Raw genomic sequence first — 57,671 nt, forward strand, 5'->3', positions numbered from 1 at the left:
CCTGCTGCTGTGCTCAAGTCCGTACCTGTAGGTCGTACGGAGCTTATATGGCGCGTCGATATAGGAGCCTCCCCTGGCCACGCGCCAAATACCGTGCTCCGGTCCGTAGGGGTTCTGCCTGGGGCTAGCCTGGTAGAAATCGAAATCGAAGTAGTCTTCGGCCCACTCGGCCGCGTTCCCGGACATGCCGTAGAGCCCGAGCGAGTTGGGCTTACCGGACTTGACGGGGCCAAGCTTATCGCTGTTGTCGCTGAAGAGGGCGTAGTCGCCAAGCTCCGCCTCGTTATTGGTCCCTGACCAGACCATCTTCTTTCCGCGTTCCCGGGCGGCATACTCCCACTCCGCCTCGGTCGGGAGGCGGTAATACCCTCCGACCAGGTCGTTGAGCTTCTTTAGGAAGTCCTGCACGACCGAAAAACTTACGTACACGACAGGAGCCTTGGGGTCGACGGCCATGAGCCTGTTATATTTCTGTATCGGCGAATACCCCATCACCAGCTCAAAGAGCTCCTGTGTCACTTCTGTATCGGCCAGGTAGTAATCGTCCAGGCAGACCTCGTGGACCGGCCTTTCGTCCTCATCGCCGTTCCCGACGAAGTCCCCCATTTCGAAGCAGCCGCCTTTTATGTACACCATCTCGATAAGCGGCTCCACGTCCTCCTTCGTGACGACCTTCTCAGCCGGTTTTTCAAGCTGCAGGTGGTCGTCGATCCCGAGGTCATCGTCCTTCATGTTCATTGGGGGGTCCTGGGCCAGAGCGCCGGAGCCTGCCATCATAAAAACGAGCGTGAGTGTAACGGCCAGGTTCTTGAATTTCTTCATCTCTTTCCTGCCTCCTTCCTTTTCCGTCCTCTAACGAGGACGTCAGACCAAAAAGACGATTGAAGGACGCCCGTTAATTCGGACCGCCCCGGAGCCGTTCATTTAAAAAGCGCGAGCTGGGGCGCCTGGGCGCTCAGTACGTCGACCGGGTATCTGCCGGTGAAGCATGCGTCGCAAAAGCTCCCGCCGGCCTCGCGCACGGCCTGGTACAGGCCTTCGACGCTGAGATAACCGAGCGTATCGGACGTTATATAGCGGGTTATCTCCTCCACGCCCTGGGCCGCCGCGATAAGCTCGTCCCGCCTCGGCGTGTCAATGCCGTAGTAGCAGGGGCATATGGTCGGCGGCGAGCTTATCCTCATGTGGACCTCTTTCGCGCCGGCGGCCCTTATCATCTTTATTATTTTCCTGCTCGTGGTGCCGCGGACGATGGAATCGTCTATGACGACCACCCTTTTGCCGCTTATTATGTCGCTTATCGCGTTGAGCTTTATCTTCACGCCGAAGTGGCGTATCGAGTCCTTGGGTTCTATGAATGTGCGGCCCACGTAATGGTTCCTCACGATGCCCTTGTCAAAGGGTATGCCGGAGGCCTCGGCATACCCTATCGCGGCAGGGACGCCGGAGTCAGGCACCGGCACGACCACGTCCGCCTCGACCGGGTGCTCCATTGCGAGCCTCGCGCCGAGTTTTTTCCTGACCGCGTGCACATTGGCCCCGAATATCTTCGAGTCGGGCCTTGCGAAATATATGAACTCGAAGACGCAAGGGGTGTACTTGACAGCGGGAAACGGCTTGTAGGACGCTATGCCGCTTCCGTCTATGACGACTATCTCGCCTGGCTCTATTTCCCTGACGTACTCGGCCTCTATGAGGTCGAAGGCGCAGGTCTCGGACGCCACGACCCACGCGCCCTTGAGCCTGCCGAGCGATAGTGGCCGGAAGCCATGCGGGTCCCTTGCCGCTATCATGGCCTTCTCCGTGAGGAAAAGGAGCGAATACGAGCCGAGCACCCTCCTAAGCGAGGCGGTTATCCTGTCCACGAGCGAGTTCTCCTTGCTGGAGGCCAGGAGGTGGACGATTATCTCGGTGTCCATCGAGGACTGGAAGATGGAGCCGTAGGCCTCGAACTCGGCCCTGAGTATCTGCGCGTTTACGATGTTGCCGTTATGGGCGACCGCTATCCCGCCCCTCGAATACTCGACGACAAAAGGCTGCGCGTTCCTTATATGGGACTCTCCGGTGGTCGAATAACGGACGTGCCCTATGGCGGAGCTGCCGTGGAGGCGCTCGATGTCGGCCTCGGTAAAGACGTCGGCAACGAGGCCCATTCCCTTGTGCGAATATATCCGCTCGCCGTCGGTCGATGCTATGCCGGAGCTCTCCTGCCCCCTGTGCTGGAGCGAGTAGAGGCCGAGATACGCGAGATTGGCGGCCTCGGGGTGTCCGTAGATGCCGAAGACCCCGCACTCGTCGTTGAACCTGTCTTTTCTGAAAGGGCTCATCAGTAAACCGGAACCTTATCTGGAACCCATGTATTTTTCAAACGCGCCGGACCAGGCGTCCCTGACCCTGTCCAGGCCTATATCGATGAATCTTCCTATTTTGAGGGACGTCCCGCCGACCCTGCCTATCACCCTGAACGGGGCCCCGGCCTTTTCCGCTATGGCCTTCATTTCATCGAGGTCGTCTTCCGCAAGGCTTATTACTATCCTCGACTGGGCCTCGCCGAACAGCGCGTCGTCGGCCCTGAGCCCCCCAGCTTCCATCTCGACCGCCGCGCCGACCGGCCCGTCCGGGTTAAGGCACGCCTCGGCAAGGGCGACAGCGAGGCCGCCGTCCGAGACGTCGTGCGCGGAGGATATTATACCAGCCCTGATGCCCTTCAAACAAGCATCATGGACCGACTTCTCAAGGGCAAGGTCCAGCGCCGGCGGGGTCCCTTTCTCCATGCCGTGGACCGAATAGAGGTATTCGCTCCCGCCGAGGCCCGGCCCGTCATTGCCGAGGAGCCCTATTAGGCCGCCCTCTGAAAGGAACCACTGCCTCGTGTGGCAGGCCGCCTTTTCTATAAGCCCCACCATGCCTATGGCCGGGGTGGGCTGTACGGAAACCCCCGACGTCTCGTTATATAGGCTTACGTTGCCGCTCACTACGGGTATGCCGAGCGCGAGGCACGCCTCTTTTATGCCCTCTATGGCCTCTTTTATCTGCCACATGACCTCGGGCCTTTCCGGGTTCCCGAAGTTCAGGCAATCGGTTAGGGCCATGGGCCGCGCGCCGCTCGAGACGAGGTTCCGCGCGGCTTCGGCTACCGCGAGCCTCCCCCCTGCCCTCGGGTCGAGGTAGCAGTACCGGGAATTGCAGTCCGCGGTCAGGGCCAGCGCCTTGTCCGTCCCCTTTATCCTTACGACGGCCGAATCAGACCCGGGCAGGACGACCGTATCCGTCCTCACCATGTGGTCGAACTGGCGGTATATCCACTGCTTGCTCGCGATATTGAGGGATGAGAGAAGCTTTATGAGCGCCGCGTTATAATCGCCCGGCTCAGGGACCGACGACATATCGAGCGAATTGAGCCCGTCCTGCCAGGCCGGACGCTTCGAGGGCCTGTCGTATACGGGCGCGTCGTCGGTAAGGAACGGTACAGGTATCTCGGCGACCGTCTTCCCGCACTCCGTTATCCTTATTACGTTCCCATCGAATACCCTGCCTATGACCTCGCAATCGAGGTCCCATTTGCTGAATATTTCCTTTACCTTGTCCTCGACGCCCTTCCGGACGACCATGAGCATCCTCTCCTGCGACTCGGAGAGCATTATCTCGTAAGGGGTCATACCCTCTTCGCGCCTGGGGACCCTGTCCATGTCGAGCTCTATCCCGACCCCTCCCCTGGATGCCATCTCGACGCTCGACGAAGTGAGCCCCGCGGCTCCCATGTCCTGTATGCCTACGACGTAATCGGTCCTGAACAGTTCGAGGCAGGCCTCAAGGAGGAGCTTCTCGGCGAACGGGTCGCCGACCTGGACCGTGGGCCTCCTCTCCTCGCCGCCCTCGCCGAAGACGTCTGAGGCCATTGTAGCGCCGTGTATGCCGTCCCTGCCGGTCTTGCTGCCAACGTACATGACGGGGTTGCCTGCGCCCGAGGCCTTGCCCCTGAATATCCGGTCCTTTTTCACGACCCCGGCGGTCATGACGTTCACGAGGCAGTTGCCGTTGTACGAGGGGTTGAAGCTCACCTCTCCGCCGACTGTCGGGACCCCGATGCAGTTCCCGTACCCGGCTATGCCGGAGACTACCCCGTCGACGAGGAACCTCGTCCTCGGGTTGTCCGGTGCGCCGAAACGAAGGAGGTTCAAAGAGGCAACGGGCCTTGCGCCCATCGTGAATATGTCCCTCAATATGCCGCCGACGCCGGTAGCCGCGCCCTGGTAGGGCTCTATGAAAGAAGGGTGGTTGTGGCTTTCCATCTTGAAGGCCACGGCGAGCCCGTCGCCTATGTCGACAATCCCGGCGTTCTCGCCCGGGCCCTGCAGCACGAACTCGCCCTTTGTCGAAAAGCCTTTCAAATGCCTCCTCGATGACTTGTATGAGCAGTGCTCGCTCCACATGACCGAGAATATGCCGAGCTCCAGGAGGTTCGGCTCCCTCCCGAGGGAGGCCACTATCCTCTGGTACTCGTCCGGGGCGAGCCCGTGTTCCTTTACCGTTTCTTCAGTTATCCTCATTTCCCTATTCCGCCGGGATGGTGTATATCCACCCGCGCTTGTCCTCTATCTCTCCGTACTGGAGGCCTGTTATATGGTCGTAGATTCTCTTCGATAGCGGGCCGGTCTCGCCGCGGTTGATGGTGATTGACGCGCCCTGGTGGTGTATCTCGCCTACGGGCGATATGACGGCTGCCGTGCCTGTGCCGAAGGCCTCTTTCAAGCTCCCCTTTTCAGAGGCTGCGAAGACCTCGTCTATTGAGATCTTCCGCTCCGAGACCTTAAGGCCCCAGTCCCGCGCGATAGCCATGACCGAGTCGCGGGTTACGCCAGCGAGCACCGAGCCGCCGAGGGCCGGGGTCACGAGCTCGTCTTCGAGGAGGAAGAACATGTTCATGGTGCCGACTTCCTCTATGTATTTTTTCTCGACCGCGTCGAGCCACAATACCTGCGTAAAGCCCTTTTTCTTGGCCTCCTCCGCTGGCAAAAGGCTTGCCGCGTAGTTCGCCGGGGTCTTGGCCTCTCCGAGCCCGCCCCTTACGGCACGGACATACTCCCCGGGAGTGGTGAGCTTGACCGGGTTTATCCCCTCTTTATAGTACGCGCCCACGGGGGAGGTTATGATGAGGAACTTGTATGTGTCGGAGACTTTAACGCCGAGATAGTTGTCGGTGGCGAATATGAACGGCCTTATATATAGCGCGCAGCCTCTTTTCGGCGGCACCCAGCCCCTGTCAGTCCGTATAAGCGTGTGAAGGCCCGCGATGAAGTCCTGATAGGAAACCGGTGGTATGCAGAGCCTCTTAGAGGAACGGAGCATCCTTTCATGGTATTTCTCGGGCCTGAATATGTTTATGGAGCCGTTAGGGGCGCCAAAAGCCTTGAGCCCCTCGAAAATGGCCTGCCCGTAGTGGAGTGTGGTGAGCGCCGGGGAGACCTCGATATTGCCGAAGGGGACGACTGCCGGGGGGCCCCACATGCCGTCACTGAAGTCCATTGAGAGCATGTGGTCGGAAAAGACGGTGCCGAAGACCGGGTTTTCGAGGATGCCGGGGGTGAGCCTGCTCTCCTTGACCCTCCTTACCTCGACATTTTTCAGGAACGGCATATTATTGGACATTTTCCCTTGCGAGGAGTGCGGCTCCCTTCGGAAACCCGGATTTTTCAAAGGGGTTTCTCCGCACAGGGGCCGAAAAACGAGCTTTCTCCGGATATCCGGAGAAAAATTAAAATAACCCAAAAAAGGGCAAATGACAAGAGCGAAAAGAGGCGTGGAATCGTATTTAGAGGGGCTGGCCAGGCGGGAGAGCGCCGGCTCAGGCGCCCTGGCTCGAAGGGAGCCTCGCTATCATCTCCATTGCTTTTCTGATGATATCCTTCTCGTCCTTGAACCTCATCATGCCGGCAGCCTCGCCTATCGGGACCCACCTGCACTCGTCGACCTCCTCGTCGTGGTCCTCGACCCTGCCTGACGTATACTCCATGAGGAAGAAATACACTATCTTGAATATCCTCCTGGTCTCCGCGCCCTCCTTCAATGTAAAGAAATACTCGATATGCCCTATCTTCTCGATTATCCTGCCGTCAAGGCCAGTCTCTTCCCTCACCTCCCGGTGCGCGGTCCTGGCGAGGTTCTCGCCTTTTTCAGCCGTGCCCTTGGGAAGCCCCCAGACCTTGCCGCCGCGTACGGAAATGAGCGCGATCTCGACCGTCCCTTCGCTTTTTCTTCTGAAGATAACGCCGCCCGCCGAAATCTGGCGCTCCGCCACGTGCCCCTCCGATACGGTCAATCAATCTCCAAGGGTCGAATTCCCCGCCGCTTGCGGCGCGGCTAAAAGACACCCCCGGTGCTTGCAGCGGAGTAGTCCTTTACGCACGCTTTCCCGCTCAGCAATGCCCTTCTATCCTGTGCAGCCCCTCTTTGCGCGCGGTCTCAACCGCTTCGTCCAGTTCCGTTCCCGTGGTCCTTCTCGACAGACGCCTGTCTTCAAAGGCCCTGTATACAGGCCTGTACTGGCCCATGATGTTTACATAGGTGTCCGCGGATACGTCCTCGGACAGGAAGCGCATTACCTCCTCCGTGCCGGCAAGGCCGTCCGGCAGGACCAGGTGCCTTACGATGAGGCCCCGGCGGGCGATATTATCCAGCCCGGTCTCAAGGTCTCCGACCTGCCGGTGCATCTCCATAACCGCCTCCCTGGCCTTCGAAAAATATCCGTGTACGCCTGAAAGCTCGAGGCCCATCCGGTCGGAGCCATACTTGATGTCCGGCATGTATATATCGAATACGCCTTCAAGCAGCCGCAGCGCATCGACCGAGTCATAGCCGCCCGAGTTGTAGACGAGCGGCACCTCGAGGCCGTTCTCAATCGCAAGGGGAAGGCTTTCGGCAATATGCGGCGCCTGGTGGGTCGGGGTGACGAGGTTTATGTTATGGCAGCCTTCTCTCTGGAGGCGGAGCATCATTGAGGCGAGCCCCTCGGAAGTCACTTCCCTCCCGTCTCCGGAGCGGCTTATCTCATGGTTCTGGCAGAAGACGCACTTAAGATTGCAGTACGAAAGGAATATCGTGCCGCTGCCGTATCGGCCCGAAAGCGGCGGCTCCTCCCCGAAGTGCGCGATGGCAGCGGAAACTTGCGGAAGCGCGCCGGAACGGCAGACGCCGGTCTCCCCGTCAAGGCGTCGTGCGCCGCATCTCAAGGGGCAAAGCCTGCACGGAGATAGCATGGCCCTGAGCCCCCGTATCCTCTCAAAGAGCTCGCCGGTCTCGTAAAGCCTTATGTAGCCCGGACGGAAACCCATACACGGACATTATATCAGGAACGGCTCCCCGGCAGGAACGGAAATCGGTCCTGCCGTACGGGCAATTGCCGTACGCTTCAGCGTAAGTCCCTAAGCGCGGGGATGTCAGAGAGTGGGCTTCCTGCCCCCGGACTGCTCTTCGAGCTCGGTCTGGCACTTGAGGCAGTGCTCGGCGTAAGGCATGGCCTTGAGCCTCTCGTCCCCTATCTCGGCCCCGCACCTGCTGCAAGCGCCGTACGTGCCCTCGTCCAGCTTCCGTAGGGCCACTTCCATCCTCTCGAGCTCCTGCCGCCTAAGGTCCGAGACCGAAAGGCCGAGGTCTTCGACAAGGTCAAGGACCGACAGCTCCTCGAGGTCGTGAGGTATGTCGAACTGGTCGCTGTAGTCCTTCCCGAATTTCCTGAATATCTCTTCCCTCAGCTCGTTCCACACCTTGCGCTTCCTGTCGAGGATGAGCTTTTTATGCCCTGCCTTGTGGTTGTCGTTCCGGTTCATCGGCTGAGACCTCCTTTATAGGCCTTATCAGCATACCGGGTGCTCGCCCCTGGCCAGCTCTTCGGTAAACGAAGGTATCCGCAAAAGGAACTCGTCGATTATCTTCCTCACTCCCTTTTCGTAACGGTCCCTGCCGGCCCTGCCGTCGGGTATCACCTGCACAAAGACCTGCTTCGGCTCGTCTATTGGCCTCCCGATCTCGCTCAGGAGCCAGACGGATACCTCCTTGACGCCATTGACGCTCTTGTATATCTCGGAAGCCATGAGGTGCGACAGTATCGAGTATATCTTCCCCACGTGGCTTACCGGATTTTTTCCGGCTGCCGCCTCGGTGCCCATCGGGCGGTTGAGGGAAATGACCCCGTTTACGCGGTTCCCTCTCCCCACCTGGCCCGAGTCCGCGTCCTCGGCGGAGGTGCCGAGAAGCGTGAGGTATACGCCCCTGGTGCCCTGTCCTTTCATGTCGAGAGAATTGAGGTTGAGAGTGATTTCAGAAAACGGGAAACCCGACAGGAAGTCCCTGATCGCGGTATGCATCTCCTTTTTCTTTTTGAAGTAGGCAGCCTCGCTCTGTATAAGACCCGCCAAAAGCGGGCAGGCGACCGTCAAATCGAGCTCGCTTCCAGTCCTTACGCCCATCACCTTCACGTCCGAGCCTGCCTCGGGGAAACGAAGCTTAAAGGCCTCGGAATTTATGAAGCGCTCGGTGGCCAGGACCGCGCGCTCGGCGGTGGTAAGCGGCGCGTATCCCGCCGCAGCGGAAGTGTCGTTCGCGACCCTCACCCTGCCGCGCCTCTCGAATATCCCTGCAAGCTCCTCGGAGCCCGGCTGCAGTACGACCCTGACCTTAAGGTGCTCTTGAGGGTCAACGTGCGGGAGGTTCTCGGCTACCCAGGAACGGACTGTCCGCTTGACGATATCCTCGACCGGGACGCGTGAGTCGCCAATCCCGTAAGAGGCCCTGTCGCCGACGATTAGCTCCATTGGCTTCAAAACCTTTCCGCTGCCGAAGCCCTTTTCCACCTGCCCTGCCACGAGCAGGCCCTTGTCGATGTTATGATGGAGGACGGCGCCGAATCTTTCCATGTATTCGCGGCTCAAGGCAACCGAAATCCTATCCATGACAGCGTCGCAGATGGAGTCGGGGTGCCCGGTCCCCTTCCTCTCGACTATCTCCACGGCCTGCTCGGAAACGGCCATGTTAGTAGAGACCTCGACGGTCTTCTGCATTGTCACCCGGTCCCCGTTGAATTAGGCCGAAAAGGCGAGCCGGCAGGTTACTGAAAAGCCCCCTTTGGGGGAAACTTTCTATAGAAAGTTTCCCCCCACCCCCCCTTCAAAGATTAGTTGTTCCTGAGATGACCCCCATGAATGGGGGTCATCTCAGGAACAACTAAAAACTTTTGGAGAGAGGTTAGGTCCAATGGATGCGAACGTGATACATGAGGCTATTCGCCTCCTGAGCCCTATGAGCATCCAATGGCTCTAGAACCTTTTTATAAAAAGGTCCTCTCAAGGGTTTTATGCACCTGCAGCTTCACTTTTTCGGCTTCTTCGAGTACCTTTCCATCTTGCTGTATATGCAGCCGCAGTATTTCTGCCTGTAGAGGCCGAGGGCCCTGGAGGCGTCGATTCCATCCTGCCAGAAGGCCCTGAAATCCTCATAAAGGAAGAGTATGCCGTACTTTCCGGCTAATTCAATGCCTGCGCTCCTTATGGCCCCGTGGTCCTGGTACCTGCTGTAGAGAAGAGAGGATGTGAAGACGGGAAACCCGAGCGAGCTCGCGGCCCGCGCCGTAGCCTCAAGCCTCAGGTAATAGCAGTATTCGCACCTCTTCCCCGTTTGCGGGAAACCTGGGCCAGCGTGCTCTTTCATGCCCTTGAGGAACGTTGAGGGCCTGTATTCCTCGTCATAGATGACGTTCAGGGAGAGGTGGCGGGCAAGCTCCTTTGCTGCGGCAATCCTTTTCCTGAATTCCGAAAGGGGGTGGATGTTCGGGTTATGGAAGAAACCTGTGACCTCGGCCTTGCCGTCAAGGAGTGATTTTAGCGGCATGATGGAGCATGGGCCGCAGCAGATGTGCGCAAGCACTACCGCATTGCCGCCGCCTATCGCAGGTAGGTCCTTTATGGATATGGCCTCTTTCATTGGAGACCCGTTGTTTTGGATTTGGAATTGGCGTACTTTCGTGTACGCCGGAGTGTGCAGATGGATTTTTCAGCAGCCTGTTAAAACAGCCCGTCATGCTTCCCCGCGCTCGCCGTCTTCCTGTAGGGCCTTCCCAGGTGCGCGTACGCGAGCTCCGTAGCGACCCTGCCCCTGGGGGTCCTGTTGAGATACCCCTCCTGCAGGAGGTAGGGCTCGTGGAGGTCCTCGATGGCGTCCTTCTCTTCATGGAGCGCGGATGCAAGCGCCTCTATGCCCACCGGCCCTCCGCCGAACTTGTCTATTATGGTGAGGAGCATCCTCCTGTCCATCTTGTCGAACCCTTTCGAGTCTATCTCGAGCATGGAGAGCGCGCCTGAGGCGACGTCCCTTGTTATGACGCCCTTTGCCTTGACCTGGGCAAAGTCCCTCACCCGCCGCAAGAGCCGGTTCGCCACCCTCGGGGTACCCCTCGACCTCCCGGCTATCTCCTCCGCGCCGTCGTCGGTTATCTCGACATCGAGTATGGAGGCCGAGCGCGCGACTATGGTCTTGAGCTCGGAAGCGGCATAGAAATCGAACCTCAGCATCACGCCGAACCTGTCCCTCAGGGGCGAGGTAAGGAGCCCGGCCCTGGTAGTCGCGCCGATGAGGGTGAACTTCGGAAGCTCTATCTTCACCGACCTCGCCGAAGGCCCCTGGCCTATCAGGATATCTATGTGGTAGTCCTCCATTGCCGGGTACAGTATCTCCTCGACGGCCGGGGTAAGCCTGTGTATCTCGTCTATGAAGAAGACGTCCCTGTCCTCGATGTTGGTGAGCATGGCCGCAAGGTCGCCCGCCTTGTCTATGACAGGGCCCGAGGAGGCCTTTATCTGGCTCCCGAGCTCGTTGGCGATTATCATTGCCATCGTGGTCTTGCCGAGCCCCGGGGGGCCGTAGAAAAGCACATGGTCGAGCGCCTCTCCCCTGCCCTTCGCGGCCTGTATGAAGACCTTGAGGTTCTCCTTGAGCTTCTCCTGCCCTATGAAGTCGTCCAGGAGCCTGGGCCGGAGCGTAGCCTCTAACTCGTCTTCTTTAAGCTTCGCGGGCGTTATCTCGCGCTCGTCTTCCATTCGTTCATGTCCTTGTCTTTGAAATGAGCCTGAGCGATTCCTTCAATACCTCTTCGAAGGCAGGCTCGTCGCCGAGCGAGCGGGCCGCCTTCTTTGCCGCCTCCTCGGCGGGCACGCTCCTGTAGCCGAGGTTCTCGAGGGCAGACACAACGTCGCTTACGAGCGGGTCCTTGCCGGACGCGGGCTCTTCCTGAGGCGCGCCCTTGAAGGATATTGAGCCTATCTTGTCCTTAAGCTCCAGGATGAGCCTCTCGGACGATTTTGCCCCGATACCCGGGATTGAGCCGAGCCGCGCCTTGTCCGACGAGCCTATGGCCTGTATGAGGTCGCCTACCGCGACACCTGAGAGGATGTTCCGGGCAAGCTTCGGACCCACGCCCGAGACGCTTATCAGGAGCTGGAAGACCTCCTTCTCCTCCTGGGTAAGAAACCCGTACAGCTGTATGGCGTCCTCCCTCAAATGGGTATGGACCCGGAGGCTTACTGTCTCGCCGTTTTGAGGGAGGGTGTAGAAAGTGGACAGCGGGATGAAGACCTCGTAGCCCACCCCGCCGGTCTCGACGACCACCGATTCGGTCGTCTTGTGTATTATGCGCCCTTTTATGCTGGCGATCATATGGTGCGCCTGGAGGGTAAAACTGCGGCCTCCCCTTTTATGCGGAGGCTGGAAGAATGGCTGTTAAGGTGGCAGATGGCGAGGGCTAGGGCGTCGGTCGCATCATTTTTTCCTGCGATAAGCCCGGTCTTGAGGAGAAGCCCCACCATCTTCTGCACGTCTTCCTTTGCGGCCCTGCCGTTTCCGGTCACGGCCTGCTTGACCGAGGCAGGGGAATACTCGTAGACCGGTATGCCGAACTCGGCGACGGTGACGAGCAGGGCCCCCCTCGCCTGCCCGAGCGTAATGGCGCTCCTCGCGTTCTTCGCGTAAAAGACCGATTCGAGCGAAACGGCTTCGGGCCTGAACTCTTTTATTATCTCCCGTAGCCTCGTGGATATGCAGAGGAGCCTGGCGGAAAGCGGAAGCCCGCCACCGGGAGATATGTCCCCGTGGCAGACGCGGACGAGCGCATTGCCCTTTCTCTCCACTATTCCGTATCCTGTAGAGACGCTTCCGGGGTCGATTCCCAGGACCATAGTTTTCACCTTGAAGGCTGCTATTTAGGAGGCGATGCTCGACATCTCCTCAGGCGGGATGTCGAAGTTGGCGTACACGGACTGGACGTCGTCCAGGTCCTCCAGCTCCTCAAGGAGGTTAAGCACCTGCCTGGCGGACTTGCCCTCGACCCTAACCGTGGTCTTCGGCACCATCGCTATGTCGGAATGCGAATAGCGGACCTCGGCCTGGTCAAAAGCCGTTTTGACCCTGGCGTATTCAGTGGGCTCGGTATACACCTCGAAGACCCTGTCGTCCTGGTTAGTAACGACGTCCTCGGCCCCGGCCTCGAGCGCGGCCTCCATGAGCTTTTCTTCAGTGATCGAGCCCATGTCGAATGTGAAGACGCCCCTTTTTTCAAACATGTACGCGACCGAGCCGCTCTGGCCCAGGCTTCCCCCGAAACGCGAGAACGCGTGCCTCACCTCGGAAGCGGTCCTGTTCCTGTTGTCGGTCATGAAGTTCACTATGACGGCGACCCCGCCGGGCCCGTAGCCCTCGTAGACGCCTTCTTCGTAGACGACGTTTTCGAGCTCGCCCGCACCCTTCTTTATGGCCCTGTCTATATTGTCGGCAGGAAGGTTCTCTGCCTTGGCCTTCTCGACCGCGAGCCTGAGCCTGGGGTTCCCCGCCGGGTCGCTCCCGCTCTTGGCCGCTACCATGATCTCCTTCACGAGTTTCGTGAAGACCTTGCCCTTCTTCGCGTCAGACTTGGCCTTCTTGTGCTTGATGTTGGCCCATTTGGAATGCCCTGCCATTGAACCACCCCGTTGAGACTTTTTCTTAGGAACATAGAAACACACGATTCATAACACAAAACGGCCTGCTTTTCAATTTACAATCTGAAGGGGCGAGCCGTATCCAGGTCCGGGAGCGGGGCGCTCAGGTTCCTTATGTTATACTAAAAATAGGATTCGACGGCTCCCATATCTGAGCACTGCGGCAAAAAGCCGGAAAAGGAGCGTGTTTATGGACCATGCCGACCGACACGGAACAGAGGGAGAGCTGGAGAGGCTCAGAAGGCGGGTAAGGGAGTTGGAAAAAAAAGAGGCCGAGCACAGGCGGAGCCTCGAAGAAAACCCCGCCACCATAGAGGCCCTTATGGGGTATATACCGGAGGGCATCATAATAGCCTCCGCGCCTGACGAGACCGTGAGGATGGCAAGCAGGGAGGCGCTACGCATGTCGGGGAACGGCGGGGAAAGCATCGAGGGGCTAAAGCTCAAGGACCTTGCCGGCAAGTGCCCGGTCTACCATCCGGACGGCAGGAAGCTCAAGGAGGAGGAAAACCCGCTTTTCATCGCTCTCCGGGAAGGCCGGGTCATAAGCGACATGGAGTTCACGCTCCGGAGGCCCGACGGGAGCGAGATATTCGTCCTCGCCAACGCCGGCCCGGTCTTCGATAAATCCGGTAAGCTCCTGGGCGCGATAGTCTCATGGAGGGACATAACCGCTAGGAGGAGGGCCGAGCAGGCCGTCTTAAGGGAACGGGGGCTCCTTAAAAGGGTGCTTGCCATATTGCCCGTGGGCGTGTGGATACTGGACGGTAGCGGCAACATCGTGGAGGGGAACGAGGAGGGACAGAGGATCTGGGGCGGCATAAAGCAGGTCGGCATCGAGGGCTACGGCGAGTACAAGGCATGGTGGGCGGAAAACGGCAAGCCCATCCCGTCGCACGAATGGGCGGGCGCAAGGGCCATTGAAAGGGGCGAGACCTCCGTAAGCGAAGAGGTGGAGATCGAGGGCTTCGACGGGGCGCGCCGGTTCATAATCAATTCGGCTGTGCCGCTCACCGATGAAAAGGGCGGGATAACCGGCGCGGTCACGGTAAACCAGGATATAACGGCGAGGAAGCTCGGCGAAAGGATGCTCGCCGAGGCCCAGCGTACGGCAAGGCTCGGGAACTGGATATGGGAGCCTGAAAGGGACCAGATATGCGGCTCGAGCGAGGCGTACAGGATATTCGGCCTCCGGGAAGGTCAGCCCATGAACATGGAGGAGTTCATAAAGATGGTGCATCCGAACGACAGGGAGGCACTCAACAACGCCATAAGTGACGCGCTCGCCGGAGGCGGCGGGTACGAGTTCGACTTCAGGGTGGAGGTCAGGGGCGAGACTAAATACGTCCAGGCCATCGGCAGGACCGAGTTTCGTAACGGAAAACCGGTGGCCGTAAGGGGCACGGTCCAGGACATTACGGAACGGAAGAGGACGGAAAACGAGCTGAGGGAGGCGCTCGCCCGCATAAAGACCCTTAGCGGCCTCATACCCATCTGCGCGAACTGCAAGAGGATCAGGGACGACAGGGGCTACTGGATGAGAATAGAAAAATATATAGAAGACCGCTCCACCGCCGAATTCACGCACAGCCTCTGCCCGGACTGCGAAAAACGGCTTTACGAAGATGACAAGGCTGCCTGATCGGCCTATCAGGACGTTGAAAAAGTCTTTCCTGGACTTTTTCAACCACGGCCTGGCCGGAATGAATCCGTCCAAGCCTCATAAATTGCTCGACATTTTCAGCCATTGCAATTTGGCAATCCATCCGTGGATTGCTTAGCAGGGTGTTTTTCAACACCCTGCTACCCCCTTTTCCACCCGGAAGGGGCGCTCCCCGGCCCCTTTATGCCCAGCTCGCGCATCTTGAGGAGGAGCGTATTCCTGTGGATCTTGAGCGCCCTCGCCGTTTCAGCCCTGTTCCAGTTGGCCTTGTCCAGCGCGCCTTTTATGTAGCGCCTCTCGAAGGCCTTGACCGCTTCCTTGAAATCCAGCGTCATCTCCTTTCCCGGAGCCGCCTCGTCCGCTAGCGCCGGCATGCCCATCGGCAGGTCGTCGGCCCTTATGAGACCCCCCTCGGGCGCGAGCACCACGAGCCTTTCCAGGAGGTTTTCAAGCTCCCTGATGTTCCCGGGCCACCCGTAATCCATGAACGCCCTTATGACCTCCGGATGGACCCCCTCCACCCTCTTGCCGCACTTCTTGGAGAGCTTTTCGAGGAAATGCTCGACGAGCAAAGGCACGTCCTCCTTCCTCTCCCTCAAGGGCGGGAGCTCTATGGGCACAACCTTGAGCCTGTAGAAGAGGTCTTCCCTGAAGCGGCCCGCCGAGACCTCGTCCTCAAGGCGCGCATTCGACGCCGCTATCACCCTTATGTCGATCGTGATGGAAGAATTCGAGCCGACCCTTTCGAAGGACCTCTCCTGCAGCACCCTTAGGAGCTTTATCTGGAGGTGCATGGGTAGCGTCGATACCTCGTCAAGGAAGAGCGTGCCAGTGTCGGAGTGCTCGAACTTCCCGATCTTCCTCTGGTGCGCCCCGGTGAAAGCCCCCCTCTCGTGCCCGAAGAGCTCGCTTTCCATGAGCTCTGATGGCACCGCCCCGCAGTTCACGGCCACGAAGGGCTTCTCCCTCCTGTCGCTCATGAAATGAATGGCCCTTGCGACGAGCTCCTTGCCGGTGCCGCTCTCGCCCGTTATGAGCACCCCTGACGAGGTCCTGCTCACCGCCTGCATGAGCCCGAAAACCTTCCGCATCGCGGGCGACCTGCTTATCATCTCGCCGTTCAGGTACCTGAGGCCGTTCCGCTCGTTAAGCTCTTCCTTGAGGAACTCGATTTCGCTCTTGAGCTTAAGCCCTTCGGACAGCCTCGATAGTGTGGCAAGGAGCTCATCCCCGTCAAAGGGCTTGGCTATGTAGTCGTAGGCGCCTTTCCTGAGGGAGGATACCGCCTGCTCGGCGCTGTCGAGGGCGGAGAGCATTACGACCTCGATCGAGCCGTCGAGCTCCTTCAACCGCCCGAGCGTTTCAAGCCCGTCCATGCCCGGCAGCTTAAGATCCAGGAGCACTATTTCCACCGGCCTCGAACGTGCCAGAGAGAGGGCCTCATGGCCGGTCCGGGCCTTCAGGACCTCATAGCTCTCCCTGAGGAGTATCTCGAGCGCGCCCGTTACGAAATCGTCGTCGTCCACTACGAGGACAAGTGGTTTTCTCATGCAAGCTACCGCCGCCTGTTTTCTGAGGAGTCGCGCCATTTGCCCTGACCATTCACAAAAAATGTATTAATGAACCAATAGTAACATCTTGTGACTGAATGTCAAGGCAAAATACATTTTTAATTTAAACTGACAGGCCCAGGGCGAGATGAGTGTTTCCGGTTGTTGGAGGGCTTTTTATGCCAGATCTGCTGAAGCGTCTTCGTTCTCTATCCCATAACTCCTGATTTTTCTATAAAGATGACTCCTTTCTATGCCTATGGCCTCGGCGGTCCGGGCGATGTTCCCCCCGAACTCCTTGAGTTTCCTTGAGATGAATTCCTTTTCAAAGTCCTTCCTGGCCTCCTTGAGGAGATCGCTCCTGGAGATGAAGCCAGGCTGGACGGACTGGGAACCTTTGATATACGCAGGGAGGTCGCCGGACGTTATCGTATGGGAATGGGTCATTATGACGAGCCTCTCCATGAGGTTCTTAAGCTCCCGGACGTTCCCCGGCCAGTCGTACGAATAAAGCATCTCCCTGGCCTCGGGGCTTACGGAGAGGACTTCCCTTGCCGTCTCCCGCGCGAACTCCTTGAGGAAATGCTCCATCAAAAGGGGTATGTCTTCCCTCCTCTCCCTCAAGGGCGGGACATGGAACGGTATCACGTTGAGCCTGTAATAGAGGTCTTCCCTGAACCTCCCTCTTGCGACCTCCTCGCTCAGGTTCTTGTTGGTGGCGGCGATCACCCTGGTATCGACCGTGATGAGCTCGGTCCCCCCCACCCTCTCAAAGCTCTTCTCCTGGAGGACGCGGAGTATCTTGGCCTGTGTCCTGAGGCTCATGTCCCCTATCTCGTCCAGGAATATGGTGCCCTTGTCGGCCAGGTCGAACTTGCCCTTTTTCTGGGCCAGTGCGTTCGTGAACGCGCCCTTCTCATGCCCGAAGAGCTCGCTCTCGATAAGCTCTTCGGGAATTGCCGCGCAGTTGACCTCGATGAAAGGCCTTCCCGACCTGGTCGAGAGGAGGTGTATGTTCCTTGCGACAAGCTCCTTGCCGGTGCCGTTGTCACCGGTTATGAGTACCCATGAATTGGACGGGGCCGCCTTCCTTATATCGGCCTTGAGCGACTGTATGGCCTGGGAGCCGCCTATTATCTCGAACCTGGCGCCGACCTTCTGCCTGAGGTTGCTGTTCTCCTCGGTAAGCCTCTTCTGCTCTATGGCGTGCTCGACCGTAAGGGTGACCTTTTCGAGCGAGAGCGGCTTTTCGATGAAGTCGTAGGCCCCGAGCTTGGTCGTCCTTACGGCCGTGTCTATGTTGGCGTGCCCGGATATCATTATGACCGGCAGGCCCGGGTGCCTTGATTTAATCTCCTTCAGGGCCTCGACCCCGTCCATGCCCGGGAGCCAGATGTCCAGGAGCACGGCGTCGGGCTGCCTGACCTCGAGTTTCTTAAGCCCCTCCTCGGCGCTACCGGCGGTAACGACCTCGTGCCCCTCGTCCTTGAGGACGCCTAGGAGCGCTTCCCTTATCTCTTTTTCGTCGTCGATTACCAGGACTGTCGTCTTCATATGGTCACGGTCTTTACGGGAAGCTCGATTACGAACCGGGTGCCCCTGGGCTGGTTGTCCCTTACCCTTATGTACCCGTTGTGGTCGGCTATTATGTTGCTCGTGATGGCAAGCCCCAGCCCCGTGCCGGTCTTCTTGGTGGAGAAGTACGGCTCGAAGAGCTTCTGCTTGGCCTCCGTGGGGATGCCCGGGCCGGTGTCTATGACCTCGAGCCTGGCGAGCTGCAGCTCCGGCATATAGGCCGTCTCGATGCGGACAGCTCCGCCCTCGTCGCCGACCGCGGCTATGGCGTTGTCCATCAGGTTAATAAGTACCCTTTTTATCTGGTCCCTGTCAATATCAAGGACCGGCAGGCGGTCGTCGAGCGAAGACTCGAAGCTTATCGCCCTCTGCCCTGGCTTGTAAAGCGTCATGACCTCGCGTACGACCTCGTTCAGGTCGTTAGGGCTGGGGTTGGCGGCGGGCATCCGCGCGAAGCTCGAGAACTCGTTTACGAGGGCCTTCAATTCATCTACCTGCTTTATTATGGTCATGGTGCACTCGTCGAAAACGGTATCGTCCTCCGGGAACCTGTCCAGGTACTTCTTGCGGAGCCTCTGCGCCGAAAGCTTTATGGGGGTGAGCGGGTTCTTGATCTCGTGGGCGATCCTCCTCGCCACCTCTTTCCAGGCCGACATCCTCTGGGTCTTTACGAGATGGGTAAGGTCGTCGAGGACCGCGACCATGCCGAGGTAGTTGCCGGAGTCGTCCTTCAGGGCGTTGAGGTTGGCAAGCACGGTCATTACCTTGCCGTCCACCTCGACCCTCATCTGCTTCTCCATCGATTCGAGCCCCATCTCGCTCATGGCGCGTATCATCTCCCGGAGCACCTCCCTGTCCTCCTCCCGGAGCACTTCCCTGTAGTTCCTCCCTATGATGTTCTCCTCGCCGGCCCCGAGCATCTGGGCGGCCACCCGGTTTATGGAGACTATCTTTCCGGACTTGTCGATGGAGATTACACCTGCCGGGACGTTCCCGAGGACTATTTCTATGTACCTCCTCCTCTGGTCGAGCTCCATGTTGGTGCGCCTGAGGTCCAGGTTCGCGGCCTCTATCTTGTATTTGCCTGTCCTCAGGTCCTCGGTCATCCTGTTGAAGGACTTGACCAGCAGGCCTATCTCGTCGTCGGACTCGACGTTTATCCTGTAGTCGAGGTTGCCGCTCGCCACGGCATGGGTCCCTTCAGCAAGCTCGTGTATGGGGACGGTAAGCTCCTTCGCTAGATACCGCCCTATCCAGATGGAAAAGAAGACAATGAAGAGGGTTATTATGAGAAGAATGGTGAAATAGCTCGCCTTCACGGGGTACTTGAGGAGCTTAAGCTGCTTGTAGCCCTCAAAGGCCGCGGATATCTCCTTCATCTTGTCCATGAGGCTTCGCGGGACATAGTAGCTCACGGCCACTACCCCGGAAGGATGGCCGCCGACCGAGGGCGGAAGCGGCGCGACAGCCCTTACCACGTCGCCCACCTTGAGGGTCTGGATATAGCTGGACGCCTCTCCCGAGAGCGCCTTCCGGACGGCATCCTCGTCGGTGTCGGGGACCATGTTCCTTGTTATCTTGTCGGCAACGGTGTAAAGCTCCCTCTTCCCGTCCGAAGTGAAGACCTCGACCGTGGAGAGGTCCCACTCGACCATCTTCCGCCTTATGAAGTCCTCCCTGGCATCGGACTCGGCGCTCCCGGCCCCGATGGAGTCGGCAAGGGCCCTCGACGCCGCCTCGACCCTGTCGTGCATGTCCTTATAGTAGTTCTGGGCGAGCTCCATCGACTCCTGGAGAGAGTCCTCGACCTTTATGCCGAACCACCCGTCAATCGACCTGTTGATGAAGCCTATGACTATCACGAAAAGGAGGACCGTCGGCACTATTGAGAGGGCCACGAACGACGTGACGAGCTTGGTCCTGAGCTTCGAGCCCATGACCTGCCGCTTCCGTTCCATGAAAAGTTTTACGGTGTTGCGGAGTATCAGGAATACGAGGAGTATAAGGAGTATGATGTTGATGTTTATGAGGCCGAAGATGAGTATGTTGGTGGCGATCGGCACGTCCCCGCTCAAGGCCGAGAGGTGCGACTCCACAAGGGTGAGGATTATTATCGCCGGGACGACGAGGAAGATAAGGAAAAGCTCTCTACGGCGCCTTTTGCTTTCGGCGTCGGACTTCTGAGAGTCTATATTACGGGTTTCGCTCATCTCTTGTCAGGCCGTAAAGGCATGCACGTGCCAGTCGGTCTCGAAGTTCAGGAATTTAAGGAAGAAGAATATGTAGTTGAGGAGGAACGGCAGCTCGACCGGGTCCATTGCCGCCTTTATCCGGAGCTCGTAGAGGCTCCCCGGGATAAGGTGCGCGGGGGCCACTATCACTCCGGAACAGGCGGCCATGACCCTTTTCATCTCTTCGAAGTCCCTGGTCCGCACCGTCTTGTCCCCCTGCTCGTCAAGTACCACCTCGTACTCGTTCCGGAGGCTGTCGTACCTTACCGTATGCCTGAACTCCCACCTGCCCACTTTTTCGTCGGGCAGGAACCTGTTGACTTTCCTGAGCTCGATTATGAAGTTGAACGAGGTAGGAAGGCCGCTCCTTACAGCCTCCTCGATGTTCTTGCTGAACGCGTCCTTGACCTTGAATGACACGGTAAGCGGGGGCCTTGAGACCTCCAGGCCGGTTATGAGGGGCGTTTCGGCAAGGAGGCTGGCCGGGAAGACCCATACCGCGAATACAAGAACCAATATGAGTTTTTTCATGGAAGTATTCGGCTTTGCTGCTTTTTATAATGTGGAAATTAATTCCTTTCAGGAAGAAGAACCCGAATCTTGCCCTGGTTCTCCGGCCTGAAAAGAATGATACCGGATTCCATTATCAAAAGCAATGACAGCGGCCCTGGCAAAGAGGGATGAGCGCATGACGAGTAGCCCCGCCGTTTGAGGGACTGACTAAAGGCAATCTCTAAAAATCAACCTTTTACCCGGATTCCGTTCAGACGTGGATGAAAATGCACACATATTTATCATGCATGTATGCATCGATTTTTATTCCCGGCCTTTATTGCGGGAAGAATCTCAAATTATCAGAGGTTGCTTAAACATACCTGATTTTGAACGGGGTTTATGGCAGAGACTTTTGCGGGATTTTTGGCCTGGTCGGCTAAGGTACTTACTTCTTGGAGATTCGGGACATTCCAGCCTTGATTATTTCCCTCCTGACCCTTTTCTTGAACTCCGCCTCGTCGACTTTGTACTTGAATACCTTTTTGCCGTTTATGAAAACGGTCGGTATTTCGCCCTTGTAACGCCGGAGGAGGTCTTCGCTAGAGTCTATGCCGACCTCCTTGAACTCAAAAGGCAGCTCACTGCTTGCCCTGCCTATGATGCTCCGGGCGTCCTTGCAAAGGGCGCAGCCGTCAATGGCGCAGAGCGCGCAATCCTCGAGTGCATAAAGCTCAACTGTAGGCTTGGTCATGGCACGGCGCTAAGGGGTCGAAATCAGCTTATGCTGGGTATTACGCTGTTTATGTACCCGGCTATGATACCAAGTGAGTTGGTAAATATCAAGAGCCCAGTTAATATGAGGAAGACGCCGGTCACTATCGAAACTGTCCTCATGTGCCTCTTGAGCCGGTTGAAATGCCTGAGAAAGGTGTTGATGCCCAGGGAAGTGAGGAGGAACGGTATTGCCAGCCCCGCCGAATAGGCTATGAAGAGGATGATACCCGACCAAGGGCTCTCGGTCGTCGCGGCCACGGCGAATATCGCGGAGAGTATGGGCCCTATGCAGGGCGTCCAGCCCGCGGCAAAGCCTATCCCCACGAGGAACGATCCGAGGAGCCCCGCCGGCTTCTCGCGGAAGAAATGAAGGCGCTTGTCCCTCTGCAGTATGCTGAAGTTGATGATCCCTATGATATGTATGCCGAGGAGTATTATTACCAGGCCGCCTATCTTCCGGATTATGTCCTGGTATTCCATGAAGACGTTCCCGAGGAGCTGCGCGGAAGAACCCAGTATGACCACGAAAACGGTCGAGAAGCCGAGGATGAACATGAGGGAGTTGAAGAGTATTACCTTCTTGAGCTTCTTCTCTTCCCCGCCCTCTCCCGTAAGCTCCTCGAAAGAGATGCCAGTCACGAAGGATATGTAGGACGGCACGAGCGGCAGCACGCACGGGGAGATGAAGGAGAGTATCCCCCCCATGAACGCAAGCGGTATGGAAACCTCGGTGGTCATATATATTCGCCGGATGAAATGCCTTGTAACTACTTGGCGGGGTATCCGCCTTTCTCCCTGGGCCCGAACTGTACGAGCTCCATCAGCATCCTGGTTGACGAGGGCTCGGTCCAGTCCCTGGGGCCCCTCACCTTCTCGGCGATGACGCCGTTCTGGTCGATGATGAAGGTCTCTGGCACGCCGGTGGTCTTGTATATTTCCTTTATCTTTCCCTTCCTGTCATGCAGGACCGGGAAGGTCAGGTCGTATTTTTCGACGAATTTTCGGACGTTCTCTGGGCTGTCGTTGTCAATGCTCACAGCCACTATGACGAAAGGGAAAGAGGCGAGGTTGTCGGAGAGCACCTGCATTGACGGCATCTCCTCCTCGCAGGGCTTGCACCACGTCGCCCAGAAGTTGAGGAAGATGGCCTTGCCCTTGAAGTCGCTCAGCTTGTGGGTCTTTCCGGAGAGGTCCGGGAGCTCGAAGTCGATCATCTCCGTGTTCGCGACCACCGGCTCGAATTTCTCCCGCTGCCCGAAGATGAATATGAGCGCCACCGCCGCGACCACGGCCAGTATTATCCCGGCCAGCGCTATTGCTGGGAGCCCTTTCTCGTTATCCTCTGCGTTCGTCTTTACGCTCATCTCGCACCCGTATTGTTTTATTCCGCCATCCCTACGCGTAGGCGTGGAGGCCTGGGAGTATGAAGCTCACGCCCCAGTAGAGAAAAACCACTGCCGCGAAGCCGAGTATCGAGAGGTACGCGGCCCTCTTGCCCCTCCATCCCCTCGTGACACGAGCGTGGAGATATGCTGCGTATATGAACCAGGTTATGAGCGACCACGTCTCCTTGGGGTCCCAGCTCCAGTAGCCGCCCCAGGCGTAGTTGGCCCATATGGCGCCGGATACGATCCCCACCGCGAGGAACGGGAACCCCCAGGCAATGGCGCGATAGCTCATCTCATCCAGCACCTTCGAGTCGGGAATGGCTTCGAGGAGCCTTACTCTCTGCTGCCGGCTTTCGTACCTGTTCTTCAGGAGGTAAAGGATGGCAAGCCCGAAAGATATTGCGAAGGCCGCGTACCCGATGAAGGTAGTGACCACGTGGAAGTCAAGCCAGCCTATGGCGTAATTCTGGAGGTCCCATTTCGAAAGCAGGCTCGTCATCCATTTCCACTTGCTCTGAAGAGCCGGGTTGAGCGGCTCGACGTCCTTGAACCTGTAAGGCAGGAGCGAGGCCGCCAGCATGGCAAGCGACACTATGGACATCACTATCGCGCCGATGGCCTTGAACTTGTACCTGTACTCCATCAGGAGATAGCCGGCGTTGGTCGCCCATACAAAGAGCACCATCGACTCCCAGAGGTTCGAGAACGGTCCGTGACCCGACTCGCCCGCGCGGCTTATGAGGACCATGGTGGTGGCGCCCAGGGCGATGAAGGCCAGAGCCGTGGCTATCTGCCCCAGCCATTTCTTCCTGAATACCCAAAAGCCCGCGTACGCAGTCGTCGTGAGTATGTAAAAAATGAACGCGAACGTGAAAAAGACAAGAGAAAGTATCATCTTCTCCCCCTAACGGCCTCTCATTTGGAAGACACCGCTCCGGTTATCTCCCTTATATCGCGCTCGAACGCGAAGGTGTTCTTGTTTATGGTGCCGCCGATCTTCATCTCGGTGGACTGACCGCTGCCCTTTATGTGGATCCAGACCCTCCTGTGGTATATGAAGAAGGCCATTATGAAACCGATTCCCATGACCGCGGAGCCTATCCAGACCACGTTGGTGCCGGGGTCTTTGCTGTACTGCAGGCCCGAGAACCAGGCCCCCTTGTGGCCGGTGTAGACGAAGTCATGGTCGGAGTCGGGTATGGCCGGGAATATCCCCGGGTAGTTCATGAAAAGCCATGGCGAGGATATGAGCTTCTCTCCTTCGTACACCTCTATCTTTATGGCAGGGTTGTTCGGGTTTTCTGATTTTGAATAGACGAAGTTATTCTCCTCGTCATAGGCGAAGTCGGCCGTGTACCCTACGAGCTTTACGGAATATTTGCTGTTAGGAACGTCCGTGAGGTCGTTCCATTTGGCGGGAAACGATATGCCTGACCCTTCCTCAGCCTTGCGCCTGAAGGTCAGCTGCGCCTCCTCGAGCTTGTTCCAGGAGAGGCCGTAGTTCGACTGGTAGAACTTCAGCCCCTTGTAGTCGAGGGGCTCGTTCACCCATATCTGCTTCTGCATCACTTCCTTGCCGTCCTCGATTATGGTGAGAACCGAGTTGTACTGCCTGATGTGACCAGAATCATAATAGTCTATCCAGAACTTGTCGAGCCTGAGCATGAAGGGCTCGTTGCTGAACTTAACGGTGTTGCCGACGTTCATGAATATGGAGTCCCTGTAACCGTATACGCTTCCGAGAAGCGCCCCGAGGAGTATGAGGAGGAGGCTTATGTGTGTCATATCGGAGCCGAGCCTGCCGATCCTCCCCTTCCACGCGTATATGAAAAACTCGTCCCCGCCCCCTGAGCTGACTGTGCCGAACCTCTTTTTCCTGAGGACCTGAAGGAGCCTGTCCCTCACGGCCTCCGGGCTCGCGCCTATGCTCAGGGTCTCGTGGTGCGCGAACTTCTCGATGAGCTTCGGGTCGAAACGCTCCTGCTTGTGGTCAAGGAGCGACCTCCACTTGGGCGGGAACCTCTCGAGGGTGCAGACGACGATGTTGACGGCCAGGAATACTATCAGCCCCCTGAACCACCACGAGTAATACATGTTGTCGAGGTTGGTGTAGATGATCAGGTTGCCCCAGGTCTCGCCGAACTCGGCGATGTACTTCTCCGCCTGGGCGTTCTGCTCGATGGCGGTGCCGAAAATCGAGGTGACCGCCAGCGCGATGAGTATGAAGATAGTTAGCTTGAGGGAGTTCAGAAAGGCCCAGATACCGGAGCCAAGGGCCCTGTACCACCTGGCGTCCATGCCTTCCGCCGCCTCCTTTGCTTTCTCTGCCATCTCGGAACCTGCTTCCCTGTTTATTTATTTGTGAGCGCGGAGAGGTACTCTGCGGCGGCCTTGCCCACCTGGCTTTCGGGGTTGAGGACGGTGGCCTTCTCCCACGCGGCCTTTGCGCCCTCCATGTCACCCAGGCCGTACGCGAGTATGAAGCCTTTCGTGAGCCATATCCTCTGGTGGTACGGGTTCTTCTTTATCCCATCCTCTATGTAGGTAAGGCCTTCGGCGGACTTGCCCATGTAATGGAGAGATATCCCGAGGCCGTTGTAGACGTCGGTCTCTCCGGAACCCATATCGACCACTCTCTTGTAGTATGTTGACGCCTGCTCGAACTGCCTGGCCTCGAAGTAGGCGTCGGCTAGCCTCCACATGATGTCCGGGCTGCCGGGGCTCTCCTTCAGCCTGCTCTCCAGGTCCGCTATGAGCATCGTATTCCCGGGAGGGTGCGGCTGCTGTGCGCCGGTCTGCGCGGCCGAGTTCGCTTGCTGCGGCGGGCTGGGTGCTTCGTCCCTGGAGCAGCCGCCAAGGGCGATGACGGAGGCTATCGCCACCGCGGCCGCTCCCGTTAATATATTTCTTCTTCTCAAGGGTGCCTCCTTAAAGAGGATTTCAATCAATGCGGACCTGAATGACTCAAATGGCCGAACCTTTCGTCCACGGCCTTCCTGATGGCCGCCGCGTCCAAGCCCTGCCTGTGGAGGTCGCGCGCCATGAGGGCCTCGTATATGCAGATGTCGCAGTATACGGCGTGCTCGTCGACGAAACAGGTCAAGAGGCTCTTATGGCCGAAATGCCTCTCGCAGTCGCAGTAGCAGTAAAGGCTGTCTATTATCTCGGGTATCTCCCTGGCGGCCTGGTACGCCTCCGCCGATAAGCCGGTGAACCTGGCCGGGTCGAGCGTGGGCCGGGTCTCGCCTCCCCTCAGGCTGTCCGCGGTTCCGGTACCCTTGCCAGAATCGCATGACGCGAGGCCGAGCATGACGAGGGTTACCAGGGCGAGGACTATCCCGCCTCTTGAGCCGCTGTTTGCCATAAGCCGGTCTGTTGCTGTCCAGGGAAGATTTCGGGACGATTTAAGCAGGTTCAATATAGCAAAACACGATTAAAAAAGCATTAACTTTCTATTAGGAAATAACCCGTTGAGCAGGGCTTCAGCTCCTGGTCTTGCCGGAGTAGTAGGCGACCCTGGTGGACTTCTCCTCTTCGCCCCAGAGTATGCATTTGGTGGGGCACCTCTTGACGGACTCGTCCGTCTGGGGCGCGAGCGAGTAGTCGACGACCGCGAGGTTGTTCTTCATGGCTATGCCGCCGGGGACGCTGCAGTCCTTTACGCAGAGGCCGCAGGCCACGCAGGCCACCTTGCAGACCTTCCTCGCGTAGGCGCCCTTATCGAGGTTCTTGCAGTAGACGAAGAGCTTCCTGTCCTCCGGGTGCATCTCTATTATGTCCCTTGGGCAGGCCCTCGCGCAGGCCCCGCACCCGACGCACTTGTCGTAGAAGACGACCGGAAGCCCGTTGTCGTTCATGGCCATCGCGTCGAACTTGCACGCGGCCACGCACTCGCCGAGCCCGAGGCAGCCATAGGTGCAGGACTTGTCGCCGCCCGTGAGGTGCGAGGCCGTGCAGGTGCCCTCGCCCCTGTACTCGGCCCGCCTTTCGGCCTCGGCGTTCCCGCCCCTGCAGAGCACGACCGCCAGCATCCTCTTCATGCTCCCGGCCTCGACGCCGAGGATCCCGGCGAGCTCCGCGGCGGTATCGTTCCCGCCGGCAACGCAGGCCGTGGGTAGCGCTTCGCCCTTCATGAGGGCCTCGGCGAACATCCTGCAGCCTGGGTAGCCGCAGCCGCCGCAGTTGGTGTTTGGGAGCGCTGCCGAGATGGCCTCTACCCTGGGGTCCTCCTCGACCTTGAGCTTCCTGTCGGCGTAGACGAGGAAGACCGCCATGACGGCGCCGATTGCGCCCATGCTGACGGCTGATATCACGAGAGTCTCAAGCATTGTCCTGCACTAACCCCTTATGAGGCCGGCGAAGCCCATGAAGGCCAGCGCCAGCATCCCGGCGACGATGAAGGTTATGGGCGCGCCCTTGAAGTGCGAGGGAACGTCCGCGAACTCGAGCTCCTCCCTTATGCCGGACATCATCACTATGGCGAGGGTAAAGCCCACCCCGGTGGCGAACCCGAAGACTATCGATTCGAGGTAGTTGTAGTCCCTGAGGACCATGAATAGCGCAAGCCCCAGTATCGCGCAGTTCGTGGTTATGAGCGGGAGGAATATGCCCAGCGCGCGGTAAAGGGACGGGCTCGCCTTTCTCACGTACATCTCCACGAGCTGCACGAGGGAGGCGATTATGATTATGAAGGTAACGTACTGCAGGAACGGCACGTTGAACCTTAAGAGCACGTGGTGGTATATGGGCCAGGTCGCGGCTGCGGTCAGGGTCATGACGAACGTGGTCGCAAGGCCCATGTTGACCGCGTTCTCGGTCTTGTTCGAGACGCCTATGAACGGGCATATGCCCAGGAAATAGGCGAGCACGAAGTTGTTTACGATGGAAGCCGATATGAATATCAGTATCAGTTCCAAGCTGTCTCCTTAGTGCGAGGCCGGCTCAGCCGCCCCGGCCTCCCTTGCTGCCTTCCTGCTCGACATCCAGCCCACGAGCGCGACAAGCGCCCCGAGGACGAGGAAAGCACCCGCAGGGAGTATCATTATTATCCAGGGCTCGAACCACGAGCCGAGGAGCTTAAAGCCGAAGACGCTCCCGAACCCCAGCACCTCGCGGATTACGCCCATGAGCGTGAGGCTCATGGTGAACCCCAGGCCTATGCCGAGCGTGTCCATCGCGGTAGGGATGAGCGGGTTCTTCTGCGCAAAGGCCTCGGCCCTTCCGAGTATGATGCAGTTCGCGACTATGAGCGGTATGTACGGCCCGAGCGCCTTTGAGATGGCCGGGAAGACCGCCGCGAGGAATATGTCCGTCACGGTCACGAGGGTCGCTATGACGACAACGTACGCCGGTATCCTCACCTTTGCCGATATGGTCCTCCTTATGAGGGATACGACCATGTTTGAGGTGAAGAGGACGAAAAGGGTCGCAAGGCCCATGGAAAGGCCGTTTATCGCGGAGTTCGAGACAGCTAGCGCAGGGCAGAGCCCGAGGAGCAGCCTGAAAGGCGCAATATCCTGCCAGAGGCCCTTCTTGAACTCGTAAAAGAGGCTCCTATCTTGCCGCATCCTGCCCCTCCACGGCCCGGGCCGGGCGAGGCCCGTCCTCGACCTTCATCATCTCACCGCGCGGGAAGTTGGCGACCACCTTCTCCACGGCCCTGTTTATGTTCTTTATTACCGCCTCGGACGATATCGTCGCGCCGGTGATGGCCTGTATCTGGTTCGGCTTCTCGGGTTTCCTGAACTTTATGTACTCTATCCTGGGCTTCACTTCGAGTCCCTTGAACTGGTCCTTGAACGACTCGTCCCGTATCCTGTCGCCGAGGCCCGGCGTTTCGAGCTGGTCAAGAACCTCTATGCCCTTTAGCTTCAGATAGTCGAGGTCGAGGCCCACCATGAGGCCTATATTGGCGGAAAAGCCGTTTCCGTCGGCCTTGAAAGCCAGGCCGACTGGCTCCCCGTTTTCGTTTATGCCCTTGTAGACGATAAGCTTCTCCTGCCCGACGGTCTTCTCGACCTTTACGAAATCCCTTGCCTCGGGAAGGACATAGAAGACCGATTCCCTGAGCTCCTTCTCCTTATTCGCCTTGATCATCGGGTCAGCCGCCGTAAAGACGCCCGACAGGACGGCCCCGGAAAGGGCTCCGATGATTATGAGGTTGAGGAACATTTTTTTAACGCCGTTCAAATAAAGCCTCCAGTATGCGGGGCTGTCAGCCCTTACCCGCCTTTACCGCGCCGAATACCCTGGGCCTCGTGTGCTTGTTGAGAAGCGGCACAAAGGCGTTCATGAATAGTATCGAATACATGACCCCCTCGGGAAGTCCGCCGAATATCCTTATGACCACCGCCATTATCCCGGCAACTATGACGAATATCCACTGGCCGAGCGATGTCGTCGGAGAGGTCACCATGTCGGTCACCATGAACCATGCCCCGAGCATCGCGCCGCCGGCAAAAAGATGGAAGAGCGGGTTCGGGTACTTGGCCGGGTCTACGAGCCAGAATATGGCCGAGAAGGCGGCTATGGTGCCGAGATAGCCAAGGGGGAGCTTCCAGTTTATATATCCCTTGTACCTCAGGTACAGGCCGCCTATTATTATTGCCAGGGCCGAGGTCTCGCCGAGCGAGCCAGCCGTGTTGCCGAGGAACATGTCCAGGAGGTTGAAATCCATGTCGCCCTCGAACTTCCAGAGCCCTATCGGGGTCGCGGCGGTCACCGCGTCCACGGCCTTTTCCACCGTCCTCGGCTCCACCCATGTCGTCGTAAGGACCGGGTAGGTCGCCATGAGGAACGCCCTCCCGAGGAGCGCCGGGTTGAATATGTTGTAGCCGAGGCCGCCGAATAGCTCCTTCCCCACCCCTATGGCGAAAAGGGACCCGAGCACCGCGCCGTAGACCGGGAAGCCGGCGGGAAGGGTCATGGCGAGGAGCATGCCGGTTATGACCGCGCTGCCGTCGTGTATCTTTACGGGCTTCCTCCGTATCCTCTGGAAGGCGTATTCGGTAGCGAGGCACGAGGCCACGCAGACTATTATGAGAAGGAGGGCCCTCCACCCGAAGAAATAGACGCTTGCCGCGGTCGCGGGCATGAGGGCCATGACGACCGTGTGCATTATCTTAGGTATGCTCTCCTCGGCCATGAAGTGCGGCGAAGTGGATACAATGAGCTTCGCGGCGGCGGCCGGGGCCTCTGCAACGGCCGATTCCCTGACCTCGGGCTTGCCTATCGCGCTATCAGGCGTATTCGTCGTCTTCTGGTCCATATCCTCTGTTGCCCTTTATGATTCCGCACCGGAGCGAGCCGGAGTGCTCACTTCGCGCCCTGGGCCTTGCGGGCCTCCTGGCGGAGCCTGAGCTTCCCGACCCGTATCCACTGTATCAGGGGCCTTTTCGCGGGGCACACGTAAGAGCAGCAGCCGCACTCTATGCAGCTAAGGCCGTCAAGGGCGCTGAACTCGGCGGTCATCTGAAGCTTTCCGTAATCCCCAAGCCTGTAGGGCATGAGGCCCATAGGGCAGACCTCCACGCAGCTGGCGCACTTTATGCAGGGCTCGTACGGCTTCGACCTTATCTCGTCGGCGGAGATGACAGTGATGCCGGTCGTTCCCTTCGTGACCGGCACCGCGAGAGTCGATTGCGAATTTCCCATCATGGGCCCGCCGTTAAGGACCTCTAGCTCTTTCCCGACGAGCCCGCCGCACTGCGCGATAACCTCCTCGAAGAGGGTACCCACGCGGACCTTGAGGTTCTTCGGCTCCCTTACGCCGTTCCCGCTTATGGTGACCACCCTCTCGAAGAGGGGCTTCCCCCAGTTGAGGGCCTCGAATACGGCGACCGCCGTGCCCACGTTATTTACGAGGACCCCGACGTCGAACGGGAGCTTCCCCGGGGGCACTTTCCTACCCACGGCGGCCGATATCAGCATCTTCTCGGCACCCTGCGGGTACTTGGCCTCGAGGACGATTATCTTTATCTCAGGGGAGCCGGATACCGCCTTTGCAAGGGCCTCAATCGCGTCAGGCTTATTCTCCTCAATGCCTATGAAGCCCTTTGACGCGCCCGAGGCCCTCATGAGGGCCTTGAGCCCCCAGACCACCTTTTCCGGCTCCTCGGCCATTATCCTGTGGTCTGCCGTAAGGAACGGCTCGCATTCGCAGCCGTTAAGTATGACCGTATCCACGGCCCTACCCTTAGGGGGCGCGAGCTTGACCGATGAAGGGAAGGCCGCCCCTCCCATGCCGACTATCCCGGCCTCCCTTATGGCCTGGCGCACGGCCTCAGGCTGGAGCGTTCCGACGTCAACGCCTTTGGTGCCAGTGCCCCACTCCCTTCTCAAGCCGTCGCCCTCGATTATGACAGAGGCGCACCTGTAGCCGTTGGGGTGGTTTGCAAGCTCGATATCCTTCACTTTTCCGGAGATGCTCGCGTGGACCGGGGCGGAGACGAAGGCCTTGACGTCGGCTATCTTCTGTCCTTCCTGGACAGACTCGCCCTTCTTGACAAGGGGCTCGCAGGGCGTTCCGGCGTGCTGCTGCAGCGGTATGACTACCGTCCTGGGCAGGGCAGCCGGCTCGACCCTCTTGCCGGAAGTAAGCTCTTTATAATAAGAGGGATGGATCCCTCTTTCAAACGTCCTGTGTCCCATTCTCAAATTGGTCCCACAGATTCTAATATTTGCCTTGCGAGGTCAAGATAATTAGAGCTCAGGATCCGGGACCATCCCCCCAGTGCCGTCCCTGCTCGACCAACTCACAATAAAAAAACCGTCACGGCACCGCATCCAGCAATCGTAAATGCTGAATGTTTGGCCCAGACGGTCGGCAAGCGCACTGTTATTCCCGCTCCCCGGTGGTTGCCCACCTTGATTCCGTCAGTTACGGGAAAATTTTATGGGGAATTTATTAGAAACATCTTAATCCAGGACCGCGGGCCTTGTCAAGGATTAATCGAATTGAAATCCCGGTGCGGAAGCCTTTCCGGCGTACCCTGCCAAAGCGCAGGGGACATTGCAAATTGCCCGGCGCGCCTATTCATCCCCCCTGAATAGCCACACAATAAGGGACGCCGCGGCCATGATGAGCCCGGCGCCGACGAGCAAAACGCTCAAAGCAGTCATGGGTAAAACCGATTGGGCTGCCCCCGCCTCTCCGAGCGCCGTCGTCCGCAGGCCCGCTATGATGAGCGATAGAGGATAGAAGAAGCTCCCGGTCCCGAGCAAGGCCGCTGCCAGGGCCCTGGCCCATGAACTTACCGGAACCCAGGCCAGCATCAGGGATATGCTTATCGTGAGCACGCCGAGGCCCATCGCGTGGACATGGGCACTTGCGAGCAGTTCATGCGCGGCCCTCATATCGCGGCTCTCGCCTGAATCGGAATGCGCATCCTCGTGTCCGCCATGCATTTCATGCCCGGCGTGGGCGTCCATTCCGTCCGGCACGGACATGCCGCTGCCTTCATGCCCGTGAAGGCCGCCCTCAATGTGCGAGTGTCCGTTCCCCTGCCTTGCGCCGTGCGCCCCATGCCCTCCCCCGCTGCTCAATACGAACTTCTCCGCGATGGAGGCCTTTTCGGCAAGACCGAGCTCCGTGTGTATGTCTTCGTGGTAGACCGTAATGTAGACCGCCCAGAAGACCCCGAAGACCACGCACGAAAGCCCGAGCAAAAGACCTATCCCCACAACCTTCAGTTCACGTCCCGCCTCTTTTTTCTTCATCAGTAATTCCTCGGCATCTCTTCAAGTTCGACCTTGATGACGACTGCTTTATTGCCCCTCAGGACCCTTACGGAAACCGTTTCACCAGGCCTGAATTGGTCTACCGCATGGTTGAGCTCGTCCATCGAGCTTACAGGTTTTCCGTTTACCCCGGTTATGAGGTCCCCGCCGGAAGCTATTATGATATTGCCGATACGCATGGTGCCGGTCGAGCCCCTGATCCCTGCCTTGTGGGCCGGGCTTCCCCCGAATACGTCTGCAACGAGCACCCCGCTGGAGGGAAAGCCCATGATCCCGGCGTCATATGCGTCGATGGACTGGCCCGCTATGCCGAGCCACGGCCTCGACACGTAACCCTTCTCGACAAGCGATGGGACCGCCTTTTTAACCGTGTCCACGGGTATGGCGAAACCTATGCCTATGGACCCGTTCACAGGACTGAAGATGGCGGTATTCAGGCCTATCATCCGGCCCTGGCTGTCGAGGAGCGGCCCGCCCGAGTTCCCGGGGTTTATCGCCGCGTCGGTCTGTATGATGCCGCTCATCAGCCTGCCGTTACGGGCCCGCATGGTCCGCCCGAGCGAGCTTACGATCCCGACGGTCAGCGTCTTTTCGAGCCCGAAGGGGCTCCCGATGGCGAGCGCCTTCTGGCCGACCCTGAGCGCCGATGAATCCCCGAGCCTTATGGGCTTGAGCTTCGACTGGGGGGCCTTTATGGCTATGACCGCAAGGTCGTCACCGGCGTCGACTCCTACGACCTCCGCCCTGTGCCTCGAGCCGTCGAACAGCGTGACCTCGAGGCTCCTAGCGCCCTCTATGACGTGGTAGTTCGTCACTATGTGGCCCCGCCTGTCGATTATCACCCCGGAGCCAGAGCCTGTTGCCGAAATTGGATTATAGAAGAAGTCGTAGGATATCGTCGTAGTTATGATGTTAACGACCGAGGAGCCGGCCTCGTCATAGATGCGTATGTTCATCTCCTCGTCGCTTGGAAAGACCGCAGGCGGGAGGGAAATAAAGGCAAATGCGAACGCGAGGAAAAAAACGAGAAAGGTTTTCGTGCGACCGGTCATCTCAGCAGGTTGAACTTGACTATGTGCCAGAACGCGGCCACTCCGTCCTTCCAGTTTATCTTCTTCCCCTCGTCGTAGGTGCGGCCCGCGTACGAAACGGAAGTCTCGTATATCTGGCATTTTTTCTTGGCGACCTTTGCCGTTATCTCGGGCTCGAAGCCGAACCTGTCGGACTCGATCCTTATGCCCTTCAGGACCTCGGTCCTGAAGGCCTTGTATCCGGTCTCCATGTCCGTAAGGTTCAGGTTCGTGAGCATGTTGGAGAAGAAGGTGAGTACCTTGTTCCCGACCGAGTGCCAGAAAAAGAGGACCCTGTGGGACTCGCCGCCTATGAACCTTGAGCCGTATACCACGTCGGCCTTGCCGTCGAAAATGGGCTGGAGGAGTTTTGGATAGTCCCTTGGGTCGTACTCGAAATCCGCGTCCTGGATGATGGTTATGTCGCCGGTAACATGGGCGAAACCGGTCCTCAAGGCCGCGCCCTTCCCCTGGTTCCTTTCGTGCATGAGGAGCCTCAATTTCACTCCCTTTTCGTTCCAACCCGCCTCTATGCCTTTGAGGACGTCCCTGGTGCCGTCCCTCGAGAAGTCGTCCACTATGACAAGCTCGCCGGGTATCCCGGTGTCAATCACCCTTTTTATGACCTTGGAGACGTACTCCCTCTCGTTGTAGACAGGCATTACTATCGATACGCTCATCTTTTCAGTCGGCATAACCAATGACTCCCGGCCTTACTTGGCTTTCGCAAGGCCCGCCTATCAAGACAGGCGGGCCTTGTGAACTTATACAATAAAAGCGCGCTGAAATCCACTCCTCTGCCTCGCCAACGAATTATTGGATATTGCCGCCTGAACTGGTATAATCGACCCGCTCCGCCTGATGCGCGTTTTTCAGATATGGGCCGCCGGAAGTTTCTTTTAGCAGGGTGTTGAAAAAACACCCTGCTAAGCAATCCACGGATGGATTGCCAAATTGCGAAGACTATCCAGGTCGAGCAATTTGTAAGGCTTGGACGGATTCATTCCGGCCAAGCCGTGGTTGAAAAAGTCCAGGAAGGACTTTTTCAACATCCTGTTAGAGGAAATCCTGACGGCCCATTTAAAATCCATAAACGAGAGGTGCAGATGAAGGCAAGACAATCTTTTATCCTGCTTGCATTTTTGCTGGCGGGGCCGCTTACGTCCGAGGTTGCGTTCGCGGAGAGCAAGTTCATGAAGAGCTTCAGGACGAGCTACGAGCAGAACAGGTTCGACGCCCTGGGGTTTCTCGTCAAGACCAACAAGGACATAATACCCGGCGAGATACGCTCCCTCCTGGACGAGGCCAGGGCTGCCGAGGGGTTTGAAAAGAAGATGGCGATCCTTGACCTCGCGGCCACGATGGCGACCATGTACGGCGAGTGGCACGGCCAGGACGGGTTCATTGGCGAGATAGAAGCCATGCAGAAAGAGGAGATGGGAAAAGAGGAGGAGAGAAAGGCCGAGCTGGAGAAATGGAAAAAATACGAGGCCTTTCCGGGCAACTTGCTCATGAGGGAAAAAGCCGAGGCAGCCGGCATGGCGCCAGTCATCTTCCCCCATTGGGTCCACAGGATCAACTTCGAATGCAAGGCCTGCCACCCCGCGCCCTTTGAGATGAAAAAGACCGGCTCAATAGGCATGACGGAGATATTCGGCGGCGGCCTTTGCGGGAAGTGCCATAACGGCACGACAGCGTTCAGCGCCGCCGAGGACTGCGAAAGATGCCACAGCGTGGGCACGCCGGGCGAGGCCCATCTCCTGGACCCGAAAAAAGCCTACGTCTCGAAGCTCAAAGAGACCTCTGAACGGCTCGGGACAGGGCTGAATCTCGACCTCCTCCCGGGCAAGGCCCTGCCTTACGACAGGTTCGGCAACATAGACTGGGGCCTCCTGGGGAAGGCCAGAAAACCGATAAAATCGATTGAGGGGGCCCCTGCCGATAAAGCGGACGAGACGAGGGACAACGAAATACTCTTCGAGTCTCCCATGCCCTACGTGAACAACGTCGTCTTCAGCCACAAGACCCATTCGGAAAGGGTCGTGTGCTCGTCCTGCCACCAGTCTTTCTTCAAGGACCAGCTCGGCGCCAATACCGCCAGCATGAAGGACATGGCCGAAGGCGCCTCCTGCGGCGCGTGCCATCAGAAGGTGGCCTTCAAGTTCGCCGACTGCAACCGCTGCCATTCCAGGCCCGTGGCCGAGGACGCCGGTGGAGCGCTTAAGAGGAAGTAGGGGCCGAGCTTACCGTGTGACGGGGACGGGATGCGAGTTTTTCGACGCGGACGCGGGGCCTTTCAGCACCTCCGTGTAGACATCGAGTGTGCTCGAGGCTATGGAGTCCCAATCGAACGCGCTCTCGATAAGGGCGGCGTATTTCCGCCTTTCAGGCTCGAAGCCGCCTTGCATCGCGATTGAAAGCGCCCTTGCGAGGGCGGCCCGGTCTCCTGGCTTGAAGTAGACCTCTTTGCTTAACGGAAACTCCCTGTGCGCCGGGATGTCGCTTACGAGCGAAGGGAGACCGTAGCTCAGCGCTTCGAGAAGGGCTATTGGAAGGCCCTCGTGATACGAGGGGAGCACGAAGCAGGAGGCGTTCGAGAAAAGCTCGGAAAGGGCCTCGCCAGTCTGGAAGCCCGTTAGGACAACCCCTTCGGTTTCGCCCGCCTTTTTCCTGACGAACCTGCTGTACTCTGTCTCATGGTCCGCGTCGCCGGCTATCACGAGCTTGTGGCCGGGCGCTTTCAACGCGGAATAAGCGGCGATGAGGTCGTGAATGCCCTTCTCCTCGACGAACCTGCAGGCGGTGAATATGTATTTTCCCGGCAGCAGGCCGAAGCGCTTGAGCGCCGCCCCGGGAGGTAAAGGCTTTTTCACCGTAACGCCGTTCGGTATGAGAAAAGAATCCCTGCCGTAAAGCTCCCTCAGGTCTTCCCTTATCCCGTTTGATATGGCTATAACGGCGTCGCTTGCGAGCACCCCGTTTTTTTCCCCGCGCCGGAGCACCTCTCTCGCGGCCCTCCCCCATTTGGCGCGTTTGTAGTCAGGGCCGTGATGTGTCATGACGACCTTGAGCCCCAGAGTTTTAGCCGCAGGGGCAAGGAGCGCAGGGCCGATGCCGTGGATATGCAGTATATCGGGCTTAAGCCTCCTCGCCTGGAAAAGGCCGAGCAGGGTGTGCGTTATGGCCTCGAAGGACTTCTTCCTCGGGCACCAGAGGTGCGCGAATTTCACGCCGCGCCACTCGCCATTCCTTTTTCCGGGCGGGATGTAAGGGGCCCTCGTGATGACGGTAATATCGCACCCGAGCTTTGCAAGCCTCGGATAAAGCTCTTCGCAGTGCCTTTCAACCCCGCCCTGCACGCCGGGAAAGCCCCGCGTTCCAAGGACGACTATTCTCAAAGTGGATTCTTCCTTCCGGGAACTCAGCGCTTCAGCAGCCGAGGCAGGGTTTTCTGCCAAGGAGGGTCTTCATCTTGTTCCTTGCAACCCACGCGAGCGGCTTACTTATGTACTTCTTCATCACAGGCGCCGCGGTCCCTATCATCCAGCAGTTTTTGGGGCAACTTCCGACCTTTTCACGGAGCGCCCTGGCCCTCTCGCCCTTCCATATGGAATCGAAATCGTCGGTTGCGAGGTTCCCCATGCTCCCGGCCCACACGTCTTTTTCCATCCCGTTGCACGGAAGGACCTCGCCAAAAGGATCGACGAAGAAGTTCTCGGTGCCGGCCTCGCAGGGCAGAAGCCTCGGCCTGCCTTTTATATAGTTCATGAGGCCGTAGTTGAAATACGCCCTGAACCAGTCCTTGACCCTTCCGGATGAAAGGAGCTCGCATATAAGCTCCTCGAAGCACGCGAGCGCCTCCTTTTCCTTCCTTATCGCGTTATCGTACTTATGGAAATAATCCGAATTATGGACAACGGCTGTCGCGAATTCAAGACCCATCGCCTTTGCGAGCTCGTAGAGCTCTATCATGTCCCGGGCGTTCCTGTCGGAGACGGTTATGCCGAAGCCTATGTCCTTGACATTCATCCTGTGCAGCGCAAGCAGCGTCCGGAGGCCCCTGTCAAAGCCGTCCTTCAGGCCCCGGAGCTCGTCGTTGGCGGCAGGGAGGCCCTCGATACTGATCCTCACCCCTATGCCCGGGTTATGCCTCGCCACTGCAAGGACCTTTTCCGTAAAGTACCCGTTCGTGCTTATGACCACCCTCTTCGCTTTTTTCCTGAGGACTGAGACTATCTCGCCTATATCGTCCCGCAGAAAGGGCTCGCCGCCCGTGATGTTGCAGAAGGCTAGCGGCGGTAGTTTCTCAAGTACCCGAGCCTTTATCTCCTCCCTGGGCTTTGTGGGGTATTCCCAGGTATTGCACATGTGGCAGCGGGCGTTGCACCTGTATGTCACGATTACCGAAGCGTCCAATTACCGTTTCTCCTGTCTGTTTTTTTTCACGGTAGACCAGACCAGCGTAAATGTCAGTGTCAGCCCGAAAAGCCTGTTCCGTATTATCCTGTAATCACTCAGCCCTGCGCCATGTGCGCAATTGTCCAGGTCGCGCCCGCTCAAAAGATGCATATAGGCGCCAGTCGCCCAGCGCTTCCCGATTTTTTCGAGGAAAAAATCGAATTGGTCTTTTCTCAGCCAGTGCAGAAATGGCACCTTCGTGTGAGTCTCGACGGGGAAATACCTGTTCGGGGTCGTTATCAAGCCTTTTTTAGCCACTCGCGCCAGCTCCTTCAAAAAAAGCCGCTGCGCCTCAGGCCCTCCGACGTGCTCAATAACTGCGTTCGAATGAACTATGTCGAATTCATGGTCATTGAAAGGGAATCCGCCGCCTTCATAGCTGAAAGCCCTTATATGCGGGTATCTTTTCCGGAAAATAGAAATATCTCCCAATCCTAAAGCGGTGATATTCTCCGGATAGGGATAATGCTTAACAAGGAAGTTATCGACTTCCGAATACTCGCGGTTGGCAACGCCAACCTCGAGGAGCTTGTCCTTTGGCGAGGCCCCTAATACCTCGATAATCTGCCCAAGCTTATTGAGCCTCGACCTGTATCTTGTCTTATCGATAAACCCTTTCATTTCCTCTCCCGCTCAGGCGCGCTTCATCTTGTTCTTTTTTATTGCGTCTTCATAAATGGCAATAAGCCCCTTGTAATGGACCTCGTGGTTGAACTCGGCCTCGACCAGCGCCCTTGCATTTCTGCCGAGCCTCTCGACGAGCGCCCGGTCCGAGGCGAGCATCAATATCTTTTCCCTGAGGTCCTTCGCGTTCCCGGGCTCGAAGAGCAGCCCTGTCTCATTATCCCTTACAAGCTCAGGTATGCCGCCGATGCGTGCGCCGACAACGGGTCTGCCTGCGGCAAAAGCCTCCAATGCGGTCCTCCCGAAGGCCTCATACCATTCCGACGGCAATATAGCAAACATTGCCTCCGAAATCTTTCCTATAAGGGCCGGTTTTTCAAGATGGCTGAATATCCGTATGTTGGAAATTTTTTCAGATTTTATTTTTTCAAGGAGCTCATTTTTTTGCGGGCCGTCGCCTACTATATGGAGCTCGAGCTCGATGCCCTTGAATGCCTCACAAAGCGTGATCAGGCCCTTTTCATGAGAAAGCCGCCCGAAATAAATGGCAGCAGGTGGCCCGTCCCTGAAAGGTGCCGGTTCTCGATAATCGTCCAAATCGACGATATTTGGCAATATTGCGATATCACCCACAAAGCCCATTTCTTCCAATTTGCTTTTAAGAAAGCGGCTGGTAGCGATGAACACATCAACTTCCCGATATATTCTCATCAACCTATGGAGCGTCATTTCCGAGGCCACGAGGAGGCTGTTGGCGAAAGAACCTTTGTGGCATCTGTTAATGGCTGCCCTGTAGAAGCGCCCGCCCTTGCAGTCCTCACAGACTCGTCCGTTGGAGAGCATGGCGTACGACGGACAGACGAGCTTATAGTCCCTTAATGACATGACGACAGGAAGGCCCCTCCTTTTGAACTCGTCTATTATCGATGGCGACAGCTGGTGTGCGATGTTGTTGAGGTGGACTATATCGACGGGATACTCATCGAGGAGTTTCGAGACCATTCTTTTGGCCTCGAACGAGTAAAGGAGCCGCCCGGCGGCCTTCAGCCGTCCGGCAAAGGAAATTTTTCCGGCATAGTCCACGTTAGAGACAAAAAACCTGGAGAATTCGCTCTCGATGTTAGAGGGGTGGTCCATCGAGAAATAAGCGACCCTATGGCCTTTTTTTTCAAGCAGCCTGGCTGTCTCGAACATCGAGACCTCGGCCCCTCCCCTCGGGTAAAGGAATTTATTGGCAAAAAGTACGTTCATGGCGAATGTAATCAAATACCTTTCTTGGCTTGTTGATGACAATTAATAGGCGGCATATCCCGGCGTAACGGCCCTCTTGATCCTCCTATGAAAAGCATAAGCCATTGCCGCGACGGTTATTGTCTCCGAGAGCACTATCGCCTCGGCCGCCCCTGTTGCGCCACGCGCCATGACAAGCGGGGGGCCGAGTGCGAAGATGGCGATGACCCCGAGCATTGTCATGAGGTTGTGTAGCCTTTGACGTCCTGCCGCTGAAAAAGCGTTCCCGTACCCATACCTGAGATAGACCAGGGGGACCAGCCAGACGATGACCCGGAATATGCCCACGCTCTCCTCATACTGGTTGCCGAAAAGAAGCATCACGAGACCGGAACCCCAGACAGTGCCAAGAACTCCGATAGGCGTCCCGATGGATATCATTATCATCTTCAGTCTTTTATGCGAAGCGAAGAAGGCTTCCCTGTCCTTTACGAAATGCTCGGAAAGGGCCGGGTAAAAGGCCGTCGGTATGAGGTATCCGGCGCTGCACGCGGCAAGTATTATCCTGTAAGGGGCCGAAAAAAGACCGACCTCGTAGGAGGACATGAAGAACTGGAGCAGCAGCACCGGCATGAATATGTAGAGAAGGAAGAAGCCGCCGGAGACGGTGAAATAAACGGACTCCCTGATATGATGGAGCCAGAGGCGGGGGCTGAAAACGGGCCTTACACGGACGCCCGTTATGCGCTTCAACATCAAGATGAGGGCAACTGACCCGCACAGGAACGAAAGGGACGAAAGGAGCGCGGCCAGGGCGGTGTCCGCCTGGTCGTCGACTAAGACAAGGATGGATGCCAGGAACACGCCGGAAGTTATGAAGCTCCCGACGGCGATGAACTTGAACTTTTCGAGGCCCTTGAGCACCCAGTCCGGATAGAAAGAGTTCGTGAGTAGATAGAGTCCGGAAAAAACGAAGACGAGCCTTGTCTCTGGCTGCATATCCATTATGAAAAGCGTCCCTGAATAAACCGAGAAGAAAAAAATCCCGCTCATCATCCTCAGGGTGATTAGCGGGTTCGCGATGGATTCAGCCTCGCATTTCCTCCTGGCGATCTCCCTTATACCGTACATCCCGATGCCTATGTCGACCATAACCCACAGGTAGAGGGTGATTATCTGGGCGACCGAGAAAACGCCGAAATTGGAGACGCCGAGCACCCGCGCGAGATGGACGTTTGTTATGAAGATGACGCCTTTTGCGGCCCCTTCGCCAAGAAGAGACCAGAAGAAATTCGAGGCGACCCTCTTTTTCGAGAAAAAAGACATTAGCCAGGATACCATCGCGCGCGCCTTTACGAAACCGAAAAGGCCGCAAAGAGCGATGGGACGAACTCCGAGAGCGACGACGAGACCACTACCGCGCGCTTTGGCCCGGCTTTCTTATCTAAATGCTCAGGTGTATGGAGACCATGTGCCGCAGTGTTTTCCCCCGCCTCCGCCTTGCGCACCCTCGCCATGGGAAGCTTATTCGCAAAAAATATATTCATGGCAAAGACCAAATACCCTTCCTGCCCTGCTACCGGATGGCAGAGGCACACCTTTCCTCCCGGTACTTATTGATTTCCGAATCGAACAGGGACTCTGCCTGCCCTGAAAAGTTTTTACCCCAGGTAAGCATGTTTTTCAATGGATATCTTGCGACTATCGAGGGGGAATGGTCGTTTATGAGCTTCCATCTCATCCGCTCCTCCTTCATATCAATCTTCCAGTCGTCGTCCCTGTGGAGCATCACCCCGAACCTTTTTCCGTTCTTCTCCGCAACCTTCTTGAACGCGTCCACGTAGAACCCGATATTCGCGCTTACGGGGGGGTAGGTCTCGCAGATTATGGCGTCTATGTGCGGCGATGCCGCCATTTTTTCCAGGTCTACCCCCCGCTGCATCCCCCACGCGCCCCATTTGTGCGTGGACGGCACGGTGAAGCCCTTTTCCGCTATACCCTCGTAGGGGAGGCTCCACTGGTGGAGGCCGAAATAGATAACGCCCCTCCACTCGGGATTCTTCTCATTCACCTTGTTCGCCATAGCCGCCACCTGGTCTATCCACGACGACTGGAAGAGGCCCGTCGTGAATTCATGCCAGTGCCTCCACACGCCTTCGGCCCTCGGAAGCTCGCTGAAGGACTGGCCCGGACGGACCACCTCGGGGACGTTATAGCCCGGGAAATACCCGGTCAGCCCGCCGCCGTTCCCAACCATCTCGGGCCTGTGCACAGGGAATTTGTCGACGAGCCTGCCGTCGAACGTCACGTTATTCCTCCTGCAGTATTCTTTCCAGGCCTCCAGCACCGCGGGGCTGTATGTTGCGTTATTCCAGTAGTCGAACCTGTTGTTGTTTCCCCTGTCCATTTCACCGAAATAGACGAGGACGTCTTCATTGAAGAAAAACCCGCTGAGGAGTCCTTTGAACGGCTCAAGGTATCTCTTCTCGTATTCCCCGAGGAAATCGGAAACAGCCTCACGGTTCAGGACATCGAAAAGCGGCCTCCCGTTCGTCTCGGCAGGGACTATCGTGCCGTCATTGAGCATCCTGTGAGCCTGGTATTCAGGGGTAATCTCAATGAACGCCCTTATCCTCTCGGGAAGCCTCCACGAGGTAGCCCAGAGCTCAATGCCGTACGCCCTGGCGCGCCCGGCGATCTCGCGGTGGACCCTGAGGTCGTCCGTTGAGTAGAAGAGCGTCTCGTACTCGATGCCGTCGACCCGCCCGCTCAATTCCCTGAATATCCCGTCAGCTTCTTCAACCGTGCTTATGGCGCCGTATCTGCTGCTGTAATAGGTGCTCAATGACTGGACAAGGAGATATGCGCCGCATTCGCCGGGAGTGCCGGCCCCGCTGCCCCCGATTCCGTCCGTACGGGCCCTGTGCAGCGTCTTGGCAAACCGCCCCTCGCCGGTCTCAATCACAGCCACGTGAGGCTCTATGCTCTTGAGGACGCCCGCTCCGAATACGCTGTCCCCGACATGGAAGCCCTCGCGCTCGCCTGTCTCTATATTCAGGAAAAAAGCGTTCCCCTGGCCGGTATCGCTCACTGAAGTGCCTATGAGCTCGATACCGCGGATTGGTATCTGTCCTTTTTTCTCATAGGCTGCGAAACTTTCAGCGCCGGCATCGATCATGGCGGAGGGGGACACGTCGAAGTCGACCTCCGTCATGGCGAGCCGGGCTTTAGCGGCGATTTCATGCTGTGCCTGTTTTGGAGCTGAAACGCCGCCTGCCTTCCATCCATGTGCGCCGGCAGCGTGGAAGGCGTCTTTCCGCGCCATTGTTATCCCCACGGTCAGGAAGAAAACGGCGAATATCAGGAAAATGCCTGCAAGTATGTTTTTCGATGGCGCTGACCGCATCCGGCTAGCCTCCCTTATCCAGAACGGCTCGTATTTGTAATAAGTATATACCGGGAGCGCTGGCCCGGGATATTATGTGGATTGTTCAAGGCAACCTCGGAAATCTGGGGTTTTCCGCAAATCAAGGAGGGTGGCCGGGATTAAACAGGGAGCATATCCGATATACGGGCATTTTATCCCGTAACCTACACAGAGTCCGGGAAAAAGACCGGATTCAGAGTTGCCTTAAGCTACTCGTCCTTGCCGCCGTCTATCGCGTATTTCTCGAGCTTATATCTCATTGACCTGAATGAAAGCCCCAATAGGCCTGCCGCCTTTTTCTTCACTCCGCCCGCTTTTTTGAGGGCGTCGGCGATTACGGCCTTTTCGAAATCCTCTACTGTCTTTTCGAGGTCCATCCCGGTCTCCGGCACTTTTGCCTGCCCGTCCTGGGAAGGCAGAATGGCCTGGAACTGCGGCCTCTCGCCCCTCACGTGCTCCGGGAGGCTCCTGGCCCCTATCTCCTGGCCCTCCTCGAGCGTTACGGCCCTCTCGACGATATTCTCTAGCTCCCTTACGTTGCCGGAATAATCATAGTCCATGAGCGCGCGCATGGCCTCGCCTGAAAAGCCGCCTACTTTCTTTCCGAGCGCCCTGTTGTACTTCTCGAGGAAGTGCCTTGCGAGGTGCGGGACGTCCTCCTTCCGCTCACGCAGCGGCGGGGTCGCTATCCTTATGACGTTCAGCCTGTAGAAGAGGTCCTCCCTGAACCGCCCTTCCCTAACCTCGGCCTCCACGTCCCTGTTCGAGGCCGCGATGAGGCGTATGTCGACGGTCCTGTCCGACGAGCCGCCGACCGGCCTGAAGCGCCTCTCCTGTATGAAGCGCAGGAGCTTTACCTGCAGGTGGAGCGGCAGCTCCGTAATCTCGTCGAGAAAGAGCGTCCCCCCGTCAGCCTGGTCGGCAAGCCCTTCCCTGTTCGAGACCGCTCCGGTAAAGGCGCCCTTCACATGCCCGAATATCTCGCTCTCAAGGAGGTTTTCAGGAATAGCGCCGCAGTTCACTGCCACGAACGAACGGTCCTTCCGGTCGCTCTCCTCGTGGATGGCCCTGGCCACGAGTTCCTTCCCAGTGCCGCTTTCGCCGGTAATGAAGACGTTGGCCTTTGTCCTGGCAACGCTCATTATGAGAGAGTATATCTCATACATCCTCGGGCTCGTGCCGACAATCTTCGAAAACCCGAGCCGCGTCTTGAGCTCGTTCTTAAGGAGCCGGTTTTCGCGTGCGAGATTCTTAAGCTCAAGCGCCTTCCTGATCGTGAGCTTCACCTCGTCTATGTTGAAGGGCTTTATGAAGTAATCGTGCGCCCCGGCCTTCATGGCCTCTATCGCGGTCTCCACAGACGCGTAAGCCGTTATCATTATGACGAGAGAATCGGGGTCCATCTCCTTCAGGGCCTTCAGGAACTCCATCCCGCCCATGCCAGGCATCCTTACGTCGGAGATTACGAGGTCCGCCCCCCTCTCGCGTATCTCGTCGAGCGCGAGCGCGGCGGAGTCGGCCCCGACCGCGTCGTAGCCTTCCTTTGCGAGCATTATCTCGAGGAACTCCCTCATGCTCTTCTCGTCGTCGACGATTACTATCCTGTGCCTGCCCATAAGCCGTCCTGCGCTGGATTTTGTTGATGGCGCGCCGCGCAACTCCGAATCCGTGTCATCTCCGGATCTCCGGGTCCGGGCGCCCCAGTCTTAAGCCCTCGCGCCCTCGCTCTCTACCGGAAGGAGTATCCTGAAGGCCGCGCCCCTGCCCTCACCGCTCGAGACCTCGATGGTGCCGCTATGGCTCTCTATTATCCTGTGGACTATGGCGAGGCCGAGCCCCGTGCCCCTCTCCTTGGTCGAGAAGAAAGGGTCGAATATCCTGCACGCGTCCTCGGGCCTTATGCCCTTGCCGGTATCGGATACCGTGACCTCGACAAAGCCCATTCCGGCATCGTCCGGAAGGCCGCCCTCCGGCCAGCGCCTCGCTGACACCGTCAGGGTTCCACCGCCTTCCATGGCGTGGAGGGCGTTAAGGAAGAGGTTCCAGAAGACCTGGCCGAGCTGCCTGTGGTCCCCGACTATGCTGAACCGCTCGCCTATTTTCGACTCTATGCGGATACCCGAGGCCTCCGGGCAGTTCCTTATGAGCCTCACCGTCTCGTCGATCACGGCCGAGAGGTCTACAAGCTCCCTCTCGGCCTCCCTCGCGGGCTTGGCGAAAAGGAGGTAGTCGGTTATGAGGCTGTTTAGCCTGTCGGTCTCGGAGAGTATGATGTCCATGAGCCGCCTGTTCTCGCCCCCGGCGGATTCAGCCCGCAATAGCTGTATGGAGCCGCTAATCGAGGCGAGCGGGTTCCGTATCTCGTGCGCTATGCCGACCGAGACCTCGCCCAGGGCCTTCATGCGCTCGTCCCTCCTGAGCGCCTCCTCCATCTGCTTGAGGCGCGTGAGGTCCTGGAAGATGATTATCCTCCCGACCTCGCCGCCCTGGCCCTGCGAGATGCTGAAGCCCAGGTATATCTCCTCCCCGGTCCTTTTCCTGAACCTCTCCTCCACTCTCCTCCCGCCCTGCGGGGCCAGGAGGCCCTTCCGTATCATGCCCGGGAATATCTCCTCGACGTCCTTGTAATAAACGTCCCGGAGCGTATAGCCTGTGACGCCCTCGGCCTCGCGGTTGAAGGAGGTTATCCTCATCCTGTCGTCGAGCGTCATTATGCCGCTCGTTATGTTCTCGATTATCTGCCTGTTCAGGGCCTCGAGCTTTTCGTAATCGATCTCCTTCTCTTCGAGCTCCCTTTCCACCCTCGCGGCCCTTTCGGCGAGATAGCCGGTAAGGTAGGCTACCGTGAAGAACGCGAGTATGTTGGTCGAGACCGTTACGAAGACGTATTTCCAGGGCGGCGCGAAGGCCGGTGAGACGAGCTTGTACTCCGCCGGGAGCATACCGTAGAAGTCGAGGTCGATGAGGACCCCGTAAGCTATGCTGGAGACCGAAGCCGCGTAGAACCCCGCGCGCTTTCCGAGGAGTATGGCCGCGCCTATCACGATAAGCGGATAGAGCGCGTGCATGTAGCTTTCGGTGCCGCCCGTTATGTAGACGATTACGGTGGCGAGGGCTATGTCTATGGTGACCTGGGCGTAGGTGAAGAGCTTGAGGTTCCGTACCCTGCCCAGGAGTAGCGCGTAGAGGATGGTGAGGAGCCCCACGGCCGCCGCAACGCCGTAGAGCGGATAGAAGTTGAGGAGCGCAAGGGACGCCCCTCTCACCTGGAACCAGGCGGTGACTCCCAGGAAAGAGAGCGCAAGCACCACCCTCAAGACCATCATGGCCAGCAGCCTGGCCCCTAGAGCATCCTTCGGGTAAGCCTGCATTTTCCGGACCTGTTAGCCTCCCGCGGCGCCTGCTATCTGGAATATCGGCAGGTAAAGGGCTATGACAAGGCCGCCTACGACTATGCCGAGGAAGGCCATGAGCATGGGCTCTATGAGGGATGTAAGCGCCTCGACAGCCTGGTCCACCTCTTCCTCGTAGAAGTCGGCTATCTTCGAGAGCATGGCGTCGAGCGCGCCGGTGGACTCACCGACCGCTATCATCTGGGTGACCATGCCAGGGAAGACCTTCGTCTCGGAAAGGGGCTCGGCAAGGGTCTTTCCCTGGCTCAAGCTCGTCCTGGCCTTTACGACCGCCTCCTCGATTATCACGTTTCCGGCTGTCTTTGAGACTATCTCCAGGCTTTCGAGTATGGGCACTCCGCTCGAGAGCATCGTCCCGAGCGTCCTCGTGAACCTCGCCACCGCCGTCTTCCTGATCAGATCGCCGATAACGGGGGCCTTCAGGAAGACCTGGTCCATGACCCTGCGGCCCTTGGGGACCTTGTACAGCCTGTTGAGCCCTATGATGGTAGCCGCGATAACGCCGATGATGATATACCACGAGCTCTTGAGGGCGTTGCTCATGTTAACCACGAGCTGCGTCGGCGCGGGCAGGGCCTGGCCGAAGTCGGCGAACATGTCGTCGAATATCGGGACGACCCAGAGGAGGAGGCCCGCTACGACGAGGCAGGCGATGATTATGACGGCGACAGGGTAAGTCATGGCGCCCTTTATCTTGCCCTTGAGCTTCTCGGACTTCTCCATGAAGCCCGAGAGCCTGTTGAGGATTGTATCGAGTATGCCGCCGACCTCTCCGGCGGCGATAAGGTTGACGTAGAGGTCGTCGAAGACCTTGGGGTGCTTCCTGAGGGCGTCCGCAAAGGTCGATCCGCCCTCGACCGAGGACTTGACGTCAAGGAGTATCTTCTTGAATTCGGCGTTCTCCTGCTGGCCGGCGAGGATGTCCAGGCACTGGACGAGCGGCAGTCCCGCGTCTATCATGGTCGCGAACTGCCTGCTGAATATGACGATGTCCTTCGTCTTGATGCCGCCGCCGAGGCCAGGTATCTTTATCTCGGAAAGAGAGCGCCTGGCCTTCTTGGGCCCTATCGAGGCCGGCACAATCTGCTGGCGCCTGAGCGACGCCGTCGCCTGCGCCACGCTTGCGGCCTCTATCTCGCCCTTTCTCGGCTCCCCGGCGAGCGTTTTTCCGCTGTAGACGAAAGTAGGCATGGTTTACATTGTCCTCCCTGCCGGCGCGCCTGGCCTCAGCACGCCCGCGTTGGCGAGCATCTGGCGGAACTCGTCAGGCTCGGAGCTCCTCCCGATGGCCTCCTCGAGGGTTATAAGCCTCCTCGAATACAGGTTCATGAGGCTCTGGTTCATGGTCTGCATGCCGAATTTGGTCTGGCCGACCTGCATCTGCGAGTATATCTGGTGGAGCTTGTCCTCCCTTATGAGGTTCCTTATGGCGGCGTTGGGGACCATCACCTCTATCGCGATGACCCGGCCCTTGCCATCCGCGCTCGGTATAAGGAGCTGCGAGAGCACGCCCTCGAGGACGAACGAGAGCTGCGCCCTTACCTGCGGCTGCTGGTTCGAGGGGAAGACGTCCACTATCCTGTTTATGGTCTGGACGCAGGAGTTCGTGTGCAGGGTGGCGAAGCAGAGGTGGCCCGTCTCCGCTATGGTCAGGGCCGTCTCTATCGTGTCCATGTCGCGGAGCTCCCCCAGGAGCACCACGTCCGGGTCCTGCCTCAGCACGTACTTGAGCGCCTTCTTGAAGGCGAAGGTGTCGTACCCGACCTCCCTCTGGTTCACGAGGGCCATCTTGGAGCTGTGGAGGTATTCTATCGGGTCCTCTATGGTGATTATGTGCTCCGCCCTCTCGGAGTTTATCTTGTCTATGATGGAGGCCAGGGTGGTGGATTTGCCGCTCCCTGTCGGCCCCGTTACGAGGACGAGGCCGCGCGGCTTCTTGGAAAGCTCTTCCATGATTGGCGGGAGCCCGAGTTCCTGGAACGATTTTATCTTGAAGGGGATGGTCCTGAAGACCCCGGCGACACTCCCCCTCTGGACGAACAGGTTGCCCCTGAAGCGGCTGAGGCCCTTAAGTCCGAAGGAGAAATCGAGCTCGTTCTCCTCCTCAAACTTGTGCTTCTGCACGTCCGTGAGGATGGAATAGCAGAGCTGCTTGGAATCTATCCCGGAAAGGACCGGCATGTTCAGTGGCGCGAGCTTGCCGTGGACCCTTATCCTCGGCGGCGACCCGGCGGTTATGTGCAGGTCGCTCCCGCCCTGCTCCGTCATCACGCGCAGCAGCTCCTGCATGTTGTATTTGTTGCCTTCTACCGCCATCGGGGTCTCCTTTATCGAATATGGCCGCGCAGGCCGGAAGACGCAGCTAACAGAAGCGCTGCCGTCTTTCCCGTGAAATTCTATAATCAGGCGCTTTTTCGCGTAAGGACAAAAGTTACACCGCCGGTATGACCAGGCGTCAGTCCGCCATCGTCACCCTTAAGACCTCTTCTATGGTCGTGACGCCCTCGGCGACCTTGGTCACGCCGCTCATGCGGAGCGACTTCATCCCTTCCTTAATGGCCGTCCTCTTTAGCTCCGCGGAAGAGGCGCCGTTAAGCACCATGTCTTTTATGCCTTCGGTAAATGGCATGACCTCGTAGAGGGCGATCCTGCCCTTATACCCCGTGCCGCCGCACGTGGCGCAGCCTTTGCCCTTTGAGACCTCCATCCGCTTCGTCTCCTCCGGCGACGCGCCGAGGTCCAGGAGCACCTTCTCCGTTATCTGCACCTTCTCCTTGCAGTCCTTGCAGATCTTCCTCGCGAGCCTCTGTGCGAGTATGAGGTTGCTCGCGGACGAGACCAGGAACGGCTCTATGCCCATGTTGAGGAGCCTGTTGACCGTCGAGGGCGCGTCGTTCGTGTGGAGCGTAGAGAGGACCAGGTGGCCCGTCAGGGCCGCCTTCACCGCTATCTCCGCGGTCTCGTAGTCCCTTATCTCTCCGACCATTATGATGTCGGGGTCCTGCCTCAAAAAGCTCCTGAGGGCGGCGGCGAAATTCAGGCCTATGTCCTCGTGCATCTGCACCTGGTTTATGCCCATGAGGTTGAATTCGACCGGGTCCTCGGCTGTCGAGATGTTCTCGCTCACCTTGTTGAGCTCGGAGAGGGCCGAGTAAAGGGTGGTCGTCTTTCCGCTGCCGGTCGGGCCGGTGACGAGCACTATGCCCCAGGGCTTGTGTATGGCGCCCATGAAGTCCTTCAAGGCCTTCTCCTCGAAGCCCAGCTTGGTCATGTCGAGCTGGAGGTTGCTCTTGTCGAGGAGCCTCAAGCAGACCTTCTCGCCGAAAAGGGTCGGTAGCACCGAGACCCTGTAGTCCATCTCCTTGCTCTTGGAGAGCTTTAGCTTTATCCTGCCGTCCTGCGGGAGCCTCCTCTCGGCTATGTCGAGGTTGCTGATAATCTTGAGCCTCGACACTATCGCGTTCTTGAGCTTCATCGGGGGCTTCATCATCTCCTGGAGGACCCCGTCTACCCTGTACCTTACGCGGAAGTGCTTCTCATAGGGCTCGATGTGGATGTCGCTCGCGCCCCTCTTTATGGCGTCGGTCAGTATGAGGTTCACGAGCTTGACGACAGGGGCGTCCTCCACGGCCTTTTTCAGGTCCGAGAGGTCGACCTCCTCCTCTTCCCTCACGACCTCCATCTCGCTCTCGTCGAACTCGGTGAGTACGCCGTCGAGCCCCATCTCGGGGGTCTCGTAATACTTCTCGATCGCTCCCTTTATGGCGGCGTCGGAGGCAAGTAGCGGCTCCACGTTGTAGCCGGTCAGGAACTTTATGTCGTCGATGGCGAAGATGTTCGAAGGGTCGGCCATTGCGACCACCAGGGTCGAGCCGGTCCTGCTGATCGGTATGACCTGGTACTTCCTGGCCACGTCCTCGGGGATGAGCTTTATTACCTCGTGGTCGACCTCCTGCGTGGAAAGGTCTATGGTGGGTATCCCGTACTGCCTGCTCAGAAACGAGGTCAGGTCCTTTTCGGATATGAAACCGAGCTTCGAGAGGTTATAGCCGAGCCTCCCGCCGCCCTTTTTCTGCTCGTCTATCGCCTTGTTGAGCTGGTCCGGCGTTATGAGCCTTTCTCTTAATAAGAGCTCGCCTATTCTGTCTGTCATCGTCCCCGATAGCTGGTGACAAAAATTGTCACCCTATGTTAGTAGATTAGAAATGCGATGTCAAGGAAGCGCAGTGTCAGGGCGCACCTTTACGAAAATATCATGCGTACTTCATGGCGGTACTTACTATCTCATCGGAAAAAAAGGGCTTTCTTATGTAAACGTCTATCATGCCTTCCTTTACTCCTTCGAAGATGGCCTTGTCCGCGTCCTTGAAATACCCGGTAAAGAGCACCACCCTGGTCCCGGGCCTGAGCTTTTTGATCTCCCTGAAGGCATCGAGACCGTTCATGCCCGGCATTACCATGTCCAGGAAAACCAGCGAATACTCAGCGTTTTTAATCTCATCCAGGGCTTGCGGGGCGCTGGTCACATATCTTGCGTCAAACCCGGCGTCCTTGAGCATTTCGGACATCCCTATGCCGACAGTCTCCTCGTCGTCTACCACGAGGACCTTTTTCGACCTGCAGTCCATGAAAGATCCTCCTTATATATCGGCACTGAGCTAAATACCTTGAAACCCCTTTTCGATTTTCTTGCGGGCTTGCCAGGGGGCGCATGAACTTCCGCCCTGCGCGCGGCTATCCTGCTGTTTTTTCGATGAAAACAGCGAGATAGACCCTGAAAACAGCGCCTCCGGAGGGGTGGTTGTCCACTTCTATCCACCCGCCATGCTCCTTCAATATGCTCTGTGAGATGGAAAGGCCCAGGCCGATATTATTCCCACCGCCCTTCTCCTTGGTCGTGAAAAACGGGTCAAAGACCTTGTCCTTCATTTCCGCGGGCACGCCGGGGCCAGTATCCCTGAACTCGGCCAGCGAGTAAGCTTTTCCGTCGGCCTCGAATCTCCTGGTAGATATGAATATGGCGCCCTTGCCGCCCATCGCGTCCCTCGCGTTCTTGAGTATGTTCAGCACGACCTCCATGACCTGCCCCTTGTTGCCGAACACCTTCGGGAGCGTCGGGTCGAAGTCCTCGATTATCTCTATGGACCTCGTCTTTATCTCGGATATGAAGATGGTGAGTGTTGCGCGTATGGCCTCGTTGAGGAACATGGGGGCATAATCGGCCCTCGAAGGCCTCGAATAGGTGAGTACGTCCATTATGATGTATTTGGAGCGCACGGCAGCGTCCCGTATCTTCTCAAGCAGGAAGTACTTCGGGTCGTCCTTCCCGGTCCGCTTCATCAGGACCTCGGTTATGCTGAGTATGCCCGCAAGGGGGCTGTTGAGCTCGTGGGCTATTCCAGCTCCCATCTCGCCCAGGCTTATGAGCTTGGCGGACTGTATGAACTTCTGCTCCGAGCTCTTGAGCCTGGCGTATGCGTCCTTAAGCTCCTCGAGGGAGCGGTCGAGCTCGGAGGTGCGCCTCCGCACCGTCTCCTCAAGCTCAAGGACGTGCCTCTTTATGGTCTCCTCGAGCGATTTCCTTTTCGATATGTCCCTCCATATCTCCTGTATGTACCGCCTTCCGTTCAGTTCGAGGAGAGAGGCCGCGACCTCGACAGGGACAAGCGCGCCGTCCTTGCGCCTTACGAGGAGCTCTTTCAGGGGCCCGACGCCCTTGCCGTCACCGGCGCAATCGGAGCCCAGGTAAAGCCGCAGGTCCCCGGGCTGGAAGAGGTCCCGTGGCGACATGCCCAGTATCTCCTCTTTCGCATACCCGAGGAGCGCAGAGGCCGCCGGGTTCGCGTCCGTGTACTGCCCAGCCTCCAGGTCGCGCAGCACTATGGTGTCCGCGGCGGTGCTCACGAGTTTCGAGTACTTCTCACCCATGTCCCTCAAGTCGGCCGTCGCCTTGATCAGGGTCCCGGCCATGCGGTCGAAGGCCTCGGCGACCTGCTCGACCTCGTCCCCGGTCTTCAAACCCGCCCTGAAGTCCAGCCTGCCGTTAGATATGGCCTCAGCCCCCTCCCTGAGCTTCGCAAGCGGGACGAGGATGCGTTTTCTTACGAGGGCGAAGACGCCAAGCGTCGCTGCCAGGAATATCGCGCCGCCCCAGATCATTATGGCGTCCCTGTGCGATTCTATCACCCGCTCATGGTCCCTGAGCGATACGGTTACCGAGACCGCCCCTGTTACGGTCCCGGCCTGCCAGCCTTCATGGCAGGCCACGCATTCGCCTGTTACAAGAACAGGCGTCACGTGCCGGGCCAGCCTGTACCCCTCCCCGGATATCCCGATATGCTCAGAGGCAGTGCCAGCAAGTGCAAGCCTGTCGAGCTCGTCAACCGGCGCGCCTTCCGCGGCCCTGCCGTACCCTCCTTCCACTGCACCACGGGTTTCGTTTGCCGCCCCGGCAGTTCGCATTACCCGTATCTCCTCGATGCCGGGGATGCGCCTGAACCTTTCGAGGACGGCCGCATTTTCGTCATTTCCGCCGCCGAGCTTCATGGACGTGTGCAGCTGATCGAAAACGGCTGCGGATAACTTCCTCGCCTCTCCAGCTCCCATCTCCTCGATAAGGGCGGAATGGGACCTTTTCTCCATGTGATGGAAGGCTGAAATTCCGGCGAGAAGAATGCCGCCGATGTAAAATGTGAACCGCCTTGAAAGACTGATGCGCATAGGATAGTGGCCGGTCCGTTCAGAAACTCTATCAGGGTGTCGAAAAAAAACCCTGACAGGACTTTTTCAACGTCCTGATAGTGGCCGCTGCGTCTTTTTTTTTTTGAAAGCCAGGGATAGAGCGGGGGCGATGGGATAAGCGTGGATGACTTCGTCTGTTGGAATTCTATCGGCCTCGGGGCCGCTTGTCAATTTCCGGCGGAGCGCCCGGACCTGAAGAAAGCCATGAAATAATCGATACCCGACCACATCGTAAGCACGAAGGCTATGACAAGGAGGCCCAAGCCGGCGATGTGGAGGTCCAATCCGAAATAGGGATAATGGATGATGAGCGGGACGAGGGCGACGATCTGGGCCATGGTCTTCCATTTTCCGAGGCGGCTCGCCGCGATGACTATGCCAGAGTCGGCGGCGACGGCCCGGAGGCCCGTTACCGCCATCTCCCGCCCTATCATTAGCGCGACGACCCAGGCCGGGACCCTGCCGAGCGGTATGAGCATTATGAAGGCGGTCGTTATGAGGAGCTTGTCAGCGAGCGGGTCCAGGAACTTGCCGAGCGAGGTTATTATGCCCCGTTTCCGGGCGATATACCCGTCCAGCCAGTCCGTGAGGCAGACGAGAGTGAAAAAGGCCGCTGCCGCCAGGCTCATGCCCTTGCCAGGGGAAAGGAGCATAAGGACGAGGACCGGGGCAGCCGCGACCCTTACGAGAGATATGCTGTTCGGTAGGTTCAAGCCCCCATGCCGCTCCGCGCCCATGCCGAGCCCCGTCTACCGCGACCCGGAACTGTAGAGGTCATGGTAATGGAGCACCCTTTTGACGTAGGTCTGCGTCTCCGAGTAAGGCGGTATCGTGCCGTACTTCAAGACCGCGTTCTCGCCGGCGTTGTACGCGGCGACCGCGAGCGGCACCTGCCACTTGAACATCTGAAGGAGCTTCGAAAGGTACTTTATCCCGCCCTCGACGTTCTCGACCGGGTCGTGTATGTTCCTTACGCCCATCCGAGACGCGGTCGCCGGCATCAGCTGCATGAGGCCGGTCGCCCCTTTTTTCGATACCGCTGCCGGGTCGAAGTCGGACTCGGCCTTTACTATGGCCTTTACGAGCATCGGGTCCACTCCGTACTTCTCGGCGGTGCTCCTTATCATCTCCTCGAACCTGCCCGCAGAGAGGTTCTTGAACGCCGGATTGGAGGGCGAGAGCACTGAAGGGACCCTCTCCTTCATCATCCACTTGTACTTCGCCGTGGTCGGCACGTTGGTGATGTGGACGACCCCGTTCTCGTCCGTATACTGATAAAAATCGGCCAGCGCCGCAACTGGCGAGCCGAAGGCCAGGACGGCCGACAGGATGACGTAATGTCGTAGCTTCATAAGGGTCTTACTCGTTCCGGATGCCGAAATGCATTGAGTATTCCGCGCCCGGGCTGGTCGTTACGCTCGCCGGAAGGGGTATATTCCGCCCTGAACAGTCTACAATGCAGGTCTCAAAAGGGCAAGATTTTTTATAGCGGCCGGACGCTCTCATTTGAATTTGACAAAAAACCGGTCTTGCCTTAATCTGGGAATCATCTCTGTATCAATATCGCTGGAAGGCGCGGAAAGGTTTAGTATTTTTTTAGGCCCGCGCGGCCCGGCCCTCCCCTGGGGCACGGGCATTTTCCCAAAAAAGGAGCTGTCTTCTTGGAGTTAAAATCCGATTTTCTGGTCATAGGCACCGGCATCGCCGGCCTCGCGTTCGCCCTTAAGGCTGCCGAGGCCGGGAGCGTCGCCATCGTAACCAAAAGGGACATGAGCGAGTCGGCTACCTACTATGCCCAGGGCGGGATAGCATCGGTCCTGAGCGCCGAGGACACCTTCGACGCGCACGTGAAAGACACGCAGGACGCCGGGGCCGGGCTCTGCAAAAGCGAAATAGTCGAGATGGTCGTGAGGGACGGCCCGGCAAGGATACAGGAGCTAATCCAGCTCGGCGTGAAGTTCTCGAGCAGGAAGGGGAACGGGAGCGAGCTGGACCTCGGGAAAGAGGGCGGCCACTCGAAGAGGAGGATAGTCCACGCCGAGGACCTGACCGGCAGGGCGGTCGAGGAGGCCCTTGTCTCCGCCGTAAGGTCACACCCGCGTATCTCGGTCCACGAGAACCACATCGCGATAGACCTCATCTGCCATACCAAGTTCGTAGGCCCTGCCCCCGGGGAGACGGTCTGGGGCGCGTATGTCCTCGACAAGGATACCGGCGAAATATCGACTTTCCTCGCGGGCGCCACGATACTCGCGACCGGCGGGGCCGGGAAGGTCTATCTCTACACGAGCAACCCTGACGTCGCCACGGGCGACGGAATAGCAATGGGCTACAGGGCCGGGGCCGAGATAGCGAACATGGAGTTCGTCCAGTTCCACCCGACCTGCCTCTACCACCCCAGGGCCAAGAGCTTCCTCATATCCGAGGCGGTCCGCGGCGAGGGCGGGGTTCTCCTTCTAAAGGACGGGACCCCGTTCATGAAGAAGCACCACCCGATGGCGGACCTTGCCCCCAGGGACATAGTCGCCAGGGCCATAGACTACGAGCTTAAAAAGAGCGGCGACGACTGCGTCTACCTCGACATAAGCTTCAGGCAGCCGGAGTTCGTAAGAGAGCGTTTCCCGAACATTTACAGGAAGTGCCTCGAATTCGGCTTCGACATGACCAGGGAGCCGCTGCCGGTCGTCCCGGCGGCCCATTACACCTGCGGCGGTGTAAGGACCGACGGCTTCGGGAGGAGCAGCATAACAAGGCTATACGCAATAGGAGAGGCCGCCTGCACGGGCCTTCACGGGGCCAACCGCCTGGCCTCCAACTCGCTCCTCGAGGCCCTGGTCTTCGCGCACAGGGCGGCGGACGACGCGCGGAAACTCGTAATGACCGAACGCAAAAGCCTGCCCTCCATACCGCGCTGGCAGACCGGAGAGGCAGTCGTGAGCGAAGAGGCGGTCGTAATCACCCAGAACTGGGACGAGATACGTCGGTTCATGTGGAACTATGTGGGCATAGTGCGCTCCGACAGGCGGCTTGAGAGGGCCGAGAGGAGGATAGAGCTCCTTAAGAACGAGATAAACCAGTACTACTGGGATTTCACAATCACCAATAACCTTGTAGAGCTCAGGAACATCGCAACGGTCGCTGAGCTCATCATAAGGTCGGCCCTCACGAGAAAGGAATCCAGGGGGCTCCACTACAACCTCGACCACCCCGAAAGGGATGAGAAGTTCCTTCACGACACAATCCTGAGAATCTGACATATCCAGCTTTCCGGTCAATCAACTTAACAGCTTGCTGAAAAACTCCGTTTTTATTCAGGCTGCTCAAAAAGCTCCGGATGCGAGGCCCCGCTGGAACAGGGAAGCGAGGAATGAGGCGTACTTTTCGTGTACGCCTTCGTAGCCAGCGACTTAGCCTTCTAAGCAGATGGACTTTTTCAGCAGCCTGCTAAAACGCCGCCCAACCGGCTTAAAAACTGCTATCCTCAGAAAAAGGAGGTGCGGCGGATGCACGAACACGTCCATGCCGGGCACGGAAAAAAAATGATGCCGCCGGAGAGGGCGGGCACGGAGAGCCATGCCGGAATGACCGCCGACTACCGGAGGCGCTTCATCGTCTGCACAATCCTCACGTTCCCGGTCCTCATGCTCTCTCCCATGCTCCAGGAGTGGACAGGGCTTGTCTTCAGGTTTCCTGGCGACACGCTTCTCCTTCTCGCCTTTTCGACCGCGATTTACTTGTACGGCGGCACCCCTTTCATAAGGTCAAGCTTTGAGGAACTCCGGGCCAGGAACCCGGGGATGATGACCCTTATCGCGCTCGCGATAACCGTAGCCTTTCTCTACAGCGCCGCCGTGGCGTTCGGCTTCGAGGGAGCGGCGCTCTTCTGGGAGCTCGCCACCCTCGTGGATATCATGCTCCTCGGCCACTGGATTCAGATGAGATCGCTCCTGGGGGCCTCAAGCGCGCTTGACGCGCTCGCGCGGCTCATGCCGTCGGTCGCCCACAGGGTAGGCGCCGGCGGGAGCGTGGAGGACACCCCGATAGAGGAGATCAGGCCCGGCGACCGGGTGATGGTAAGGCCCGGGGAAAAGGTCCCGGCGGACGGGACGATAACCGAGGGGGAGAGCTCGGTCGATGAATCCATGCTGACCGGAGAATCAGTGCCCGTGGAAAAGGCCCCGGGTGACAAGGTCATAGGCGGCTCCATAAACGCCGAGGGCTCGCTCACCGTAAGCGTCGACAAGAGCGGGGGCGAATCGTACCTCTCCGATATAA

Annotated in this window: 52 protein-coding genes and 1 riboswitch (2 of these 53 cut by a window edge); of the genes, 4 read left to right on the forward strand and 48 right to left on the reverse strand. The window is 58.1% G+C overall.

The window, feature by feature from the left end:
- The 13 genes from QY316_07075 to QY316_07135 all read right to left on the reverse strand — a co-directional run.
- Positions 1-822, reverse strand: the 5' portion of a protein-coding gene (locus tag QY316_07075; GenBank protein WKZ31685.1) for an SUMF1/EgtB/PvdO family nonheme iron enzyme. It extends 33 nt beyond the left edge of the window; only the first 822 of its 855 coding nucleotides appear in the window; the start codon lies at positions 820-822; its stop codon lies off the left edge, out of view.
- A gap of 98 nt (positions 823-920) precedes the next feature.
- Positions 921-2,327 (reverse strand): amidophosphoribosyltransferase, encoded by a 1,407-nt coding sequence (purF, locus tag QY316_07080; protein ID WKZ31686.1) that lies wholly within the window; start codon positions 2,325-2,327, stop codon positions 921-923.
- Positions 2,328-2,342: 15 nt separating this feature from the next.
- Positions 2,343-4,550, reverse strand: coding sequence for a phosphoribosylformylglycinamidine synthase subunit PurL (purL, locus tag QY316_07085; protein ID WKZ31687.1), 2,208 nt, complete (start codon positions 4,548-4,550; stop codon positions 2,343-2,345).
- Positions 4,551-4,554: 4 nt separating this feature from the next.
- Complete coding sequence (locus tag QY316_07090) at positions 4,555-5,649, reverse strand: branched-chain amino acid aminotransferase (GenBank protein ID WKZ31688.1); 1,095 nt, start codon at positions 5,647-5,649, stop codon at positions 4,555-4,557.
- Between the two features lie 196 nt (positions 5,650-5,845).
- On the reverse strand, positions 5,846-6,319 hold the full coding sequence (locus QY316_07095) for an NUDIX hydrolase (protein WKZ31689.1): 474 nt from the start codon (positions 6,317-6,319) through the stop codon (positions 5,846-5,848).
- A gap of 97 nt (positions 6,320-6,416) precedes the next feature.
- Positions 6,417-7,331 (reverse strand): radical SAM protein, encoded by a 915-nt coding sequence (locus QY316_07100; GenBank protein WKZ31690.1) that lies wholly within the window; start codon positions 7,329-7,331, stop codon positions 6,417-6,419.
- 105 nt (positions 7,332-7,436) lie between these two features.
- The gene (locus QY316_07105; protein WKZ31691.1) at positions 7,437-7,826 is read right to left on the reverse strand and encodes a TraR/DksA family transcriptional regulator; all 390 of its coding nucleotides are present in this window, start codon (positions 7,824-7,826) and stop codon (positions 7,437-7,439) included.
- Between the two features lie 27 nt (positions 7,827-7,853).
- Positions 7,854-9,056, reverse strand: a complete 1,203-nt coding sequence (locus QY316_07110; GenBank protein ID WKZ31692.1) for a methionine adenosyltransferase — start codon at positions 9,054-9,056, stop codon at positions 7,854-7,856.
- A 307-nt stretch (positions 9,057-9,363) separates the two neighbouring features.
- The gene (locus QY316_07115; GenBank protein ID WKZ31693.1) at positions 9,364-9,975 is read right to left on the reverse strand and encodes an epoxyqueuosine reductase QueH; all 612 of its coding nucleotides are present in this window, start codon (positions 9,973-9,975) and stop codon (positions 9,364-9,366) included.
- Between the two features lie 80 nt (positions 9,976-10,055).
- Positions 10,056-11,087: a Holliday junction branch migration DNA helicase RuvB gene (ruvB, locus tag QY316_07120; protein WKZ31694.1), complete on the reverse strand. Its 1,032-nt coding sequence runs from the start codon at positions 11,085-11,087 to the stop codon at positions 10,056-10,058.
- Positions 11,088-11,091: 4 nt separating this feature from the next.
- Positions 11,092-11,703 carry a Holliday junction branch migration protein RuvA gene (gene ruvA, locus QY316_07125; protein WKZ31695.1) on the reverse strand — a complete coding sequence of 204 codons (612 nt, stop codon included), beginning with the start codon at positions 11,701-11,703 and terminating at the stop codon, positions 11,092-11,094.
- Positions 11,700-12,221 (reverse strand): crossover junction endodeoxyribonuclease RuvC, encoded by a 522-nt coding sequence (gene ruvC, locus QY316_07130; GenBank protein WKZ34093.1) that lies wholly within the window; start codon positions 12,219-12,221, stop codon positions 11,700-11,702. The genes ruvA and ruvC overlap by 4 nt, the downstream gene beginning before the upstream one ends.
- Positions 12,222-12,245: 24 nt before the next feature.
- Entirely contained in the window at positions 12,246-12,998 is a 753-nt protein-coding gene (locus QY316_07135; protein WKZ31696.1) for a YebC/PmpR family DNA-binding transcriptional regulator, read from the reverse strand.
- Between the two features lie 211 nt (positions 12,999-13,209).
- On the opposite strand from QY316_07135, the gene QY316_07140 reads away from it, so the two are divergent.
- The gene (locus tag QY316_07140; protein ID WKZ31697.1) at positions 13,210-14,661 is read left to right on the forward strand and encodes a PAS domain S-box protein; all 1,452 of its coding nucleotides are present in this window, start codon (positions 13,210-13,212) and stop codon (positions 14,659-14,661) included.
- 161 nt (positions 14,662-14,822) lie between these two features.
- Here the strand turns inward: QY316_07140 and QY316_07145 are convergent, their stop codons facing one another.
- The 20 genes from QY316_07145 to QY316_07240 all read right to left on the reverse strand — a co-directional run bounded on the left by QY316_07145 (position 14,823) and on the right by QY316_07240 (position 34,183).
- Complete coding sequence (locus tag QY316_07145; GenBank protein ID WKZ31698.1) at positions 14,823-16,232, reverse strand: sigma-54 dependent transcriptional regulator; 1,410 nt, start codon at positions 16,230-16,232, stop codon at positions 14,823-14,825.
- Between the two features lie 177 nt (positions 16,233-16,409).
- On the reverse strand, positions 16,410-17,786 hold the full coding sequence (locus tag QY316_07150) for a sigma-54 dependent transcriptional regulator (GenBank protein ID WKZ31699.1): 1,377 nt from the start codon (positions 17,784-17,786) through the stop codon (positions 16,410-16,412).
- On the reverse strand, positions 17,783-20,017 hold the full coding sequence (locus QY316_07155) for an ATP-binding protein (GenBank protein WKZ31700.1): 2,235 nt from the start codon (positions 20,015-20,017) through the stop codon (positions 17,783-17,785). Before QY316_07155 ends, QY316_07150 begins: the two co-directional genes overlap by 4 nt.
- A gap of 6 nt (positions 20,018-20,023) precedes the next feature.
- On the reverse strand, positions 20,024-20,569 hold the full coding sequence (locus QY316_07160; protein WKZ31701.1) for a DUF4390 domain-containing protein: 546 nt from the start codon (positions 20,567-20,569) through the stop codon (positions 20,024-20,026).
- A gap of 409 nt (positions 20,570-20,978) precedes the next feature.
- On the reverse strand, positions 20,979-21,284 hold the full coding sequence (locus QY316_07165; protein WKZ31702.1) for a glutaredoxin family protein: 306 nt from the start codon (positions 21,282-21,284) through the stop codon (positions 20,979-20,981).
- 23 nt (positions 21,285-21,307) lie between these two features.
- A complete protein-coding gene (locus QY316_07170; protein WKZ31703.1) occupies positions 21,308-22,045 on the reverse strand; it encodes a cytochrome c biogenesis protein CcdA in 738 nt (245 codons plus the stop codon).
- A gap of 29 nt (positions 22,046-22,074) precedes the next feature.
- A complete protein-coding gene (locus tag QY316_07175) occupies positions 22,075-22,671 on the reverse strand; it encodes a TlpA disulfide reductase family protein (GenBank protein WKZ31704.1) in 597 nt (198 codons plus the stop codon).
- A gap of 31 nt (positions 22,672-22,702) precedes the next feature.
- Complete coding sequence (ccsB, locus tag QY316_07180; protein ID WKZ31705.1) at positions 22,703-23,590, reverse strand: c-type cytochrome biogenesis protein CcsB; 888 nt, start codon at positions 23,588-23,590, stop codon at positions 22,703-22,705.
- A 20-nt stretch (positions 23,591-23,610) separates the two neighbouring features.
- Entirely contained in the window at positions 23,611-25,026 is a 1,416-nt protein-coding gene (locus QY316_07185) for a cytochrome c biogenesis protein ResB (GenBank protein ID WKZ31706.1), read from the reverse strand.
- A gap of 20 nt (positions 25,027-25,046) precedes the next feature.
- The gene (locus QY316_07190; GenBank protein ID WKZ31707.1) at positions 25,047-25,613 is read right to left on the reverse strand and encodes a tetratricopeptide repeat protein; all 567 of its coding nucleotides are present in this window, start codon (positions 25,611-25,613) and stop codon (positions 25,047-25,049) included.
- 26 nt (positions 25,614-25,639) lie between these two features.
- A complete protein-coding gene (locus QY316_07195; protein WKZ34094.1) occupies positions 25,640-26,005 on the reverse strand; it encodes a CYCXC family (seleno)protein in 366 nt (121 codons plus the stop codon).
- A 172-nt stretch (positions 26,006-26,177) separates the two neighbouring features.
- A complete protein-coding gene (locus QY316_07200; protein WKZ31708.1) occupies positions 26,178-27,023 on the reverse strand; it encodes an RnfABCDGE type electron transport complex subunit B in 846 nt (281 codons plus the stop codon).
- 9 nt (positions 27,024-27,032) lie between these two features.
- Positions 27,033-27,611, reverse strand: a complete 579-nt coding sequence (gene rsxA / locus QY316_07205; protein ID WKZ31709.1) for an electron transport complex subunit RsxA — start codon at positions 27,609-27,611, stop codon at positions 27,033-27,035.
- Positions 27,612-27,620: 9 nt separating this feature from the next.
- Positions 27,621-28,262: an electron transport complex subunit E gene (locus tag QY316_07210; GenBank protein WKZ31710.1), complete on the reverse strand. Its 642-nt coding sequence runs from the start codon at positions 28,260-28,262 to the stop codon at positions 27,621-27,623.
- On the reverse strand, positions 28,249-28,884 hold the full coding sequence (locus QY316_07215; GenBank protein WKZ31711.1) for an RnfABCDGE type electron transport complex subunit G: 636 nt from the start codon (positions 28,882-28,884) through the stop codon (positions 28,249-28,251). The genes QY316_07210 and QY316_07215 overlap by 14 nt, the downstream gene beginning before the upstream one ends.
- 25 nt (positions 28,885-28,909) lie before the next feature.
- Complete coding sequence (locus QY316_07220) at positions 28,910-29,962, reverse strand: RnfABCDGE type electron transport complex subunit D (GenBank protein ID WKZ31712.1); 1,053 nt, start codon at positions 29,960-29,962, stop codon at positions 28,910-28,912.
- A 47-nt stretch (positions 29,963-30,009) separates the two neighbouring features.
- Complete coding sequence (gene rsxC / locus QY316_07225; GenBank protein WKZ31713.1) at positions 30,010-31,344, reverse strand: electron transport complex subunit RsxC; 1,335 nt, start codon at positions 31,342-31,344, stop codon at positions 30,010-30,012.
- A gap of 155 nt (positions 31,345-31,499) precedes the next feature.
- Positions 31,500-31,587, reverse strand: a riboswitch (ZMP/ZTP riboswitch).
- A gap of 138 nt (positions 31,588-31,725) precedes the next feature.
- Complete coding sequence (locus tag QY316_07230; protein WKZ31714.1) at positions 31,726-32,412, reverse strand: hypothetical protein; 687 nt, start codon at positions 32,410-32,412, stop codon at positions 31,726-31,728.
- On the reverse strand, positions 32,412-33,389 hold the full coding sequence (locus QY316_07235) for a trypsin-like peptidase domain-containing protein (GenBank protein WKZ31715.1): 978 nt from the start codon (positions 33,387-33,389) through the stop codon (positions 32,412-32,414). Before QY316_07235 ends, QY316_07230 begins: the two co-directional genes overlap by 1 nt.
- A 92-nt stretch (positions 33,390-33,481) precedes the next feature.
- On the reverse strand, positions 33,482-34,183 hold the full coding sequence (locus QY316_07240; protein ID WKZ34095.1) for a glycosyltransferase family 2 protein: 702 nt from the start codon (positions 34,181-34,183) through the stop codon (positions 33,482-33,484).
- A gap of 426 nt (positions 34,184-34,609) precedes the next feature.
- On the opposite strand from QY316_07240, the gene QY316_07245 reads away from it, so the two are divergent.
- Positions 34,610-35,737 (forward strand): cytochrome c3 family protein, encoded by a 1,128-nt coding sequence (locus QY316_07245; GenBank protein ID WKZ31716.1) that lies wholly within the window; start codon positions 34,610-34,612, stop codon positions 35,735-35,737.
- A gap of 9 nt (positions 35,738-35,746) precedes the next feature.
- Here QY316_07245 and QY316_07250 read toward each other — a convergent pair whose 3' ends face one another.
- The 15 genes from QY316_07250 to QY316_07320 all read right to left on the reverse strand — a co-directional run bounded on the left by QY316_07250 (position 35,747) and on the right by QY316_07320 (position 54,748).
- On the reverse strand, positions 35,747-36,901 hold the full coding sequence (locus tag QY316_07250) for a glycosyltransferase family 4 protein (protein WKZ31717.1): 1,155 nt from the start codon (positions 36,899-36,901) through the stop codon (positions 35,747-35,749).
- A gap of 31 nt (positions 36,902-36,932) precedes the next feature.
- Positions 36,933-37,919 carry a radical SAM protein gene (locus QY316_07255; GenBank protein ID WKZ31718.1) on the reverse strand — a complete coding sequence of 329 codons (987 nt, stop codon included), beginning with the start codon at positions 37,917-37,919 and terminating at the stop codon, positions 36,933-36,935.
- Positions 37,920-38,582 (reverse strand): class I SAM-dependent methyltransferase, encoded by a 663-nt coding sequence (locus tag QY316_07260; GenBank protein WKZ31719.1) that lies wholly within the window; start codon positions 38,580-38,582, stop codon positions 37,920-37,922.
- Between the two features lie 12 nt (positions 38,583-38,594).
- Positions 38,595-39,851 carry a glycosyltransferase gene (locus QY316_07265; GenBank protein ID WKZ31720.1) on the reverse strand — a complete coding sequence of 419 codons (1,257 nt, stop codon included), beginning with the start codon at positions 39,849-39,851 and terminating at the stop codon, positions 38,595-38,597.
- Positions 39,852-39,878: 27 nt separating this feature from the next.
- Positions 39,879-41,156: a flippase gene (locus QY316_07270; GenBank protein WKZ31721.1), complete on the reverse strand. Its 1,278-nt coding sequence runs from the start codon at positions 41,154-41,156 to the stop codon at positions 39,879-39,881.
- Between the two features lie 235 nt (positions 41,157-41,391).
- Entirely contained in the window at positions 41,392-43,221 is a 1,830-nt protein-coding gene (locus tag QY316_07275) for a hypothetical protein (GenBank protein WKZ31722.1), read from the reverse strand.
- A 230-nt stretch (positions 43,222-43,451) separates the two neighbouring features.
- Positions 43,452-44,858 (reverse strand): sigma-54 dependent transcriptional regulator, encoded by a 1,407-nt coding sequence (locus QY316_07280; GenBank protein WKZ31723.1) that lies wholly within the window; start codon positions 44,856-44,858, stop codon positions 43,452-43,454.
- A gap of 90 nt (positions 44,859-44,948) precedes the next feature.
- Positions 44,949-46,613 carry an ATP-binding protein gene (locus QY316_07285; protein ID WKZ31724.1) on the reverse strand — a complete coding sequence of 555 codons (1,665 nt, stop codon included), beginning with the start codon at positions 46,611-46,613 and terminating at the stop codon, positions 44,949-44,951.
- 12 nt (positions 46,614-46,625) lie between these two features.
- The gene (locus QY316_07290) at positions 46,626-47,846 is read right to left on the reverse strand and encodes a type II secretion system F family protein (GenBank protein WKZ31725.1); all 1,221 of its coding nucleotides are present in this window, start codon (positions 47,844-47,846) and stop codon (positions 46,626-46,628) included.
- Between the two features lie 3 nt (positions 47,847-47,849).
- A complete protein-coding gene (locus tag QY316_07295) occupies positions 47,850-48,971 on the reverse strand; it encodes a type IV pilus twitching motility protein PilT (GenBank protein WKZ31726.1) in 1,122 nt (373 codons plus the stop codon).
- A 139-nt stretch (positions 48,972-49,110) separates the two neighbouring features.
- Positions 49,111-50,808 carry a type IV-A pilus assembly ATPase PilB gene (pilB, locus tag QY316_07300; protein ID WKZ31727.1) on the reverse strand — a complete coding sequence of 566 codons (1,698 nt, stop codon included), beginning with the start codon at positions 50,806-50,808 and terminating at the stop codon, positions 49,111-49,113.
- A gap of 100 nt (positions 50,809-50,908) precedes the next feature.
- On the reverse strand, positions 50,909-51,283 hold the full coding sequence (locus tag QY316_07305) for a response regulator (protein ID WKZ31728.1): 375 nt from the start codon (positions 51,281-51,283) through the stop codon (positions 50,909-50,911).
- 106 nt (positions 51,284-51,389) lie between these two features.
- A complete protein-coding gene (locus tag QY316_07310) occupies positions 51,390-53,375 on the reverse strand; it encodes a PAS domain S-box protein (protein WKZ31729.1) in 1,986 nt (661 codons plus the stop codon).
- Positions 53,376-53,563: 188 nt separating this feature from the next.
- Positions 53,564-54,133 carry a CDP-diacylglycerol--glycerol-3-phosphate 3-phosphatidyltransferase gene (gene pgsA / locus QY316_07315; GenBank protein WKZ31730.1) on the reverse strand — a complete coding sequence of 190 codons (570 nt, stop codon included), beginning with the start codon at positions 54,131-54,133 and terminating at the stop codon, positions 53,564-53,566.
- Between the two features lie 12 nt (positions 54,134-54,145).
- Positions 54,146-54,748, reverse strand: coding sequence for a lytic transglycosylase domain-containing protein (locus QY316_07320; GenBank protein WKZ31731.1), 603 nt, complete (start codon positions 54,746-54,748; stop codon positions 54,146-54,148).
- 309 nt (positions 54,749-55,057) lie between these two features.
- Here QY316_07320 and nadB point away from each other — a divergent pair, with 309 nt between their 5' ends.
- Positions 55,058-56,650, forward strand: coding sequence for an L-aspartate oxidase (nadB, locus tag QY316_07325; GenBank protein WKZ31732.1), 1,593 nt, complete (start codon positions 55,058-55,060; stop codon positions 56,648-56,650).
- Positions 56,651-56,977: 327 nt separating this feature from the next.
- Positions 56,978-57,671, forward strand: partial view of a copper-translocating P-type ATPase gene (locus QY316_07330; GenBank protein WKZ34096.1) — the start only. Its footprint extends 1,238 nt past the window's final position; only the first 694 of its 1,932 coding nucleotides appear in the window; the start codon lies at positions 56,978-56,980; its stop codon lies beyond the right edge, outside the window.

Source organism: Thermodesulfobacteriota bacterium (assembly GCA_030583865.1).
GTDB lineage: Bacteria > Desulfobacterota > GWC2-55-46 > GWC2-55-46 > GWC2-55-46 > UBA5799.

Coding starts and splice junctions, on each gene's coding strand:
- QY316_07165 (WKZ31702.1), bottom strand. CDS start 21,284: ATGACCAAGCCTACAGTTGAGCTTTATGCACTCGAGGATTGCGCGCTC.
- ruvA (WKZ31695.1), bottom strand. CDS start 11,703: ATGATCGCCAGCATAAAAGGGCGCATAATACACAAGACGACCGAATCG.
- QY316_07235 (WKZ31715.1), bottom strand. CDS start 33,389: ATGAACATACGCATCTATGACGAGGCCGGCTCCTCGGTCGTTAACATC.
- ccsB (WKZ31705.1), bottom strand. CDS start 23,590: ATGATACTTTCTCTTGTCTTTTTCACGTTCGCGTTCATTTTTTACATA.
- QY316_07230 (WKZ31714.1), bottom strand. CDS start 32,412: ATGAAGAAAAAAGAGGCGGGACGTGAACTGAAGGTTGTGGGGATAGGT.
- QY316_07140 (WKZ31697.1), top strand. CDS start 13,210: ATGGACCATGCCGACCGACACGGAACAGAGGGAGAGCTGGAGAGGCTC.
- QY316_07275 (WKZ31722.1), bottom strand. CDS start 43,221: ATGCGGTCAGCGCCATCGAAAAACATACTTGCAGGCATTTTCCTGATA.
- QY316_07320 (WKZ31731.1), bottom strand. CDS start 54,748: ATGAAGCTACGACATTACGTCATCCTGTCGGCCGTCCTGGCCTTCGGC.
- purL (WKZ31687.1), bottom strand. CDS start 4,550: ATGAGGATAACTGAAGAAACGGTAAAGGAACACGGGCTCGCCCCGGAC.
- QY316_07270 (WKZ31721.1), bottom strand. CDS start 41,156: ATGGTATCCTGGCTAATGTCTTTTTTCTCGAAAAAGAGGGTCGCCTCG.
- QY316_07220 (WKZ31712.1), bottom strand. CDS start 29,962: ATGGACCAGAAGACGACGAATACGCCTGATAGCGCGATAGGCAAGCCC.
- QY316_07210 (WKZ31710.1), bottom strand. CDS start 28,262: ATGCGGCAAGATAGGAGCCTCTTTTACGAGTTCAAGAAGGGCCTCTGG.
- QY316_07175 (WKZ31704.1), bottom strand. CDS start 22,671: ATGAGCGTAAAGACGAACGCAGAGGATAACGAGAAAGGGCTCCCAGCA.
- QY316_07100 (WKZ31690.1), bottom strand. CDS start 7,331: ATGGGTTTCCGTCCGGGCTACATAAGGCTTTACGAGACCGGCGAGCTC.
- pgsA (WKZ31730.1), bottom strand. CDS start 54,133: ATGGGCGCGGAGCGGCATGGGGGCTTGAACCTACCGAACAGCATATCT.
- pilB (WKZ31727.1), bottom strand. CDS start 50,808: ATGACAGACAGAATAGGCGAGCTCTTATTAAGAGAAAGGCTCATAACG.
- QY316_07290 (WKZ31725.1), bottom strand. CDS start 47,846: ATGCCTACTTTCGTCTACAGCGGAAAAACGCTCGCCGGGGAGCCGAGA.
- purF (WKZ31686.1), bottom strand. CDS start 2,327: ATGAGCCCTTTCAGAAAAGACAGGTTCAACGACGAGTGCGGGGTCTTC.
- QY316_07295 (WKZ31726.1), bottom strand. CDS start 48,971: ATGGCGGTAGAAGGCAACAAATACAACATGCAGGAGCTGCTGCGCGTG.
- QY316_07285 (WKZ31724.1), bottom strand. CDS start 46,613: ATGCAGGCTTACCCGAAGGATGCTCTAGGGGCCAGGCTGCTGGCCATG.
- QY316_07145 (WKZ31698.1), bottom strand. CDS start 16,232: ATGAGAAAACCACTTGTCCTCGTAGTGGACGACGACGATTTCGTAACG.
- rsxC (WKZ31713.1), bottom strand. CDS start 31,344: ATGGGACACAGGACGTTTGAAAGAGGGATCCATCCCTCTTATTATAAA.
- QY316_07110 (WKZ31692.1), bottom strand. CDS start 9,056: ATGCAGAAGACCGTCGAGGTCTCTACTAACATGGCCGTTTCCGAGCAG.
- QY316_07150 (WKZ31699.1), bottom strand. CDS start 17,786: ATGAAGACGACAGTCCTGGTAATCGACGACGAAAAAGAGATAAGGGAA.
- QY316_07305 (WKZ31728.1), bottom strand. CDS start 51,283: ATGGACTGCAGGTCGAAAAAGGTCCTCGTGGTAGACGACGAGGAGACT.
- ruvC (WKZ34093.1), bottom strand. CDS start 12,221: ATGGTCCTGGGAATCGACCCCGGAAGCGTCTCTACAGGATACGGAATA.
- QY316_07160 (WKZ31701.1), bottom strand. CDS start 20,569: ATGAAAAAACTCATATTGGTTCTTGTATTCGCGGTATGGGTCTTCCCG.
- QY316_07245 (WKZ31716.1), top strand. CDS start 34,610: ATGAAGGCAAGACAATCTTTTATCCTGCTTGCATTTTTGCTGGCGGGG.
- QY316_07105 (WKZ31691.1), bottom strand. CDS start 7,826: ATGAACCGGAACGACAACCACAAGGCAGGGCATAAAAAGCTCATCCTC.
- QY316_07115 (WKZ31693.1), bottom strand. CDS start 9,975: ATGAAAGAGGCCATATCCATAAAGGACCTACCTGCGATAGGCGGCGGC.
- QY316_07200 (WKZ31708.1), bottom strand. CDS start 27,023: ATGCTTGAGACTCTCGTGATATCAGCCGTCAGCATGGGCGCAATCGGC.
- QY316_07240 (WKZ34095.1), bottom strand. CDS start 34,183: ATGAGCGTATCGATAGTAATGCCTGTCTACAACGAGAGGGAGTACGTC.
- QY316_07310 (WKZ31729.1), bottom strand. CDS start 53,375: ATGCGCATCAGTCTTTCAAGGCGGTTCACATTTTACATCGGCGGCATT.
- QY316_07155 (WKZ31700.1), bottom strand. CDS start 20,017: ATGAGCGAAACCCGTAATATAGACTCTCAGAAGTCCGACGCCGAAAGC.
- QY316_07135 (WKZ31696.1), bottom strand. CDS start 12,998: ATGGCAGGGCATTCCAAATGGGCCAACATCAAGCACAAGAAGGCCAAG.
- QY316_07170 (WKZ31703.1), bottom strand. CDS start 22,045: ATGACCACCGAGGTTTCCATACCGCTTGCGTTCATGGGGGGGATACTC.
- ruvB (WKZ31694.1), bottom strand. CDS start 11,087: ATGGAAGACGAGCGCGAGATAACGCCCGCGAAGCTTAAAGAAGACGAG.
- QY316_07280 (WKZ31723.1), bottom strand. CDS start 44,858: ATGGGCAGGCACAGGATAGTAATCGTCGACGACGAGAAGAGCATGAGG.
- QY316_07185 (WKZ31706.1), bottom strand. CDS start 25,026: ATGGCAGAGAAAGCAAAGGAGGCGGCGGAAGGCATGGACGCCAGGTGG.
- QY316_07195 (WKZ34094.1), bottom strand. CDS start 26,005: ATGCTCGGCCTCGCGTCATGCGATTCTGGCAAGGGTACCGGAACCGCG.
- QY316_07090 (WKZ31688.1), bottom strand. CDS start 5,649: ATGTCCAATAATATGCCGTTCCTGAAAAATGTCGAGGTAAGGAGGGTC.
- QY316_07260 (WKZ31719.1), bottom strand. CDS start 38,582: ATGAAAGGGTTTATCGATAAGACAAGATACAGGTCGAGGCTCAATAAG.